We start from the raw sequence: 57,671 nt of genomic DNA on the forward strand, positions 1-57,671 counted from the left end.
CATAATTCTTTGAATATCCTGTAATAGGTGATAATCACCTTGAAGCGGGATATTACCAATCTGGTCTGGATCGCTGACCAATAGTTTGATCAGTTCAACCACATCTTTGACATGCAAAGTGGCTGTGGCTTCAGAAATTTTAAATTGTGGATCAAACGGGCGTTGTTCAAAAATAGAAGGTTTTTCGCTGTGCCCAGTTGCAGTAGGTTCAAGACGTACTTTTTCTTGGTCAAAGAATACATCGACAGAAAGTTGCGGGCTATCTATGACCACACGCAACATTTTGCCCTGTAACTGATTGAGCTGAATGCGGGTTAATGCATCCAGATCGATCAGATGATGAATGATACGTTCGACTGCACCGAGTGCCAAAATCGACCACATATCGCTATCCCTTACAGTTTGAAACCGCGGTGAACAGCAACAATACCGCCAGTCAGGTTGTGATAGTCACAGTTCTGGAAGCCAGCATTTTCCATCATACCTTTTAAGGTGCGTTGGTCTGGGTGCATACGAATTGATTCAGCTAAATATTTATAACTTTCTGAGTCATTGGCAACCAATTTACCCATAATCGGTAAAGCAGTGAATGAGTAAAGGTCATAAAGTTTTGAGAATGGCTCAAATACTGGTTTAGAAAACTCAAGAATCAGTAAACGACCACCTGGCTTAAGCACACGGAACATAGAAGCAAGTGCAGCATCTTTATCTGTCACGTTACGTAAACCAAAGCTAATGGTGACAAGATCAAAACTGTTGTCTGCAAATGGCTCTAGTGTTTCAGCATTGGCAAGTACGAAATCGACATTGGTACAGCCTGCATCAATCAGACGGTCACGACCAACATTCAGCATAGATTCGTTAATGTCTGAAAGCACCACATGACCTTGAGGACCAACTTCACGGCTAAATACTTTTGCTAAGTCGCCTGTACCACCAGCAATGTCTAACACATGTTGACCACGGCGTACACCAGACATGTTAATTGCGAAGCGTTTCCATAAACGGTGGATACCAAATGACATTAAGTCATTCATCAGGTCATATTTGCTTGCAACTGAATGGAAAACTTCAGCAACTTTTTGAGCTTTATCTTCAGTTTTAACAGTTGAGAAACCAAAGTGAGTTGTTTCACCAACGTTGCCAGTATTGCTAGCACCACGTGGTAAATTGTATTTCGGTACAGAACCGCTAACAGGTGTATCTGTTAAGGTTTGCTGTAAAGTTTGTTGTTGCCCTTGAGGTGTACCTTGCGGTAAAGGTGAGCTTAGGAATGGGCTAACTTTGTCTGAACTTTGTGCCTGCTCAGTTGGAGATGTTGGCTTTTGGTTTTCGTTAGACATATTGTCTCTCCTAGACTCAAACTCAAGTGAAACGGAATAAGTTCTGCATGATGACAGATTTTGTCTATTTTTACAGGCATCATCATGCAAATATAATGAATAAAATCTCAACTTCGCGAGGTTGAGTTTTTTATATGTGCCGACCTTATCACACTCTAAACGGATTCGGATGTCCTGAATGTACTTTTTCAACAATCTGACGTTCTTTTTCCGTAAAAGTCTTAATAAAAGCCTCAGCCGATTTTAATGGTTTCATTGCGCTAAAACCATCCTGAATAAAATCATACATCAATTCGAAGTGATATTTTTGTGCAATACCTTTACACATTTTAAAGGCAGTAAACATCATAAATGAACGCATGTATTTATCTAACGCTACCCCTAAGTCGTCAAGAAGAGCAAGTTGCTGGTAACGAGCTTCGGCCTGATCAAGCTTGATTAAGGTTAAGCGCATGATCTCGTCAGTGAGTACTGTATCTGCCGGATAGTCTTCAAGAAGCTGTATTGCTACTTGTTCATCAAGTTGTGTGGCAAGTACAGCCAGACTTACCGATTTTGTTCCAGTTTTAATTGCGTTTTCAGGTAGGACTTTTTCTGCTTTATGAGCATATTTCAATAAACGTTCAATTTGAGCTGCAAGCGCATCAAACTCTGGACCACCATATAAACGGTTTAAAAAATACTCTGACATGAGCTTGTGCTCTGGCAAATTAAAAAAGTCGTGATGAGTATCTTTCATCCGCTCTTTTAGCCATGTTTGTACATCTTGCAAACGTTGGGCAAGCACTGGATTATCGTGATAATTAAATGTTTTATATTGTTGTAAAAGATCATCAAAAGCAGCGAGTTTAGACATTTAAGGCTCTAATATTGGGCTATTTGCAAAAAATCATAAGAGGCATTGTAACCTTCTACTATGGCGAGTAGATGTAAAAAAAATGATTTATGCGTCAATTTTTAGACAGAATTTTGGCGCAATGACATAATTTGTATAGCAATTCATCATCTAAGCGCATAAGTTAAATAACGACGAAATTAAACAATAAAAGATTAGAGCAGTGGACTATGAGTGAACAACAACCAAAATTTGAAATTCGAGATGAGGAACAGCTTTCAGTCGATTTGATTGAAGCACAATATGCTTTAAAAGATAGTCGGGGCAAAAAAAATGCTAAAAGTACACTCATTTTAATGAGTGGTATTGAACTGGCTGGAAAAGGCGAGGCTGTTAAGCAGCTTCGAGAATGGTTAGATCCAAGATATTTACGCGTAAAAGCAGATGCACCGCGTGTGCTGACAGATACAGAAGCTTTTTGGCAGTCGTATTCAGAGTTTATTCCGACTGAAGGCCAAATTGTGGTGATGTTTGGCAATTGGTATAGCGACTTGTTGGTTACCGCAACGCATGTATCGGAACCTTTGGATGATGCCCGTTTTGATGCCTATGTGGAAAACATGCGGGCGTTTGAACAGGATTTAAAAAATAACTATGTCGATGTGATTAAGGTTTGGTTTGACCTTTCGTGGAAGTCACTGCAAAAACGTTTAGATAAAATAGACCCGTCTGAACAGCATTGGCATAAACTTCACGGTTTAGACTGGCGCAATAAAAAACAATACGACACTTTGCAAAAGTTACGCCGCCGTTTTACCGACGACTGGTACATTATTGATGGCGAAGATGAAAAACAGCGCGATCAATTTTTTGCCCAGTACCTTTTGCAACATATGCGTGAATTGCCTGAACATGAAAGTGAGGTCAAAGGAAAATGGCAGCAGGCAAAGATTCCTGAAAGTTTGTTAAAACCTTCTAAAGAACAGCTCGATAAAGCTGATTACAAAAAAGAGCTCGATAAACTCAGTAAAAAAATTGCCGATACCATGCGTTTTGATAAGCGTAATTTTGTGATTGCTTTTGAAGGAATGGATGCTTCGGGTAAAGGTGGTGCCATTAAGCGAATTGTCAAAAATTTAGACCCGCGTGAATATGATATTCATTGTATTGGCGCACCTGAACGTTTCGAAGCAAGGCATCCTTATTTGTGGCGTTTTTGGAATCGTATTAATGAAGCTGAAAAAATTACAATCTTTGACCGTACTTGGTATGGCCGAGTGCTGGTAGAACGAGTTGAAGGTTTTGCATCGCCTTTAGAGTGGCAAAGGGCATATGACGAAATTAATCGCTTTGAAAAAGATTTATTTGATAGTGAAACCATTGTGGTGAAAATTTGGCTTGCGATTAGTAAAGATGAGCAAGAGCAACGCTTTAAAGCCAGAGAAGAGACACCGCATAAACGCTTTAAAATTACCGCAGAAGACTGGCGCAATCGTGATAAGTGGGATGACTATTTAAAAGCGGCAGCAGATATGTTTGAACGAACCAGTACCGAATATGCACCTTGGCATATTGTTGCCACTGATGATAAATATACTGCGCGTTTAGAAGTGTTAAGAGCTATTTTAAAACAGCTGAGAGCAGATTAAACTCTCAGCCGTGAATTTGATTTTAGTTTACAACCGTGCCACGACTTTTTTGTTGAATACGTTTAGCAAGATTGTAGCTGTCAGTAAGATGTGTTTGGGCTATTTTCTTCATCATAAAATAGCCTAAACCTGCTGCAACAATTTGCCCGCCTAATGGTATAAATTTAGTCACTTGCTTGGTGACAATTTTTCCAAAGAAACCATTAAACGTTTTTTTAACGGTGGTACGCGCGACCACAAAACCTGAAAATTGAAAGCCACGTTTACGCAATTCATCCCAATGAATGGTTTTTGTTTTTGGATCATAGACGCTGACATGTTCAGGTGCTAAACCAAAGCGGGAATTAATATCGGGAATAAGCTGTGACAAAATTCCCAAATCTACTACCACGTCAAAAAAAGGAATGGGTACAATTGCTGCACCAGCAGAGACGTAAGCTCTTTTTTGAATGAGCTCGTGGCACTCATCGCGAATTTGTTCCAGATTTAGGCTAGGATCAATATAGTCAGGAATGTTATCAATTTTCATAATGTTTACCTGTAATGGGTTCCTTAAGGGTGCCTTCCAAACACAAGGCAAGTGACACCTAAAGTTAGATTATGCTGTGTTTAAACCAACGTGACATAGTCAGATTCAGTTGTATAGTAATGAATGTTTATGATTTTGTGCATAAATTATGCGAGTAGGATATGAAATAAATGGGCATCCATGTTATTCAAAGTCAACGTATTGATGTGTTGTTGCAGGGCGTACTCGCATCTACGTCCCAACCTTCAACGCATCCTTTACAGGTTTTGAAAGCCCAGCATTTTATTGTGCCAAGTCCTGCGGTAGAACAATGGCTGATACAAAAACTTGCAGAACAACAAGGAATGAGCGCCAATTACCAGTTCCATCAACGTGTGCGCGGTTTTCAGTGGTATGCCTATCAACAGGTCCTCACAGCGCATAAGGAACAGGTTCGTAAGGCCAATATTCCACGCTTGATTTTTAAATGGCGTGTACATCAGGCATTACAAGAGTTTATTCAGCCTGATGAAATGAGTATAGATGACTCCCATCCATTGCACTCTATTGTTCAGCGTATTTACGACAGTGCAGATCGGCTTGAACAAGGAATTGAGAAACAGCTAAAAAAACAAAAAATGTTGTATTGGGTTGCCGAGCAGGTTGCCGATTTATTTAGTAACTACATGGTCTATCGGGGACAGTGCCAACGTGGTTGTGAAAATACCTGTACTTGTCCAAATAACTGGTTAGCAGCGTGGGGACAAGGCCGAGCGCTGGATATCGAAAAGTATATTGCGCAGAAAGATAAAGAAATTTCTGCATTTACTTTGCAGCAAACACAAGAGTTAGAGCGTTGGCAGCGCTGGTTATGGCAGCAGCATTTTCATGATGATTTTATACAAATGCAGCAAATTGACGAGCTGTTTTGGCAGGAATTAGACCATCCTGAACGCCAGAAGAAAGCACTGTCTCGTTTGCCGGAGCAAATTGTCGTTTTTACTTTGCTGGATTTACCGCCTAGCCAGCTTCAGTTTTTGCGCCGTTTAGGGCAATACATTGATGTTTTGATTTTGCACTATAACCCTTCACAGGAATATTGGGCCGATAGTGTCGATCCCCTGTGGAAACAACGTTATGACTTAGGTGTGAAAGAGCGTTTTATTGCGAAAAATCCTCAAGCGTCCGATGCTGAAATTGCCGATTTCTTTGATAAATTTACGCTTAACTTTAATGCTGAGGCACGTGAGTCAAGGCATCCGCTTTTAACAAGACTGGGCAAACAAGCCCGCGACCACTTCTCATTACTTTCGAACTTGTCTACAGGTGAAGAAGGTAAATGGGTGGATGCCTTTGTAGATGATTTTCCTGAGAGTCTACTTGGCAAAGTTCAGTCAGATATTTTGCATTTGGTGGAACCACAGCCTAAACAATACGAACTTGCACCGAACGATGACTCCATTCAAATTCATGTTTGCCATTCAACATTGCGCCAACTTGAAGTATTGAAAGAGCAATTGATTGGCTGGTTGGCTAAACCACATGAACAGCCGCGTCGTCCAAATGATATTCTGGTTTTAGTACCTAATTTGGCAGAAGTTGAGCCTTTAATACGAAGTGTTTTTCCTGCTACAGCAACCGAGCAAGGTGTCCATTTACCCGTAAAAATTGCTGGTATTGCGTCACTCGATGCACTCAATGCATGGCGTGCCGTAATTGGCCGAATTCACCTTATGCAAGGGCGATTTAGCTTTGATGATTTCGCTGACTGGCTTGGTTTACATGCGACGCAGCAGCGCTATGCACTTGAATATGCTCAAGTAGAGCGAGTTTTGGCATTACTGGCCGATGCAGGGTTTAAACGTGGTCTTGATGCAGAGCATCTGAAACGTAGCTTATGTGACGGTGATGATGATTATCGGTATAGTTTTAAATTTGCTTTAGAGCGGTTAGCACTCGGTATTGCAATTCCCGAACATGCTACATTTAATCAGGTACTCAGTTACGCTAAGGTTCAACCGGGCGATTTTGAGCTCATTGGTACGCTCATTCAGATTTATCAAGATTTAAATGAGCGCCGTGACTGGCTCATTATGCATGAGCAAAGAAAAGTTCATACTGTAGAATACTGGCTACAAGTGTTGTCACAAGATATTGTCGAGTTTGAACAGGCCGGTGTTGCTGCTTTAAAAACTGCTCGGGAAATTGTGAAAAAACAAGAGCGTATGTTAACGCTTGCGAGTTACTATGCCGAGGCAGAAACAGGTACCTTACGTAAAATCACCTTGCCTTTGCCTTATATCCTCGATGAGATTCAGCGAACTTTAGAAAACCAGACGGCACAAGCTGAACCGACAGGACAGATTACCTTTGCTCAGATTGGACAAATTCGTCCTTTACCTTATCGCTTAATTGTGATGTTGAACTTGGATGCAGGGCAGTTTCCAAATCGTGATACGCATGTACCATTTGATTTGATGGATGCCTTACGTCAACAACTAGGTGACCGTTCCCGTCTTGAGGATGACCAAGGTGCTTTCTTAGATGCCTTGCTTTTAGCCCAAGAAAACTTATGGCTGTTTTATAACGGCTTTGACGTCAATGACGGTGAAGTGAGAGACCCTTCAAGTATTCTTCAAGAGTTCCGTGAACATCTTGCGCTTATTGTAAAACCGGAGCCAGATGCACCCGATCGAGAAGTGATTGAAGGTATTGAAATTCCGTCTCAATTAAAACAACTCTACCATTTACATTATTTACAGCCGTTTGACCCGAAAGGTTTTATGGCCGAGAACAGCTACATTCGCTACCAAGATCATTGGTTTAATGTGGCAATGCAAATTCAGCAAGCTTCCGGTGTTCTTAAGCCTTGGGCGAATACATCTTATCCTTTAGAAATACCTGAAATACTGGTTTTAGATAGCCATCAGTGGATACAAGATGTTACTTTCCCGGCACGCCTCTATTTAAAAACCTTGGGTGTCGAAAATTTAGGAAGTGTGGGGGAGTTAGATCAGAACGAACCTTTGCTTTTAGATGGTTTAGGCCGTTATACCATTCGACATTTTTTACAGCAAAATGAACAACAGGCGCAGCCCGAAGCTCTACTTGATCAATTACCTGTAGGCAAAGTTCAATATAGTGCTTGGCAACAGGGTATTTTTGAACAGGAATGTTTGCTTGAGCGTCTTCATCATTATGCACCAGCAGTCACGCAAACCACTCAGCGAAGCTGGCGAATTGCCAAACAGCTGCATATGAATATTACGGTGCCAAAGTCTGAAACTCAGGATTGGGTCAGCATGGAAGCATCAAGTGCTCGGGCAAAAAGACGTGCAAAAGTCTGGTTAGAGTACCTGCTTTGGTTGGCCTATTTAAATGAGGGAAGTGCAGGAGCTGAAAGACGCCGTATAGTGGTTTTTAGTGATCAAACCGTAATCTGTAAAGGTATTAGTTCGGTGCAAGCTCGGCAGTATTTACAACCGTGGTTTAAGATCTGGCGTTATGCTCAACAGCAACCACTGGTGCTACCAGCAGCTTTAATGCTAAAGCCTCTGGAAAAAGCCAAGGTATATCAGTGGGAAACAACAAATCCGACAGAAAAAATAAAACTGGATGAGAAGAGTTATGCCGAGCTGTTAAAATACTGGAATGAAACAGGGTCATTTACCGCTATCGATATGACACAAAATGAAGCGTGTAAGTTGCATAAGGACTGGCGTTTCATTTTGCAAGAACAAGATGCACAAGCATTGCTTCAACATGCTTGTGATGAGTTTGCCTATGACCTGTATCATCCGGTTTTTCAATTTCAACATTCGGAGTAAGGCATGAACTCAAGAGTACAGGTGTCTTATCAACCTATTATTGATATTGAATTTAGCGGATTGCATTTAATTGAAGCTTCGGCGGGCACAGGGAAAACCTATACGCTGTCGAGTTTAATGGTGCGTATTTTTCTTGAGAAATATTTACCGGGCCAAGTGATTGCGACTACCTTTACCCGTGCTGCTGCGGCTGAGTTAAAAAGCCGAATTCGTGCGCGTTTGGTCGAAACCCACCGTTATTTAGATGCCAAGCGGAGCCTGACCGAAAAAGAGATTCTTTTACAGGCCGAGCAAGAATCTGACTTATTACTTCAACATGTTCTCAAGCATTTTGCGACACGTATTGCCTATGCCTGTGAACGTTTAAAGCTCGTGATCGATCAGTTGGATGAGTTGTTTGTCGGGACACTCGATAGCTTTAGCCAAAAGCTGTTACGTGAGTTTGCTTTTGAGAGTGGCAAAATTGAACGTGCTCAAATTACTGATGATGCCAAAACCTATAGCCGACAACTGATTCATGATGTTTTACGTGAATGGATACAGTCTCAACCTCAGACTGTGATTGATGCGTTGTATCTGGCAGGTGAGTTAAAGAGTGTCGATAGTTTTGTCAAACTGGTCGAAGACTCACTGAATTTTAGTTCGGCTCATTTTAAGCTTCCCGAAAAGCCTACCATTCAGTTTGAACAACTTACGCAGCTCAAACAGTTGGCAACAGAAATTGATATTAGTCTTCTAGAACCGTATTACTCACTTGATGGCGAACACTATAAACATGTCAGCGGCACAATATTTCGTAATGGGGCGTTTAATAAATTATTTAGCGAGTGCTTACCGCAGCTTTTGCAAGTTCTAACCCAAAGCGACAGTATTTTAGTTTTTGATGGGTCTTTGACAGTACAACGAGAACTCGTTTTTAAGTTTTTAGGCCAACTTGCCGATCAGAAAGTTTTCAAGAAATGTCCCGCCGAAATTTCGGATGGATTTTATCAGCATCCTTGTATTCAGCAGATTCAGCAGTTATTTGGTGTACTGAAAAACTATGCTGAACAGTTCGATCAGCTTCATATTTATTTAAAAGCTTATTTGTGTGTAGAGGTTAAAAAACGCTTACCGCAGGTTTTACAAAACAAGGGCGAGACGACTTTTTCTCAGCAAATTCGCACTTTGTCAGAAGCTTTAAAGGGCGAGCAGGGGCAACGTTTCGCCGTATTTGTGCAGGCTCGATATCCCTTAATTTTGGTTGATGAGTTTCAAGACACCAACCAAGACCAAGACGATATGCTCGCTAGCATTTGGCGCCATCCAGAGCGTTACCAAAAAGGTTGCATGATTATGGTAGGTGACCGTAAGCAGGCAATTTACGGTTTCCGTGGTGGGGATATGCTCACCTTTTTAAATGCCTATAAAGATATTCAGGCAAAGCATGGCCGCGAATATAAGTTAATTCATAACCATCGTTCTGTTGCAGATCTGGTTGAAGTAGTCGATGCCTTATTTCAACGACAAATTGATTTCGGCGAAGAGGTTCAATATGACCCGATTCGGGCAGGGACTCGACCTCATCCGGTTTTAATCGATCAAAATCAGCCTAATCCGTATCCTTTACGTTGGCTCATGCTTAAAGACAAAGAAACGGAAGCACAGCAAGTTGCGTGGAAGATTCGGGATTTACTCAACCAGTCACATACTGGGCAGTTATATCTTCAAAAAGATACTCAGATCCAAGCTTTAAATGAAGATGATATTGCGGTCTTATCACGTAATCATGATGGTCTTGATAAAGTTCAATTTGAATTAGAACGTTTAGGAATACGAGTTAATCGGCCATCAAAACGAAGTGTTTTTGATTGCACAATTGCTCAGGATGTTGGGGCCTTACTCACTGCAATTCTTCATCCTTACGATGAGGCCAAAGTGAAACGAGCTTTGATTAGCCGTTTATTTGCTATGGACCTTAAACAGCTGTTGCAACTCGAACAAACGGCCGAAGGTTTAAGCCAGTTTATGACGGGTTTTGATGCTATTCGGGAATTGTGGTCAGCTCAGGGCTTTTTAGTGGCATGGCAGCAATGTTTAAACCAATTTGGCATTTGGAAAAATCTGGTTGCTGTCCAGAGTAAAGATAATGAGCGGGTTGTGGTGAACTTGCGTCATTTGACCGAAATTTTGAGCCAACATAGCGAGAAATATCAGGGCGCGCAAAATCTCTATCACTGGTATCTCAAGCAATTACAATCACCGCTTGATCGTGAATGGGAGTTAGAGCGTAGATTGTCGAGTGAAGCTGGCGTACAGCTCATGACCATTCACCAGTCAAAAGGTCTTGAGTTTAAAATTGTCTTTTTGCTCGGGGCCGACAAGCCATTTCGGGAAAATAACAAAACACTTAACTTCTCGACCCAAGATATAACGGTTCCGGAGTCGGCTCAAACCCTAACACAACGTGTTGTTGCGATTGCCGATAAAACATATTTAAACGAAATCGAGCTGAAGCAGCATGAAGAACGGGCTTTGGCGGAACAAAACCGTCTATGGTACGTTGCTTTAACCCGGGCAAGTCATCGTGTTTATGCGCTCTTACAAGATACAGATGGCAAGTCTGTTTCAGGTTTGGCATTTTGGAAAAACAGAGCGGAACCATTCCAGCACCGTTGTTGTACCGATGAAATAATTTTGGAGCAACCACCTGCTGCAAGACATTTAAATCAACACATCAATATTATTGAGATACAGGCGCAGCATTTTCCTGATCAGCGCTTTTATTCGAGAGGCAAAACCAGTTTTAGTTATCTGGCACAGCATTTAAGACATAAAGTAGGTACAGATTTACTCGCGAGTCAGAGCCATGAAGCTGTTTTAGCCGAAGATGAACTCGATCAGGTTATTTCTGTTGAGGCGCCCGCAGCACAACCCATTAGCTGGATCAAAAGCAATTTTCCGAGAGGGACGCTCGCAGGTAATTTCTTACATGAAATTTTTGAGCATATTGATTTTCAATGTTCAGATGAGTGGGTAAGTGAAATACGCCGTCGTTTTAAAAATGACTACAGTAGTTTGTGGCAAGATTTATTAATCAAATACCAAGAAAGCTTTCCCGAAGAACAAGAAGCGGAATATTCGCTTTATCACGCTGTAGCCGAATGGTTGCAAGAGATTTTAAGCACGCCGTTATATCAAGGTTTTCGCCTAAATCAGTTACAGCCAGAGCACTATTTATCAGAGTGTCCTTTTTATTTGGCCCTGTCAGATCGTGTGTTAGCCATGAAACGTATTCAGCAGCTGTTTGCTGAATATGGCATGGAAATGCCTGAGTTATTAGAGGCTCGTTCCGCACGCTATTTAAATGGTTCGATAGACTTGGTTTATTTTGATGGACAGCGTTATCACATTGCTGACTATAAGAGTAACTACTTGGGTGAAAACCTTGCTGATTACAGTGTAGAAAGTATTGCACAAAGTATGTCTTTAGCCAGCTATTGGCTACAAGCAGGCCTGTATTTGGTTGCGTTACATCGTTATTTAAAAGTCAAAATGCAGAATTATGATATTGAACAACACTTAGGTGGGGCAACTTATCTTTACTTACGCGGTATGAATGGCGAAGCTGAGCAAGGTTATTATTATTGGCAGCCAAGTACAGAATTTGTTCTACGACTCGATGCTATTTTAGGGTACTTTGCTGAGGATAAAATTGCATAAAAAATGCTGATAAATGATCTAATTTTAGAATTAACAAATACTTGGGGTGTGGATAAGCCTGTCTATAACCATGTGGACAAGCGTGTGGAAAACTAGGTGGATAAGTGTGTGGACAATCTAAATAGCCCTGAACAAAGCGATTTAAGCTGGTTAACGACTTGGAGTACCTTTCTAAATCAAGCCCCGTTTACTGCACAGACACAAGCTCCAGAGGCAGCTTATTTTTTGCAGCAGCTAATTGAAGCGAGCTTGCAGGGTGACAGTTGTATTGAGATTAGCCCAGAGCAAATAGAAACACTTGGCCAACTGGTGATATCTGCTGAACAAGCTAAGTCTCAAGTTGTCCCTTGTGTCCACGACGGGCAGGGGTTGGCATTATACCGATATTGGAACCTAGAGCAACGTCTAGCTGAGCAAATTCGCCGATTAAAGCAACAACCAATTCAACCTGTTTCATGTGAAGAGCATTTAGACTTATTAACTGATCCTCATCAGCAAGCTGCTTTGCAAATGGTGACTCGGCAGAGCTTAAGTATTATTACAGGTGGACCGGGTACAGGTAAGACCTATACGCTCGCTCGTATTATTGCTGTGCTTAGTCAGGCAATTCCGCATATCCGTGTGGCGATGGCTGCTCCGACGGGAAAAGCTGCACAGCGTATGCAAGAAGCCTTACAAAACTCGTTTAATGATCCCAAACTGCTTGAGTCGGGATTAATAAGTGATGAGCTAAGAAACCAAAATACCCAAACTATCCATCGATTATTAGGTATGGGGCATAGTCAAACTCCCCGGTTTAATCAAAAACAGCCTTTGCCTTATGACGTTATTGTGGTAGATGAAGCCTCTATGCTGGATTTAAATCTGGCAACGTTATTATTTGAAGCGGTTCCTGAGTCTTGCCGAATTATTTTATTAGGCGATGCCAACCAGCTTGCTTCTGTAGACGTCGGAGCGGTACTTGCAGATTTACAGCAAATCGAGGCTTTGTCTGAAAACCGTGTTCACCTTCAAACCAGCCGCCGTTTTGTGGAGGGGGCTTTGATTGGTCAGGTTGCCCGATTTATTCAAATGCAGACTAGTCAGATCAATCATGAACAAGTTTTACAACAATTTGAAATCGATATTGTTCAGGTTTCAGAGTTACGTTCAATTCCTTTAGAAGCTGATATGTCCGATGTGGTTCAGCTTGAATATTTGCCAGAAGAGTCACCTATAGAGTTAGAAACTTACTACCAAAAGTTGATGGTGGGTTTTCAAGGCTATGTGCAAAGCCTAAAAGCTTATTTACAAGATGATCGTTCAATTGAGCATATTGAAAATATTGTTAAGTCATTCGATGACTACCGTATTTTAACCGCCGTACGTCATGGACCATTTGGCTTACAGCAACTTAATCAATATGCCGAACGCTGGTTACAGCAACAGCTAGGTATTGTGACTTTAGGAGGATGGTATGTAGGCCGTCCTGTCATGATGACTTATAACGATTACCAGCTCGGCATTTCAAATGGTGACATTGGTCTATGTTTTGAACATAGAACCCAGCCTCAGCAGTTTGAAGTGTATTTCCCAAGTTTAAATAAGTGGGTTGCCGCAAACCGATTACCTAAAAGTATTCAAAGTGCATTTGCCTTAACCATTCACAAATCGCAAGGGTCTGAATTTACACATACTGCTGTTGTTCTCGATCAGGCCGCCAAGAATTTGTTAAGCCAAGAGCTAATTTATACAGCGATTACACGAGCGAAGAAGGTAGTAAGTCTTTTGGTTCATCCAGAGGCTTTACTACAATCTTTTACAGTTCGTACGACCAGGAAAAGCGGTTTAGTTGAAAAAGTTAATCGGTTAGTTCGTTAAGTCAAACTTAATATTTTTGCCCGTGTAAGAAAAAGCTTACATGGATTCGAGATATTTGCTGCTAGAGAACACACCCTGTTTTTGAGATTATAAACGCACAACGAGCTTGGCAAGGAATGTCGGGCAAAATCGCACAATAATAATAACTTAAGTCGAGAGACTGCGAACTTACAATGATGTAGGTGAATAAAGAGGAAACTTACAGCCGCTAAGCCTTGTAGTTTTGGGAGAGACTACAGGGCTTTTTTATATTTTGAGTTTTTATCACGTCAAATAAATTAAATAAATCTTTGTTTGTATCACGCTATTTCTTCTTCTGATTATCAATCATTTAACTCGAACATATTAATATATTTATTTGTAATATGAGTTTCAAATAGTCATTTTTCGCGTGAATTGTTAAGTTAAATGTTATACAGAACCGTACGTTATTTAGCTGTTACAGATAAACGCTAAATATTAGACAGACCTGTACGTTTTTGCTTACATGATGATAAGAAAAATACTACTTTTCTTCATAATTGGATATGACAAAATACATCACATAAGGAAATAGAAATAAAAACAACGGAAGTGAATAAAACAAGAAGAAAGATGCAGAAAGCATCTCACATATAACAAGAAAAACAGAGATAAACACGATAAACAAGAACTACAGCGCCAAAAACCCAAGCAGAAATGCTTGGGTTTTTTATTTTATCGCTAAGTTATAACTATTTAGACTAGATCTGTTTCATGTGAATCGCTACCAAACAATGAACGACGCTGATCTCTAGGAATTCGTGGGCATTGGCTAGAAATTTGATAGAGCAAGTTAGCTAGAGCAGGGAGATGAGTGCCCACTACAGATTTTCCAGTGGTTAACAGTGAAACGCTAATATCGCGCTCTGGGTCGGCCCAACATAAAATATTAGAGAAACCGAGATGACCAAAAGCTTGTCCCGTCATTGGACCAAATAAACCTACTGGATTGCTACCGAGCATGGGACCTAGTGCATAACGCATCGGTATTAATAAGGTTCGGTCAATATTAACTCCTGTGGTGGGGAGGGTTGCTCTAAAAATTGTTTTTTCACTTAAAATTTGCTTGCCTTGGTAGCTTCCCCCACTTAAAAGCATTTCAAAGAAGCGTCCGGCTTGTTCAGCACTGGTATAAATGTTGCCGGCAGGGCAGATGGTATCCATAAAACGGCTATCATTGGTCACATCTACAGCGAGTTGTAAGCCACCACCTAGTACATGATTGAGATAATGATCTGTTCCTAAGCGAGGATGTAAACCTGTTGCACAATTGAGTGCGACTTTGGAGCGATATTCTGGTTTCAAACCATAGTTGAAATAAGGCATATCCATCGGTCTCTCGATGGTCTCATGCACAAATTGGCGAAGGTCTTGTCCTGTGACTCGTTCAATAATTTCACCTAAAATATAACCTGCGGTTACAGCATGATAAGCAAGGTGATTGCCTGCTGGAGAAACGGGTCTTGCTGCATATAAGCGCTTTAAAATTTCATCTTTATCGAAAAGCAGTTCAGGAGTGACTTCTCCATCAACGTAAGGAATGCCTCCCCGATGTGCTAATAAATGAAAGATCGTCGCACGGCGCTTCCCATTTACACCATATTCAGGAATGTAATAACTGACGGGGTCAAGTAAGTTGATTTCACCTTTTTCATCTAAAAGATGTATCAACATGGCAGTAATCATTTTGGATGCTGAAAATAAGCAAACCGGAGTATCCGGCGTTGCGATGATTGCATTATTTTGCAAACCTTCTGGAGAGTTGCCTTGAGCATAGCCAATGCTTCGATTTAATAAAATTTTCCCCTGTCTACGTAAACAAAAAGTAATGAGTGGATAGTTCCCAGTTTTATAGAGTGACTCAATACTTTTCCAGATCTTTTGAACCTGACGTTCATTCATTCCACCTTGTTCAGCAGGTACCTCATCTTTGTGATGAATGACCGATCCAATCTCGTCTGGTACTGGACAGGTGTTGGTCGAAAATATTTTCACACGTCCCTCGCGTTTCTTTCTTTTTATTGAAGGCCAAGTGTGCAGGGTTAAGAGACTGATGTCAGTGTCTAAAATGACAGGTAACTGAAAACAATTTTGCAATCCATATATAGATACCTTAAAATAGGCAACTTGCTGTAGTGATGCACGGCAGTCAGTTGCGCTCAACTGATTCATATCATTTTATTTTTTAAGCATCTCGGAGAAATCGAATGGCTTTAACTAATGCAGACCGCGCAGAGATCATTGCTAAATTTGCTCGCGCTGAAAACGACACTGGTTCACCAGAAGTACAAGTAGCTTTATTGACTGCTCAAATCAATGATTTACAAGGTCACTTTAAAGCTCACAAACACGACCACCATAGCCGTCGCGGTTTGATCCGTATGGTTAACCAACGTCGTAAATTACTTGACTACTTAAATGGTAAAGACCACGAGCGTTACACTGCTTTGATCGGTGCTTTAGGTCTACGTCGTTAATTCGATTTTGCTTTGTTTTCGGTTTATCGCATGTTGCTATGCTTTGTTTCTGGAAAGAAAGTTTCGCCTAATCAACCGTTAGGCGATTTATAGAAGGGGCGCTTGTGCGCTCCTTCTTTGCGTTTAATATTATTTAAAATTTTTGGTCTAGTGTGATGGCTTCTAAGCTTTGTCATTTATCTACCAATAGTTGTAGTCTGAATGCCAAACCTTAGGGGTCTCACTAGAATAAAATTAGGAAAATACAATACATGTCAATGTTTAACATCGTTCGTAAAGAATTCCAGTTCGGTCAACATCAAGTCGTTTTAGAAACGGGTCGCGTTGCACGTCAAGCAAATACAGTTTTAATTACAATGGGTGGCGTAACTGTTTTAGTTGCAGTTGTTGCTCAATCTAAAGCAAAAGCGGGTCAAGACTTTTTCCCGTTAACAGTTAACTATCAAGAAAAACAATATGCAGCTGGTCGTATCCCTGGTGGTTACGGTAAGCGTGAAGGTCGTGCTTCTGAAGCTGAAACTTTAATTTCACGTCTTATTGACCGTCCAATCCGTCCATTGTTCCCAGAAGGTTACTTCAACGAAATTCAAGTAACAGCAACAGTTGTTTCTTCTGACAAAACTATGGAAGCTGACATTGCTGCAATGTTAGGTACTTCTGCTGCATTAGCAATTGCAGGTACACCATTCCGTGGCCCAATCGGTGCAGCTCGTGTTGGTTTAATTAACGGTGAATATGTTTTAAACCCGAATTTTGAACAAATGGCTCAGTCTGACCTTGACCTTGTGGTTGCTGGTACAGAAGCGGCTGTATTAATGGTTGAATCTGAAGCAAAAGAACTTTCAGAAGACCAAATGCTTGGTGCAGTGCTTTTCGGTCATGACGAAATGCAAATCGCGATTCAAGCAATTAAAGAATTTGCTGCTGCTGCTGGTGCAGTGGAATCAACTTGGGTTGCTCCAGCTAAAAATGAAACACTTCGTGAGCAATTAAAAGCAGCTTTCGAAGCTAAAATTTCTGAAGCGTATACGATTGCGGTTAAACAAGATCGTTATGCAGCATTAGATGCACTTTATGCAGAAGCTTTAGCTCAGTTCGTTCCTGAAAATGACGAAACTGGTCTTGCTGATGAAGTAAACGAATTATTTGAAGACCTTAAATACCGTACAGTACGTGACAACATCTTGTCTGGTAAGCCACGTATTGATGGTCGTGATACTAAAACTGTTCGTGCGATCGACGTTCAAGTTGGCGTATTAGACCGTGCACACGGTTCTGCATTATTTACACGTGGTGAAACTCAGGCGTTGGTAACAACAACTTTGGGTAACACACGTGATGCGTTAATGGTTGATACGCTTTCTGGTACTAAGACTGACAACTTCATGTTGCACTACAACTTCCCTGCATACTCTGTAGGTGAAACAGGTCGTGAGTCTGGTCCTAAGCGTCGTGAAATTGGTCATGGTCGTTTAGCACGTCGTGGTGTTCAAGCAGTTCTTCCTGCCGCTGACCGCTTCCCGTACGTGATCCGTATTGTATCTGACATTACTGAATCTAACGGTTCATCTTCAATGGCTTCTGTATGTGGCGCATCATTATCTCTTATGGATGCAGGTGTTCCACTTAAAGCACCAGTTGCTGGTATCGCAATGGGCTTAGTGAAAGAAGGCGAGCGTTTCGCTGTACTTTCTGACATCTTAGGTGATGAAGACCACCTTGGTGACATGGACTTTAAAGTAGCAGGTTCTGCAAACGGTATTACTGCACTTCAAATGGACATCAAGATCGAAGGTATTACTGAAGAAATTATGGAAGTTGCGTTAAACCAAGCATTTGCTGGTCGTATGCACATCCTTAATGAAATGAACAAAGTAATTTCACGCGCTCGTCCTGAAATTTCAATGCATGCTCCAACATTTGAAGTAATTACTATTAATCCGGACAAAATCCGTGACGTAATTGGTAAAGGTGGTGCAACTATCCGTCAAATTACTGAAGAAACTAAAGCTGCAATTGATATTGAAGATAACGGTACAGTTCGCGTATTTGGTGAAACTAAAGCTGCTGCTAAAGCTGCGATTGCAAAAATCCAAGCGATTACTGCTGAAGTTGAACCAGGTAAAATCTATGACGGTAAAGTTATCCGTATCGTAGAATTTGGTGCGTTCGTAAACATTATGCCAGGTACTGATGGTCTTCTTCATATTTCGCAAATCTCGAATGAGCGTATTGCGAACGTAACTGATGTTCTTAAAGAAGGTCAGGAAGTGAAAGTACAAGTTGCTGATGTTGACAACCGTGGTCGTATCAAATTGACTATGAAGGATATTGAGCAAGCATAATTGCTTAACTCACTAAAAAAGTCCGCTTGATGCGGGCTTTTTTTATGGCATGATGCAAGTAACACACAAATAGATCGACGTGGTATGCAGGTTTATTATTTTTATCGTCATCAAAAGGATGGCTATGTTTTTTTGAGCCGAGAAAAGCACACTGAACATGTTCTGGAGTTTTTCTGGATTGATAGTGTGAGATCTGATGTTGTTAACCATAATGAAGAATGGCAACAAGAAATTCAGCAGCTTGCAGATGTCGCAATTAATGAATTTCATATGCGAGATATTGCGAATATTGAGCACCCTTGCGCCTTTGATACGCTTGAAGAATATGACCTGCTTATTTTTAGAAAGCTTGTTACACCTGATGATGAAATTAAAAATGGGGAATCACATGAGAGTGTATTTGGCTTAGCCACCACGCCAATTAGTTTTATTTTTACCCCTAAAGTTCTCATTAGCGTACGTGAGCAGGGCAACAAGTCGATTGAAAACTATATTCAACGTCTTGAAAATATTTTATGTAAAACTCTAGAAGAACAAAACAAAACCCGTAAGTTGCCTAATTCACCTGTAGATTTATGTTTACGTCTGCTGAATAGCATGGTGGATGGTTATCTTGATATTCGTTCACCTTTAACCAGAAGGGTTGAGCACTGGCAGCAACAATTATTACAGGGCAATCGCCGTTTTAAACAATGGCATCAACTGTTTCATGAAAACATGGCCTTTCAACAGGTCGAAAACCTTTGTGAAGAACAAATTGAAACCCTACAAGAGTTTCGGGATGAAATTGTAGAAAATTATCATCATGTGATTGGTGAGCGGACGCATAGTTCTCAAGATCTTCTGTTAGTTCGTTTGAATGATTTAATGAGTCATGTCGAGCGTATTCAAAAACATACTTTACGCTTACGGAGTGCGATTCAGTCAGCGATTGATTTGCATTTCTCAGCAATTGCGAACCAGACCAATGAGAACATGCGTATTCTTGCCATTATTACGGCCGTATTTGCACCTCTCACACTTCTAACCGGTATTTACGGGATGAACTTTGAGTTTATTCCAGGGCTTAAATCGCCAGTGGGTTTTTGGATTATGCTCGGTGTCATGTTGCTCAGTACGGTTTTATTGCTGTACTACTTCTATCGACAGCATTTGGTGGGACGTGGTGAGAAAAGTGTTATTGATTTATTGGCGCAGCAGCATCGTGAAGAGCGTATGAATTTGTTCTGGTTTTTGGAGTATGAACCGATTAAGCAGACTTTGAAGGAAGTGGAGAAGATTACTCGGTTGAAGTAATAGGAATTTTCAAAGATCAGTAAAGTTGATTTGTTAGTACTGCCTCAAATTTAGGGATTAATTTGATACTTATTGTATAGGCATATCCTTACTTTTGACTGGGCAAAAGTAACAAAACCCCTTTTTTGGACTGACGGTACATCCATGTTACCGCAGTCCAAAAGGCGGCATCCATGCCGCCCATCACGTTAGCTCATGCCTTTTTGAAAAAGTTATTGAGAAAAAATCTTAATGAAAATGCTTCAACTGTTTTCTAAGCTGTTGCACTTCATCAATCAAATCTAACATCACCGCAACTGCTGCAAGGCTTGCATCAAAGTCTCGTTGTAAACGATACGCTTTACGAGCGCGGACGACATCTTCACCCATGAACTGATGTTTTTCAGGGGTATTTTCAATCGCTAAAATATCGTACTCAATGAGCTCTAGAATCCAGTCCGGGCTTTGACCACAGGCTTGAGCAAATTGTTGCAAGTCAAATGTACATTGTTCATCAACGACTTCAGCACTAAAGGTGTGGCCGTCACATACAATTTCTCGATAATGGATGGTTGTCATGATCTTGCTCCCTAATGAGATGAACGAGGTTCGAATGAAGCAAAGGCTTCTGCCAATTGCTGATACGCTTCTTTTTCTTTTTCAGAATGCGCAGGTGGGAATACAATATTTAAAATTAAATAAAGATGGCCTGGCGTTTTATTTGGTATCCCTTTGTCTTTTAAACGTAGCTGTTGTCCTTGTTTTGCATTTTTAGGTAAATTGACATGTAACGACCCAGCAGGTGTTTTTACTTCAATACCTTGACCTAATGCTGCCTCCCACGGTGCTACGTCTATAGTTAAATATACATCACTGCCTTCCACATGAACACGGTCTGTATCTTTATATTGAATCTCGATATAAAGATCGCCGTTGGCACCACCATTGATGCCACTTTGTCCTTGTCCGCTTAGGCGAATTTGTTGGCCTTCCTTCATGCCTTTAGGTATTTTCACCTGTAGGGTTTTTCGTTGTACCTCAGGCTCACCATAAACATTCACAGTCGGAATTTGTAAGGTAATCTGTTGTGTTGATCCATGATAGGCAATATCAAGATCGACCTCTATGCTGGCATGTTGATCTTCACCTCGGTAACTACGTTGTTGTCTTTGGTATTGTTGTTGCCCACCGCCAAAACCAGCACCAAAGCGACCAAATAAGTCTTCAAAACCGCTAAAGTCAGCTTGTTCACCACTGCCGCCTGTAAAGCCCTGACGATAAAAACGCGCGCCATCAAATCCACCTTGAGCTGCACCTTGACCAAAGTCATTAAAGCCCTGTGGGTGATCTAACATTTGGTCATATTCAGCTTTTTTTTCTGCATTGCTTAACGTGTCATAGGCAACATTAATTGCCTGCATCTTTTCTTCTGCATCTTTTTCTTTGCTGATATCGGGGTGATATTTACGAGCTAATTTCCGATATGCTTTTTTAATTTCATCAGCAGAGGCTTCTCGTGTAACCCCTAATTCTTCATAATAATTTTTGGCCATAATGTTTTATCACGATGGTGTTGTTTATTTCATTATGAAACAATTTTTAAGGCTTTCAATGAGCTAGATTGTATAAGAGTTGTTCTCTTACAGAAATGGAGAGGCAAGGTGTAAGAGACATAAGTCGATTAGGGTTATGCCTCTCAATCTTTACATAAAAGTCTGATATAAACCGTATAAGGCAATTAATAAAAGCAATAGACCGCATAAGCCGAGTATTTTAGGGTATAAGTGGCTGTTAGAAAGGCGACGGAAAAATACATAAACCAAAGATAGGGTTAAAAAATCTAAAATAATCCATGTCAGCGTAAGAAGGGTCAAACTGAAATTTAAGTTAGGTGAAATAGAGACAAACTGAGGAAAGAAAGCCGAAAAGAAAATAATATCTTTAGGATTTGAAATACCCACCAAAAAGCCTTTTTTAAAACCACCATTTTGGGCAGAAACAGTTTGTATTGACTCAGGATGCGGAGCTTGGATGACTTCTCTAAGAATACTAAATCCTAAATAGCCAATATAGAGACAGCCTAAAACACGAACAATATTTAAATAGCTTTCATTAATACCGAGTACACCTTTAAGCACGAGTACTGAAATAAAAATTAAAACTAGTGAGGCGAGGTTTGTACCAAAAATGGTTTCCAGTGCTTTTTTATAGCCGCCTTTAAGCCCAGCGCTTGCCACTAAAATCATGACTGGGCCAGGGGTAGCAATCATAATAATGACACTAAAAATAAAGAGAAAATAATCAAAATAATTCATGAAATATAAGCATCTTGTTTATTAGGCTATAAAGTAAGCTCATATTAACTGATTTAAAATAAGATGCTGAAAATTATCATCAAAAAACTATAGATAAATAAAAAGGCGGTTTGACCGCCTTTTTATGAAGTGAGTAATTAACTCAAATGTTCGCCAAATAAACCCAGTGCTTCCTCAGCAGTGAACTCGTAACGAGTGTTACAGAACTGGCAATCCATTTGAATTGGGTTTTGAGCTTCCAATGTTTCATGAACAGCATCAACACCAATTTGAATGAGTGCTTTAGCACAACGTTCTTTAGAACACGTACAGCCAAATTTTAAGTGTTCAACTTCTGGTAAGCGTACTTCTTCTTCGTTATAGAGACGATACAAAATTTCATTCGCTGAAAGTTCTGTTAATTCTTCAGGCTTAAGCGTTTCAGTCAGCATAGTCAAACGTGGCCATAGGTCTTCATCAACTAGTTTTTGCTCTTCCTCATCATGACGAGGTAATAACTGAATGAGTAAACCACCAGAACGTTTAGCTGTACTTGCCAATACAATACGAGTTGGAATTTGAGCAGATAAATCATAATACTGCATCAAACAACCCGCTAGATTTGTTTGGTCAAGAGGTACGATCCCTTGATAACGCTCACCATGCTCAGGTTCGATGTTAATAAATAAAATTGGATTAACTAAAGCACTAAGGACTGTACTGCTGTCAGTTGCTTCAACAAAACGTGGATCTGTTTCGTAGTCTGCTAAAGCGCGAACTTCGCCTAAATGGTTACATTCAGCCATAGCCCATTTAAACGAGCCGCTAGCCTGGATTTGCAAGCTGATACGGCCTTTGATTTTTAAAGTACTTGCAAGTAATGCAGTCGCGCTCAACATCTCGCCTAGTAGAATTTTAACCGCAGGCATGTAGTCGCGTTGAGCTAAAATAGTTTGTAATGCTTCTTCTAGATGAACTACTTCACCGCGAACAGGAAAGTCCTCTATATAAAAGCGTTGGCGTAAATCAGACATAATATTCTCCAGGGCCCTAAGCAGATTATAACAACTTCGGTTTAATCAAGCTTAGGGAATGCAGCGAAGCTGCAAGCAGGACAACGGCAACTTTTGTACCGATTGTCGCAATCATTTAGGCAATGTGAATAAGTCCTTAATATAGCCATTTTGCGAAATCTCAAGTTATTCTTCGTGATCTCGTGTAATGTCGATACGATTTGGTTGTAAATGACGCTTTAAGTTAACGTCATGTCTTGAAGTGGCTTGCTGTGCATCGCTTTCAAATAGGTGTTCAAGTTCAGCCAGTGCATTACGATGAGTTTCAAAAACTTTTTGTTCATCGGTATAAATGCTTTGCTGCTGAATGAGTAATTTCTCATCATAATCTCGAAAGATTTCGATATTGTTATAAGCTTGTTCATCGGAAATACCGAGTTCACGTAAAGCGCGATAAGCCATACCTAATGATGATAAATAAGTTTCACGCCAAATATACTCAACCCCTAAATCTCTTAACAGGTGTACATGGTGGCGGTCACGAGCGCGTGCTAATAGTTTTATGTGTGGATAGTTCAATCTTAAATGTCGTGCAACGTTCATAGAGTCTTCGACATCATCAATTGCCAAAATAAATACTTGGGCTTTTTCAATACCTGCTGAGCGAAGTAAATCAGGCTGGGTCACATCGCCATAATAGAGTTTGCCGCCGTATCGACGCACAAAGTCCACTTGGTGAAGGTTATTATCGATGGCAGTAAAGCCTAAGTGCTGCAAGCGGGCAATACGCGCAATAATTTGTCCAAATCGGCCAAACCCAGCAATGATAATTGGATTATCTTGTTGAGGAATTTCATCATACTCAGGTGGACGTTCTTTATTAAACAAAGGAATGATTTTAGTTGCCATAATCCAGTAAATCACTGGTGTCAGGACCATCGACAACGTCACAATTAGCGTAACAGGCTCTAATAAAGCATCGGTTAAAATCTTTTCACTTTTCGCAAGACTTAAAATGACAAAAGCAAATTCACCACCTTGAGCCAAGCAAGTTCCAAGCAGCAGGCTATTGTTCCAACTGTATTTTTTATAACGGGCAATGGCAGTCAACACGAGGGTTTTGATGATGAGTAGGCCAATCGCTCCACCAATAATGAGCCAAGGCATTTCAATCAGTAACGACAGTTGCGTGGTCATGCCTACGGTCATAAAGAACAAACCAAGTAATAGTCCCTTAAACGGAGCAATACTTGCTTCAAGTTCATGACGGAATTCTGAGTCGGCCAAAAGTACGCCAGTGAGGAAAGCACCTAGAGTTGTGCTAATGCCTAAAGTATCCATGAGTAGAACAACAGCAAGAATAATAAATAACCCTACTGCGGTAATCAGTTCAGTTGCACCGCTTTTTGCAACGAAACGGAAAAATGGACGCATGACATAGCGACTAAATAAAAACAGACCACTGAATGTCGCGATGATGGCAGCAAAGTAAGCAATACCGTGATGGGTAGATTCAGTTCCTGCCAACAGTGGAATCACTGCCAGTAAAGGAATTGCTGCAATATCTTGGAAAAGCAGAATTGAAAACGATTGTTGACCGTAGGTGGTGTTGAGCTGTTGTTTTTCAGTCAGTAGTTGTAATACAAAGGCTGTAGAAGACAGCGCAAGCGCAAAACCAATGACAAAGCTGGCAGCAAGTTGTTGCTGAAATAGTAGCAATATGGTGAGCATGAGAATTACGCCCGTAATCACCACTTGCAAACTGCCCATCACGAAAATGGAGTCACGCATTTCCCATAAACGTTGTGGACGTAACTCTAGTCCAATTAAGAACATAAGTAAGATCACGCCAAACTCAGCCAGTTCCATAATCGCTTCAGGGTCATGTGCAATATTTAAAACACTAGGACCTAGAAGAATGCCTGTAAATAAATAACCTAAAACTGTTGCTATCCCTAGGCGTTTGCCAAGAGGGACTAAAATCAGAGAAGCTCCAAGAAAGATTGTTGCTTGCAGTAGGAATGACATTCATTGCCTCGAATGTATTAGTCTTTTTTAAGTGTAAAGCCAAAAAGGCTTCTTCACACCATGATATTCAAATCATCTAACTAAATTCTTGTGGGTCAACATCAATAGAGAGTCTGAGTTGATGCTGTCTTGGTGCATGAACCAACTGAGCCCACCATTGTCTTAAGTAAAAATGCAGACGAGCACGGTCGGCAGACAAAATCACCATATGTGCCCGGTAACGTCCTGCTTTACGTTCCATTGGTGCGGGAATTGGCCCCCAAATATCAACAATATCACCTGCAATTTGGCGAAGTTGCTCGGCAGCTTCATTTAAAAAATGCAAGGTATAGTCACGATCTTTTGACTCAGCACGAATTAAAACTGCATAACGATAAGGCGGCAGTAATGCAACTTTACGCTCAGCCAGAGTTTGTTTTGCGACTGCCCGATAATCTTTTTCGATGAGTGTGGTGAGTAAAGGATGATCTGGCCTTAAAGTCTGTAAATAAACATGACCTTTGTGTTCTCCACGACCTGCACGACCAGCCACTTGTACAATCAACTGTGCAGTACGTTCTGGCGCCCGAATATCGACACTCAGTAAACCCGCATCAATATCTAAAATAGCAACCAAGGTCACATGCGGAAAATGGTGACCCTTTGCCAACATTTGAGTACCGAGCAAAATTGTGGGTTTGTTTTGATGAATACGATCATAGATTTTTTGCCAGCTACCGACACGACTTGTGCTGTCACGGTCAACACGAATCACATCATAGTCTGGAAATAGTTCTTGTAAGTGCTCTTCAACTTTGGCTGTTCCGGCACCTAAAGTTTTTAAACTCTTCTGCTGACACTCAGGGCAGTGGTCTGGCAGGCGATGAACCGTGCCGCAGTGGTGACAATGTAAATAAGAATAAGGCTGAGTATGTAACGTAAAATGCGCATCACAATGCGGGCAATTTGCTTGCCATCCACAGCTTTCACAAACCAATACAGGTGCATAGCCACGACGGTTTAAAAAAATTAAAACCTGTTCTTTTCTTGCTAGCGTATTTTTAATCTGCTCGATTAAAGGCTGACTAATACCATGCTGCTTTTTGACAATTTTAAGGTCAATCAAATGCATTTTAGGTAAAAGCGCATGGCCTGCACGTTGGTTCAGTTGCAGTGAAGTTAACTTGCCAGTTTCGACTAAGTAATAACTGTCAATGCTTGGGGTCGCTGAACCTAAAATAACAGGGCAGCCTTGTAAGTGGCCCCGATAAAGCGCGACATCACGCGCATGATAACGGAAACCTTCTTGCTGTTTATAAGACAGGTCATGCTCTTCATCTAAAATGATAAGGCCCAAACGTGGCAGCGGTGTATAGATGGCTGAGCGAGTCCCTAAAATAATAGAGGCTTTGCCAGTTTGAGCCTGTTGCCATGCTTGTAAGCGTTTAGAGTCATTTAAGCCTGAATGTAATAGAGCAATATCACAGTTAAAACGAGACTTAAAGCGAGAAATAGTTTGGGGAGTTAAACCAATTTCAGGCACTAACACCAGTACTTGCTTACCTTGCTTTAGCACCTCATGCATGATGTGCAAATAAACTTCAGTTTTACCACTTCCAGTTAAGCCATCTAGTAAAAATGCTTGGTATTGATGCTGTGCATTAATGACGTGCTGAGTTGCTTTCTTTTGGTCATCATTTAATGTGAGTGGCATTTGAGCCAATTGCACAGGTGCTGGGCTAAAGTCATGAGGCTCAAGTGTACAGTCTATTAGCCCCTTCTTTTGAAGTGCTTTGAGTGTAGCCGTTTCTACGCCACTTAAATTAAGAATATTTTCTGTAGTACCTGTAGGGTGCAATTTTAAAATTTGATATGCATCTTGTTGCTTAATGGAACGCTTTAACAGGGCTTCAACATTGTCACAAGGAATGATTTTCCATAAATGAAACAACACATCCATCGGTTTACCCTGACGCAATAACGCGGGTAGGGCCGTTTGCATCACCTCACCAATCGGAAATTGGTAATATTGTGCTGACCATGTCAATAAACTTAAAACTTGTTCATCTAAAATAGGTTCATCATCTAAAAGTTCAGAAATGGCTTTAAGCTGAAAGTTACCTGTAAATGATTCTTGTGGGTCAACTTTTTCAGTAATGATACCAATCAGGTTCTGCCGTCCAAATGAAATCGCGACGCGTGAACCTACCTGAGCCCGTTCATATTGTGCTTTGGTGAGTGTATAGTCAAAAGTGTCGTACAGATGCACAGGTACGGCAACACGCACACGATAAACAACTGAATCAGGCTTTGGCGTTATGGTCATAGAGGCTCATTTCGTCAATTTTAAAAAACGGCATAGCGTCGTGAAGAGGACTTGGGTATTCTACACAGGCTATAGAATGAATATGAATGATTGCGTAGCATAGATGCAACAGCAGCGACTATTATTTTTGGAAAATTAGAACATTACCATGCCTGCATATCAATTTACTGCTATTGATGCTTCAGGGAAGCAGCAAAAGGGGGTGCTTGAGGGAGACTCAGCACGTCAGATTCGCCAACAATTACGCGATAAAGCATGGACTCCGATTAGCGTTGACCCTGTTGAGCAAAAAGATAAGCATCAAAGTCACGGATTATTCCAGAAAAAGTTTAGTGCTTATGATTTGGCACTGATGACTAGACAACTCTCCGTTTTGGTTGCTGCTGCAATTCCTCTAGAAGAAGCTTTACGTGCCGTGAGCAGGCAAAGCGAAAAAGCCCATGTACAAAATCTTTTACTTTCGGTTCGCTCAAGAGTATTGGAAGGGCATTCACTCGCGCAAGGCATGCAACAGTCAGGTCGTTTTCCTGACCTTTATATTGCAACGGTTGCGGCAGGTGAGCGTTCAGGTCATTTAGATCTGATTTTAGATCAGCTATCAGACTACACCGAGAACCGTTTTGCCATGCAAAAGAAAGTTCAAGGTGCCATGATTTACCCGATCATTTTAATGCTCATGTCATTTGGTATTGTGATGGGATTAATGACCTACGTTGTCCCAGAGATTGTAAAAACCTTCGATCAAAGTAAAGATGCCTTACCATGGATTACAGTCGCTTTAATGAAAGCGAGTGATTTTATTCGCCATGCGTGGGTGTTTATTATTCTTTTTGCTGTGATAGGCGTTGTTGCCTTTGTACGGTTTTTAAAAACAACGGCTGGTCATTATGCTTTTGATCGCTTAACACTCAAATTGCCATTATTCGGTAAACTGTCCCGTGGTATTAATGCTGCACGCTTTGCCAGTACCTTGTCTATTTTGACTCGTTCGGGTGTGCCATTGGTGGACGCCTTAAAAATTGGTGCGGCTGTGACCAATAACTGGGTGATCCGTGACTCAATTGCTCATGCTGCTGAACGTGTCACAGAAGGTGGTAACTTGGGTACGCAATTGGAGCGCAGTGGTTATTTCCCACCAATGATGGTACAAATGATTCGAAGTGGTGAGGCATCAGGTGAGCTTGACCGTATGCTGGAACGTGCGTCGACTATGCAAGACCGTGAGGTGACGACATTTATTTCAACCTTATTGGCATTACTTGAACCGCTTATGCTGGTATTAATGGCAAGCATTGTGTTGATTATTGTAATTGCGGTTATGCTGCCAATCGTAAATATGAACAATATGATTTAATAACTTTGATATTAGAGATAATGATGAAAGTAAAAAATATTCAAAGCGAAACAGTGATGAAACAACATAGTGAAGCTGCGGTTTCAAATCAGCTTGAGCCAACGTATCATTCTGAGCATAGCTCTGTATCAGATGTTTGTTCCTCAAGCACAGCTTTCGGACTTGCGGCACGTTCGAGCGGTGCTCGAATGAAACGTGCGTCAGGCTTTACCCTTATTGAAGTTATGGTCGTGATTGTCATTTTAGGCGTATTGGCTGCTTTAATCGTACCGAACGTTATGGGCCGTAGTGAAAAAGCTAAAATCGATACGACTCAAATTACCTTGAAGGGTGTAGCGGGTGCTTTAGATCAGTACAAGCTTGATAACGGGCATTTCCCAACTATGCAAGAAGGTGGACTAGATGCACTTATTAACCAACCTGCTACAGCAAAAAACTGGATGCCGGGTGGTTATGTGAAAGGTGGTTACCCTAAAGACAGTTGGAAAAATGATATTCAATATGTCATTCCTGGAAAAGACGGCCATCCTTTTGACCTATATTCATTTGGTGCAGATGGTAAAGAAGGTGGTGAAGGTAACGATGCAGATATTTATTACCAGCCTTAATTAAAATATAAGAGAGATTATCGATTCGGAGAGTAAGAGAAATTGATAATTCGAATTGATAATCTTTCTTAATCACGAAAATATAATAAGCTGTTGAAAATAAAATAATAAAGTTAATAATTAGATTTGAGATTTAAAATAAGAATTATTCCCATATTTAATAGTTACAAGAAAGTTAAAATATGAGAGGAAATAAGCTATATATTTAAATAAAAGCTTTGCATAATAAATAAAAATCACTTTATAAAACTATAGGAGAGATTAAATGAAAGCATTTCTCGTACTTGATGAACTAAATCAGTTTCATTGGGCGATGCTTAAGTCTGTCCTATTGATTTTAGCATTATTACCCATTGCTGAAGTTTCATTAAAACTATGGCTGAGTACAGAAGGTAGCAGTCAAATCATGATTGGCTTCTTTGCATTAAGTATTGTGAGCGCATGGTTAATGGTGAGTTTTTTCACTGCATTAAAAGCGAGTGTATGGCAAGCTAAACAAATATCTTCTAAATATGAACAGTTACTTTTTAAAGCTTATCGCTATGTACCCATGGTTTTTTTATCAAGTCTAGTTGCTTATTTATCTTTGCAATTATCAATCGCTTTTTAACGATATTTAAAACCAAATTTTTAGATAAAACGTAGATTCAACATCTACGTTTTCATTTTTTTAAACAGGCTCTACTAATAGTGCCGTGATTTTACGAACGACAGGTAATACCAAAAGTAGTGTTGGAAAAGCAATTAACCAAGAAATGATCCATGCAGACATCCAGACATTTATAGAAAACTCTTCTAATCCTAAACTTCGTAAAGTACTGACCATAGACACTACAAAAGTCATAATGATGGATAGAAAAAAAGGTAAAACAATAGCAGTATAGCGACTTGGAAGTTTCTTAAAACTATAGAAAGTTTTTTGGTTTTCCATTTTGACTCCGTAAACCAACAAACGCCCGTGCCATTCAAAATATAAAAATATTTTGAACAAATAGCTCCAAGCCTTGTTGGAGGTATGTTGGAACGTTGATTGACGTAAACGTTTACGGCTTTTGAATCAGCGGACTTAATTTAACATGGAATTTTCAAATTAAACATAAATAATTTATTTTTTTATATTGTGTATTTTTGATTTGAAGATTTAAGAATATGAGAAATATAAAGTGGAACAGATCGAGTGGAATGATTTTTTAAAAGTAGAGCTTCGTGTGGGTAAAATTATTCAAGCTGAGGTTTTTGAAAAAGCGCGTAAACCTGCTTATATTTTGCATGTAGATTTTGGTGAAGAATTGGGTGTACGTAAATCGAGTGCTCAGATTACTAAACTTTATCAACCTCAGGACTTGATTGGTAAATTAGTGGTTGCTGTCGTAAATTTCCCTAAAAAACAAATAGGGCCTATCCAATCAGAATGCTTGGTGACAGGGTTTCATAACGCAGATGGCGATGTTGCACTTTGTATCCCAGAGTTTGAAGTTCCTCTGGGTACAAAGCTATTATAATTTAGCGACGTGATTTATAAGACACATCAACTTGACGTGGACGATAGATCCAACCTAAAACCAACAGTAATACTGCAAATCCTAAAATTGGATAATCACCTAAACGGTTATAGAGAGTTTGGCCTTGCATGGCAGGTAAATCGCCTCTCAAGACAAACTCTTTATCGAGCGGTGCTTTTTCAGTGATATGACCATTTTGATCGATAAACGCTGTTACACCTGTGTTGGTTGCACGAATAAACCAGCGACCATTTTCTTTTGCACGCATCTGCACCATTTGTAAATGTTGCCATGGGCCAGCAGTACCCGTAAACCAAGCATCATTAGATACAGTCACCAAGAAGTCGCTGTCTTCTGCATTACGACGTGTCAGGTTTGGATATGCCACTTCATAACAAATTGCAGCCGCAAGCGCATGCCCTTTAATTAAAAGTGGTTTCTGGTTGCTCTCGCCACGTGTAAAACCGCTCATGCTAATGTCATTTTGCATGGCAGGTAAAACCCATGACAGTAAACCTGACAATGGAATATATTCGCCAAACGGCACAAGACGCTGTTTTTTATAGAGACCGCTTGAGTCGCTACCAGAAGCCATAATGCTGTTGTAATACTGAGGACTACCAACTTGATGTGATTTCGCGACATCCCAATAAGGAATGCCAGTTACCCAAGCTGTATGGTTCTTTTTCGCTTGCGCATCCATGGCATCCAAAAACGGTTCAATGTCGGTTTGGAAGAGCGGAATTGAAGACTCAGGCCATACAATTAAGTCACGGCCCCATTCAGATTGAGTCAAACCTGCATAAATTTCTAATGTTCTAACTTGATATTCAGTTAGCCATTTTAAATCTTGTGGAATGTTACCTTGAATGAGTGAAACGCTAAGAGGTTTAGCCGCTTTAGGTTCTACAAACTGAATATATGATGCTGCCCATGCACCCAAAACTAATAGGGCAGCAGGAATAACCCAGAAAATACGCTTACGTAGAACTTCGACTAAAGCACACGCCAATACAATTGCCACGAAAGAAATTGCATAAATACCAAATAGCGGTGCATAGCCATCAAGTAAACGTTCGGTAAAAGCGTACCCTACAAATAGCCATGGGAAACCTGTAAATACCCAAGTTTTAGCCCACTCAAAAACAATCCAGAGGGGGGCGAAAGTCAGCGGTGTTTCAGGGAAGAAACGTCGATAAACCCAAGTTTGAAATGCTGTAAATAACCCCATCACAAGAGCCATAACAGCAATCATACATACGCTTAAAAAGGCATTGGTATCGCCGTATACATGGATAGATGTATAGAGCCAGAAAGCCCCTACAAACCATAAACCAAAACCATAACTCCAACCAATCGCAAATGCTTGTTTGGCTGAGCGTTTATGCAATGTTGCATAGAGTAGGGCAGGAGACAAAATTGCCAGCCACCACCAATAATAAGGTGCCAGTGCAAAACTAAACACGGCACCTGAAAATAAAGCAATGAGCAATGGAAAAATTAAAGGAAGCTGTTTTTGTTGTTGCGAAGAATCTAACAGCTTTTCAAAGTATGCTCTCATTGACGTACAGCTCGAATCAGATGAATAGTGCGGGCATCTGCTTCAACAATCGTAAATAACCACTTTCCAAGTTCAACAGTCTGACCTTGTAAATCACTGACTAAACCAATTTCTTGAAGCAATAAACCGCCGACAGTTTCTACTTCATCGTCAGAAAAATCAGCATCTAAAACAGTGTTGAAGTGTTCAATTGGTGTAAGTGCCTGCACCATCCATGCATTCGCTACAGTGTGGTCACTATCTGGAACAATGTACTGTGCATCTTCATCAGCAGTATCATGTTCGTCTTCAATTTCACCCACGATCTCTTCAAGAATATCTTCAAGCGTAACAAGACCTGCCGTTGAACCATATTCATCAATCACAATCGCGATATGGGTCTGGGTATGCTTAAGCATACGAAGAACTTGATCTGAACGAGCGCTTTCAGGCACAAATAATGGCTGGCGCATAAGCGAGCCAATATCTAATTTGGTATTTGGTTCAGTCAAAAATGGCAGTAAATCTTTTGCCAGTAATATACCGACAACATTATCGGGTTGGTCAGCCGAGAAAACTGGAAAACGTGAGTGAGCAGACTCAACCAATACATGAAGAATATCAAGTAACTGATCATCTTCTTGCATACTGATCATTGCTGTTCGCGGCGTCATGACTTCACGAATTTTTGTAGCAGGAAGGTCAAGAACACCTTCTAGCATGGCAACAGTATCAGGTTCTAAAAAACGACGTGAATTTTGGACTAGTTTTAATAATTCATCTCGGGTTTCGGGCGCTGTACCTAACCACTTTCGTAAGCCTCGCATTCCCCACGACGGACTCGGTTCCTCTTGCATGATCTTTCCTAAAGACTCAATGTATCAAATGAATACAATGATCATACCGAAGAAAAGGCCCTTATGCATCTATAAAACAAAGTAAAAGACAAAACACATATTGTTATGTAAACACCAGTTACAGTTCATAAGTCAGTGATCGGTTTATGCTAAAATGTGAAAATTCTATTTGTTCGAGTTAGTTATGTCAGAACAACCTATTTCACCTACTGTACAACTCAATACACGTGGTTTACGTTGTCCGGAACCTGTCATGATGTTGCATCAAGCCATTCGTAAATCTAAATCTGGAGACGTGGTTGAGGTCTTCGCAACAGACAATTCGACTTCGTGGGATATTCCTAAATTTTGTATGCACTTGGGTCACGAATTGCTTTTGCAAGAAGAACGCTTAGATGAAAATGGTCATAAAGAATTTCATTACTTGGTGAAAAAGGGCTAAAGCAAATATTTAAAGCTTTAGCTCCATGTTCTTGAATCTAATAAAAATTAAAACAGTGAATACACTTCATTTCAGGACGTAAAGATGAAAAGTTCTCATCTATGCTTAGGGTTTGCTGCTTGCGCCTTATTTAGTTCAATCGCATATGCAAAAACCTGTGAAACTCCTATACAAACTATGAATGTCGCAGGTTTAAAGGTTGGGCAAAATATTCGTGAGTTTCAAAAGCTTCACCCTACAGTAAAACAAGTGGTGTTAGGAGGAGATAGTTACCATTTAGAGTTTGCCGATGGGGTTGATCCCCAGATCAAAAAAACAGGCGTGACTTGGGTTGATCATATTGCTTACGATCTGGATAGTGAAGTGATTACTTCATTTAGTTTGAGTTTTCTTGATGGCCCTATGGCAAGTTATGAGACGGACTTAGATCTTTTTAAAAGTAGAATTCTCAAAAATTTTAAGGTTCCCCAAAAAGGTTGGGTGCAAAAGAACAATAAATATATCTATCAATGTGATGATTATCGAATTGAGATTCATCAGGACTATGGCGCTGCACATACAGCCATTGGACCAACAGTTATGGTATTTAGTAAAAAATCGAAGATATTCTAATAAAAAACTCCCCTCATTTGAGGGGAGTTTTTAAGGAATTACATATTTGGATAGTTTGGACCACCGCCGCCTTCAGGCGTTACCCATGTGATGTTTTGAGATGGGTCTTTAATGTCACAAGTCTTACAGTGAACACAGTTTGCTGCGTTAATCTGGAAGCGCTTAGAACCATCATCATTTTCCATGATTTCATAAACACCAGCAGGGCAGTAGCGCTGTGCAGGCTCATCCCATTTTGGTAAGTTTACGTTCACTGGAATTGAAGGATCAGTAAGCTTCAAGTGAGCTGGCTGGTTTTCTTCATGTACAGTGTTTGAGATAAACACAGAAGACAAACGGTCAAATGTTAATTTGCCATCTGGTTTTGGATAGTTTGGCTTGAAGCTGGTTGCATCAACTGTTTTCAATACAGCAAAGTCTTGCTTCAAGTCATGTAAAGTGAATGGCACTTTAAAGACATTTTGGTCGATAAAGTTAAATGCACCACCAATCCATTGACCAAATTTATGCATTGCTGGGCCAAAGTTACGAGAGTTATAAAGCTCTTCTTTTAACCAGCTGTTGTTAAATTTGTCAGTGTATGAAGTTAATTCTTTAACGAATAAGTCTTCGCCTTCAGTAACACGTGCAATCGCAAGGTCACCGCCTTTTTCTACACCAGCAGCAATCGCTTCAAATACAGCTTCACCACATAACATGCCTGATTTCATCGCAGTGTGTGAGCCTTTGATTTTTGCAAAGTTTAAGAAACCTGCATCATCACCAATTAAGCAACCACCTGGGAAAGTCAATTTAGGCAATGAGTTGAAGCCGCCTTTCACTACAGCACGTGCGCCGTAAGAAATACGCTTACCACCTTCTAAATACTGTTTAATCAGTGGGTGAGTTTTCCAGCGCTGCATTTCCATGAATGGATACATGTGTGGATTTTCATAAGACAAGTCCACGATCATACCCAAAGTCACTTGGTTGTTTTCAGCGTGGTATAACCACCAACCACCCGAAGAACCAGTTTCAGCCAATGGCCAGCCAGCACCGTGCATCACTAAGCCCGGCTTATGTTTTGCTGGGTCAATTTCCCAAAGTTCTTTAATCCCGATACCGTAGTGCTGAGGGTCAGCATCTTTATCAAGATTGTATTTTGCAATCAGGCGTTTACCTAAGTGACCACGGCAACCTTCAGCAAAGAGGGTATATTTCGCGTGAAGCTCATAACCTGGAGTAAAGTTATGCGTTGGCTCGCCATCTTTACCAATACCCATGTCACCAGTTTGAATACCTTTTACAGTACCGTCTTCATGGTAAAGCACTTCAGATGCAGCAAAGCCAGGGAAGATAGAAACTTCTAATTCTTCAGCTTTTTGACCTAACCAACGAACTACGTTACCTAGTGAAATAACATAGTTACCGTCATTGTGCATGGTTTTAGGAACCATCCAGTGAGGTGCTTCTTTAGACGTAGTTTCTGAAAGCAAGAAGAATGTTTTGTCTTCAGTTACTGGTACATTAAGAGGCGCGCCTTCTTCTTTCCAGTTCGGGAAAAGTTCATTAATAGCACGTGGTTCAAGTACAGCACCAGATAAGATATGCGCACCTACTTCAGAGCCTTTTTCAACTACACAAACTGAAAGATCGGGTAAGTTATTCTCAATCGCTAATTGACGGATCTTAATCGCAGCAGATAGACCTGCAGGTCCTGCACCTACGATGACAACGTCAAACTCCATCGATTCGCGTTCGATGTGTTCCATGTAGGACTCCTCAATACTTAAAGGTGGCAACCGTAATGTCAGATCATCCGGTGCTGCCGTGAGTTTTAATCCATAGGCGCAAATATGCTATTGTGCCTTTTATCGTTTTGGCTAGTATAGTTTTAAACCATGATCTAGCCAATTGGCTGAGTCGTCATATTTTCTCGTCAGCAAGGCATAAACTATGGTAAATCAAAATAATTCCCCATCGGATATGGGAAAAATACCGTTATCTGATGATAAAAACTTAATGAACATTGCACAATACTTAAAAGATGTACAGCAAAGTCACAAAAGGTCAATCCCACCTTTAGAGCAATGGCATCCAAAGCATTGCGGTAAAATGGATTTAACGGTTAAAGCCAATGGAGAATGGTGGCACGAAGGTCAATTAATCAAGCGCCAAGCCCTATTGGATTTATTTACCAAAGTCCTATGGAAAGAAGAGGGTAAATTCTACCTGAAAACCCCTGTAGAACAAATTGAAATCGAAGTTGAAGATGAACCTTTATTGGTCAATCAGGTGGATCAGGTCGAAATTTCAGGTGATCAGTTTTTGCAACTCACGACGACCAATCAAGATGTGATTTTGGTTGATGCAGAACACCCGATTTTTATGCGGGAATATGCAGGCGAATTACGCCCTTATGTGCATGTCCGATTTGGTATTAATGCGCTTATTCAACGCCAAGCTTTTTATCATCTCGTGAACTATGGAACACTGGTCGAAAATGATAAAGGTGAAACCATTTTGCAGTTAAAAAGTGGTAATTTGCACTTGCAATTAGGCACTTGAGGTTTAAGCTTTATAGAGTGAAATTTTCCGACACTCTCTAGTACTGCCATGACAGCCATACAGCCTTTATTTACTGAATTAGAATCTATGCCTAAAGCATCAGCAGATGCCCCAATTGGTATTTTTGATTCGGGAATTGGTGGAATGTCGGTTGCAGCAGAAATAGCCAGATATTTGCCAAACGAACGTATTGTCTATTATGCCGATACAGCCTATGTTCCTTATGGCCCGCGTTCTGATGAAGAAATTAGAGAGCTTACCGCTCGCGCTGTCGATTGGTTATACCGCCAAGGTTGTAAAATTGCGGTTGTGGCATGTAATACTGCCTCAGCATTTAGTCTTGACCATTTACGTGAACATTATGGCGAGCACTTTCCAATTGTTGGTTTAGTACCAGCATTAAAACCTGCCGTATTACAAACCCGTTCTAAAGTAGTTGCAGTATTGGCAACGCCTGCTACTTTTCGTGGGCAACTTATTAAAGATGTTGTGGAAAAATTTGCTGTTCCAGCGGGTGTTAAAGTCATAACTTTAACCAATTTGGAACTTGTCCCTTGTGTTGAAGCAGGGCAGCAAATGAGTCCTGTTTGTTTGAATGCATTAAAAGAGGTTTTACAGCCTGCAGCCGATCAAGGGGCTGACTATTTAGTGCTCGGTTGTACGCATTATCCGTTCTTAAATGAAGCAATTCATCATCTTTTTGATAACCAATTCACACTGGTTGATTCGGGATTGGCAGTTGCCCGACAAACAGCCCGTATTTTAATAAAAAATGAGTTATTATGTGACCAAATACGTCAGAATGTTGCACGTATTGAATGTTATGTAAGTGGTAATAATGCCGATGCATTGCAACCTGTTTTACAGAATATGATTCCACAAGAATTGACATGGACGCTGCACAATCTGAGTTGAGCTCTGTTGTAGGCATTCAGAAGAAAGCGTTTTTTATATTTATTTTTTCTTATTTGGGGCGGTTCATAGTCTTGGCTTATTTAGGCCATATTAAGATTATGGGGCGATAAGGGTATTGTTATGCTCGATACACGCTATCAGATTTTTATTTCAACGTCAGGCCGCGAGATGCAACCTGAACGTATGGTTCTCTCTCAAACATTAGTCAGTATGGGTTTTTTTGCTTGGGGTTTAGAGTATAGAAGTCCTTTAACTACAACACTTGCCCGTCGGCAAATTGATGAATCGGATTATGTTGTTTTACTGTTAGGTAGCCAGTATGGTGAACAATCTATTTCTGGCGCTAGTTACTTTGCTTTAGAGTATGAATATGCCTTAAGTCGAGCTAAACCTATTGTGGTATTTATGCATGAACAACCTGAAAGCAGGGATATGCATTTACAAGAGGCTCATCCGCAGCTTAAAGAAAAATTTCTCGCATTTAGAAAAAAACTATTACATGAAGCTCACCACGTATTTTATTTTAAAAGCCCACGTGATTTAGAGCTAGCTGTCCGTTTAAATATACCTTTAATGGTTGAACAACATGTGGGGCAGGGCTGGGTTCCTGCACGTCAAGCGCATCAGTTAGAAGATGAAATTAATCGGTTAAAAAGTAAAGTTTTACAGTTAGAACAACAACTCACAGAGTCATCAACTCAAACCAATGAAGTGGCTCCGCAAGATGTTTTTGCTTTTGAATATCAGATTCAAGCTTTTCAAGATGGTAACTTTAAGGAGTTGAAGCGCCAGAGACAAATGACTTGGTCACAACTTTTAAGTATTTTGGCTAAACATTTTGAGACAGCCATGCCAGAAGAAAACTTTGGAACTTGTCTCAATGAGTATCTCAATCATGCTGGGCTAGAAGATGCTCGTCAGGAGCTGCCAAGAGCACATGCGGTGGCTGGTGCACAGATTAATCATAAGGCGCTATTCCGTATTAAAAATCAAATGCAATCACAAGGCTGGATTGTTCCAACCAAGACTGATCAACAACATAGTTTATGGAAGGTGACGACAAAAGCGCAAAAGCTCTTGCTGAGTTATAAATGGAACCATCGGGTGACTCGATTAAAAGCTTAGAGCAATTCAATTTAGATATGACCATGAAAACTGTTACATTAGTGTCATAAGATGAACTGAAAGGCATTTGCGCATGTCGTTTGAACAAAAACCGAAAGTTACTGTCATTTTAGCGAATTTAGGCACACCGGATGAGGCAACTGTCCCAGCGGTGCGCCGTTTTTTAAAGCAGTTTTTATCTGATCCACGTGTGATTGAAATTCCAAAATTCATTTGGTGGATTATTTTGAATCTGTTTGTTTTGCCTTTTCGTCCAAAAAGAGTAGCGCATGCCTATGCTTCGGTATGGTCTACCGATTCGCCAATGCGTGAAATTGTGTTTGAGCAAACAAAACGTGTGCAGGCTTATTTAGAGCGTGAAAATAAACAGTTTGATTTAACTGTATTACCCGCTATGACTTATGGTAATCCAGGTATTGATACAGTTTTAGAAAAACTAGCAGCTCATCCACAAGAGCATGTCATTTTATTGCCTTTATTTCCTCAATATTCTGCCACATCGACAGCACCGTTATACGACGCATTTGCTAAGTGGATTCCTACTCAGCGCAATTTGCCGGGTTTGACCATTATTAAAGACTACTATCAGCACCCCATGTTTATTCAAGCACTGGCAGAAAGTGTTTTAGCTTATCAAGTACAGCATGGAAAACCTGAAAAACTGTTGATGTCATTTCACGGTATTCCACAGCCGTATGCAGACAAAGGCGACCCTTATGCAGACCGCTGTCGCATTACTGCAAAGTTAGTCGCTGAAGCTTTGCATTTGAAAGATGATGAATGGGCAATTAGTTTCCAATCTCGTTTTGGAAAACAAGAATGGGTGAAGCCTTATACTGACCAGCTTTTACAAGATTGGGCAAAACAGGGCGTTAAGTCAGTTCAAGTTTTAAGCCCTGCTTTTTCTGCTGACTGTTTAGAAACGCTTGAAGAGTTAGCGATTCAAAATGCTGAACTATTTCAACAAGCAGGTGGCGGAAGCTATGCTTACATTCCCGCTTTAAATAGTGATCAGGCTCATATTGATTTGCTTGCAGGTTTAGTTCAGGCTAATCTTGATGCCCTTACCCATACCTTAGCCCACCGTTAATTGCGTTTTAGCCAGAGGTTCTTATGCTGCAAGTCAAAATTGTTCCAGTTACTGCTTTTGCTCAAAATTGTTCTTTAGTTTGGGACAGTGAAACAAAAGAAGCAGTTTTGATTGATGCAGGCGGTGACGCTGCTGTTTTGAAGAAAGAAGTAGAAGCCTTAGGTTTAAAAGTAAAGGCGTTATGGCTGACTCATGGGCATTTAGATCACGCAGGGGCAGTGGGTGAACTCGCACAAGAATGGAGTGTTCCTGTTGTTGGTCCGCATAAAGAAGATCAGTTCTGGTTAGATATGATTCAGGAAGTTTCAGCACGTTATGGCTTTCCAATTCCACAACCTGTGAAAGTTGATCAATGGCTTGAAGGCGGCGAAGTGCTCAAACTGGGTGAAGATGAGTTTGAGGTGCGTTTTGCACCAGGACATACACCAGGGCATGTCATGTTCTATAACAAGAATCATGGCTTACTCTGGACTGGCGATGTCCTGTTTAAAGGCTCAATAGGAAGAACAGACTTTCCACGTGGTAACCATGAGCAACTCATTGAATCGATTCAACGTGAATGCTTTAGCTTGCCAGATCAAACCCAATTTATTTCAGGTCATGGTCCAATGAGTACCATTGGCTATGAAAAAAAATTTAACCCGTTTGTCGCAGATAAAGCGGGTTAATCCTCATAATCATCTTCATGCTGACTACCCTTGTTTTGCTGAGGAGCATCTTGGGTAGGCAGTCTATATTCATCGTTTGCCCAAGCGCCTAAATCAATGAGTTTACAACGTTCAGAACAAAACGGACGAAATTCATTGTCTTCCCAAACACTTGGTTCACCACAACGTGGGCAGGGGAATGTACGTGGCATAAAGCGATATCCTCAAAGTGAAGAGAAATAGATTAGGCAAAAGTCAGGTGACTTGTTAGACTTGTGCCGATTTTTATTTAGTTTGATGTGATTATGCAGATTCGTCAATTTCAAGCACAACGTATGCAAGCGCCTCGCGATTTTACCCCAATTGAAAATACTCCAATTTGTGTAGAAATTGGGGCGGGCAAAGGTAAACATGCTTTGCTATTTAGTGGGCAAAATCCACAGCACACGTTATATGCGATTGAACGAACCCGCGAAAAATTCTTGGCAATGCAAAAGCAGCATGGTTTAGAACCACGAGAAAATCTGGTACCTGTACATGCGGATGCTTTGCCGTGGGTGGTACATGCTTTACACCCTGCACAAGTTGAACATTTTTTTATTCTTTATCCGAACCCTGAACCTCATAATCCGGCACAGCGCTGGTTGAATATGCCATTTTTTGAGTTTTTATTATCACGCCTGAAAACAGGTGGAACCATTACTTTAGCAAGTAATATTCCTGAATATATTGAAGAAGCTGAACAACAGTTATTAAATGTGTGGAAGCTGCCTTACCAAAAAGAAAAAATTGTGCAAACCTCTGCGCGCACTCATTTTGAAATTAAATATTTAGAGCGTGGCGAGCTTTGTCAGCAGCTCATTATGACCAAGCCTGAAGGTTATAAAACTCGATTTGATGAGTTTGCACCGCTGCAAGGGCAAACACATGTCGAATAAGCGGGTTGCCATTATCGGTGCTGGTCCGGCTGGTTTAATGGCAGCTGAGGTACTGAGCCAGTATGCTTATGAAATTGATGTGTTTGAGCAAAAACCTTCGGCTGCGCGTAAGTTTTTGATGGCTGGTAAAACGGGTTTAAATATCTCGCATGCCGAACCATTAGCCCAGTTCATTGAACGTTATGACCATGCAGAATGGCTCAAACCGTGGGTTGAAAAATGGGATGCAGTCTGGATTCAGAACTGGATGAAAAGTCTAGGAATAGACTCGTATGTAGGTAGTTCTGGTCGTATTTTCCCTGTCGAAATGAAAGCTGCTCCTTTACTGCGTGCTTGGTTAAAACGTTTAGTAGAGCAGCAGGTTAAAGTCTTTTATCGTCATCGTTGTATCAATTTACAAGGTACAACGCTGACTTTAGAAAACCAAAATAATCAAAGCAGCGAGACTTTTACCCAGCAATACGATGCAGTCGTGTTGGCTTGCGGTGCGGTGTCGTGGTCCCAGTTGGGTAGTGATGGTGCTTGGCAGCAATGGATGGATCAATCCAGTATTGAACCTTTTCAGCCAAGTAATGCAGGGGTATTGCACACTTGGTCAGCTTTTATGGAAAGCTGTTTTGGGGAACCTTTAAAGCGTATCAACGCCTGGGTTGAGCCTAGCCAAGTTACTCATGGCGATATTGTGATTACTCACTATGGTTTAGAAAGTGGTGTCATTTATAAACTTGGACGAGCTTTAAGAGAACAACAAAAACAAGGGAAAAGCTTAAATCTATTTTTAGACTTATTGCCTGACCTACAGCTTACACAGTTAGTTAAAAAGTTACAGGCTAGCAAAAAACAATCGCTTACTAATATCTGGCGTAAAGCAGGCTTAGACACGGCCAAAATTAACTTAATTAGAGAAGTGGTTGATAAAACGCTATGGAACCAACCAGAGGCTATGGCTCAGCAAATTAAAGCACTTCAAATCAAATTAAGTGGCTTTAGACCGATTGAAGAGGCAATTAGCTGTGCTGGTGGTGTTAAGCAAGGTGCATTAACTGAAAGCTTGGAGCTTAAACAAACCTCAGGTGTTTTTTGCTGTGGTGAAATGCTGGATTGGGATGCTCCTACAGGCGGATATTTGCTTACAGCATGCTTTGCTACGGGACGAGCGGCTGGTGAAGGTGTGCATTCATTCTTAGAGAAATAACGGCAAATTCGGTACTATGTTTGATATGTGAAAAGTGTTATTTTTGAGCAATCAATAATAATAGGATTTACGAGAACATGTCTCAAGCATCACCAGTTTATCAAGGAAGTTGTTTATGTCAGGGTATTCGCTACGAAATTAAGGGTGATATCGGAGATATTATTCAGTGTCACTGCCAACGATGCCGAAAATCCAATGGAACAGCATTTGCCACCAATGCTCCTGTTAAAAGTACAGATTTTAAAATTACCCAAGGTGAAGATCTCGTCAAAAAATTTGCTGTGAACGGTGTGTATCGCTGGTTTTGTAGCGAATGTGGATCACCTTTGATTAGTTCGCGTGATGCGCAGCCTGAACTATATCGTGTAAGAATTGGGTCACTCGATACACCATTAGACCAAAAGCCGACAATGCATATTTTTGCTGCTTCAAAAGCAGAGTGGGAAAGCATTTGTGACGATTTACCACAATACGATGAACGTCCATGATTTAAAAAGTATGTTTTAATCAAATTTTAGATGATTTAATATACTTAAAACGGGGAGATGGCATTCCTCCCTTGAAAAACCGCCATATTGGCTAATGATGCCTACGTTACCCTCATGTATTTATATCGCTGGGTACGTAGGTTATTGCGTACTCTGCTTATTTTTGGAGTACGCCATGTCACTTTTCCCATCATTTTTATTTGCTCTTTTAGCATCTCACTAAAGGGGTGGTTCTATGTATTATCCTTTACTTTCAATTGCCGTAGGTTCAGTGTTAGGGGCGTGGTTGCGTTGGTTTTTAGGTTTAAAACTCAACCCAATTTATCCGCAAATTCCACTGGGTACTGTCACTGTTAATTTAGTCGGTGGCTTTATTATTGGGTTTGCGATGGCTTATTTTGCTCATAGTGATTTAAGTCCGAACTATAAGCTTTTTGTAATCACCGGCTTTTGTGGTGCTTTAACTACGTTTTCAACGTTCTCGATTGAGATTGTGACTTTATTGCAAAGTGGTAAGTTGGGCATGGCGATGTTGGCTATTTCTATTCATTTAATTGGATCGTTAATTTTTACGTGTTTGGGGTTGGCGACTTATTATTGGGTAGCAGGACATTGAGTTTTTATATTTAAGAATTGACCATGATTTCAAGTTGTGAGAGCTCATCGAAGTTGAGTGTTGGGTAGGATTTTCACGACGGAGTCTTATCGTTGAGTTATCTAATGGAAGCAGCTAATTAAGTTACTTTGGTTTTGCCCAAAGTAACCAAAGGCATCTGTCATTCGCAGAACCTGTTCACTGAATCCATTTATCTTATGCTTTGCAAAAACAATCTTTTATTGACACTACGCAGGCTGCGAATGACGTTATCGCGTATCAAATGTAAGAGGCTAATAAAATAATTAAGAAAAATAAGACATCTACTATCGTGACAGACGGCAGGGATGCCGTCGTTTCGCTGTGCTACATGGATGTAGCATCAGCGGGACAAAGGGTTTTGTCACTTTTGCCCTCAAAAGTGAGGCATTGCCTATTAATAGGCTTTGGAAAATCTCATAATTTGAGGCTGTGCTAAAAAAATGATTAAGCTTTTTCAGTTAAAGCCTGACCTTCAAACTTCACACCATCCCAACCATTTTGCATAAACTGACGAATATTTTGATGATCAGTTCCTTCTGGTGTAGCCAATACAGATGCATAGTGCTCTGCAAATAAACTTAAAGTTTGTGCTTGGTCTAAACCTTGTAACTTGGCAAAAGAGAAAACTTTTGCACTGCCTTGATTTTCAGTCGCAGCGTTATGCTGTGCACCATTTTGAAAAGCTGTTGGAGTATGTTGGTAACGTGCTTCAATATGAGCTAAAACGTCTGAAAATTTTGCTGTGCCTGCTTGTAATTGGGCAAGTAACTCTTGTGCCATAATCTTAAACTTCCTATCAAATGGGGCTTAAGCATAGCATCGAATACACGCTTTGAAAGCTTGGGAACTATAAAAAATGATGGGATATTTGGAAAGTTGAGAATATTTTTTAAACAAGATGTGGATAAGTTTTAGTTTATACACAACTGAAAGAAGCTTGAAAAAATGCACATAAAAAAAGAAGCCTAAGTGGAGGAGATAGTCTTAGGCTTCCAATGATTTTAGTGTATTGGTTAAAACTTAACGTAAGATTAATTCTTACGATTGAAGCGCGCGAAGCGTTTGTTAAAGCTTGCAACACGGCCTTCATTACTTGCTTGACGTACTTCACCTGTATAGAAAGGGTGCGAAGCACTTGAAATATCAAGAGTCACATAAGGATAGACTTGTCCTTGATATTCCTTGGTTTGTTTAGACTGAAGAGTACTACCAATTAAGAAGTAGACGTCTGCATTGGTGTCATGAAATAACACTTGTTGATAAGCAGGATGAATATCTTTACGCATGAGAGATTGTCCTAAATTATTTTTGATTAAAGTAATGTTATAACATAACAATTAATAAGTCAATGTAACCCCGAAAAGGCTACATTAATCAGATCATTGAATTAGTTAGACGGCGGAACAAGTTCTTCAAATAAATCATTCAGGTTGTCATGTACTTTTAAGTGAATGAGGTTCCAGTAGTGTCCTGAAATGGTTCTATTGACCATTAATGTATCTGGTGAAGGCTTAAAGACATCCCAATATTTTAAAGACTTCTTCACAAGTAACATGCCATCATGATGTGATGAGTTCTCTGCAAAGTCATAGGTTGTGGTAAGTGGACGCAATAACACTTCTATCCAGAGTTTATAAAGATCGCTCGGGAATTTACCTTTCTCGGTCAAAGAGTGCAGGGCAAGTAATTCAGTTTCAATTAAGCCGATATCTTCATGACGAGCTGCATTCACCAATTGTTTGAAACTATGAACAATTTCATTGGAAAGCGTTTTAACACTGCCATAGTCATAAATAATGACACTGCCATCTTGGCGGAAGGCAAAGTTACCTGGGTGAGGGTCACAATGAAAACGTTTTAAAAAGAACATTTCCTGCCCCAAAGCACGGATTAGACGACGGCCAATTGTGTTTCGAATTTCGATAGGCCAAGAACTCGCAGTTTCAATGCTGTCACCTTGTTCAAGGCTTAAAGTCAAAATTCGTCTTGAAGAGTAATCTTTATAAACAGTCGGGATAATAATTTTGTCATCTAACTTGCTATGAAAAGTTTTAAAGACCTCAAGATTTTGAGCCTCAATTTCATAGTTAAGCTCTGCTGACAGGCTATCTTGAATCTCTGCAAAAAGTTGATCTTGCAGTTTTTTATCAATCTTAAGTACACCCATTAAGCGTAGTGCTAAACGTACTTGTTTTAAGTCACTTTCGCAGGCTTCATCAACACCGGGATATTGAACCTTAACTACAACTTGTTGGCCATTTGGCAAAACTGCTTTGTGAACTTGTCCAATTGATGCAGCGGCAAAAGGCTGTTCATCAAAAGATTTAAAGGCAGCATTGAGTGGTTTTCCAAGCTCACGTTCAACTTGTTGCTGAATCGCAGAAAAAGGCATGGCTGGAGCTTGACGTTGTAGTTTTGATATTGCTTTTGCAACTTCTGGTGGGAATATATCTTTATATTGCGATGCAATTTGCCCAACCTTCATGACAGCACCTTTCATTTCTCCTAAGGTGTCTGCAATCTGTAGACCGATATCTTGAAACAATTTAGTTTTTGCAGCCAGTTTCTGTTCTTCATCCGCAGTCAGGTTTCGAATCGAGTTAGAAACGGTTTTTGTTGCAATGCTCGCGGTCATTCCTGCAAGTTTCATAAATCGTTTGCCAGGTGAACTTGCATTCTTTGCCATATCTTCGATACCTCGTTGACTACAACATAATATTGTCTAGTTTTGATCATAGGTGACAAAACTTAAAAAGCCTATATGAAATTGTTTAGCGCATGTAAGAAAATTTTCGAAAAACAAAACGTTATTTTTAAAGTAAAAAATGTGAAAAGCTTTTCAAAATTCATTTCATAAACAAAGCTTTAATATCTATAAAGTCGCTGTTTTTTTAGTGCTAAGGTGAAGGACATGTTAAATAAGAAATAGAGACAATAAAAGTTATGACCAATCTAAATTCGTCCTATGGGCGTTCTCAAGCGGTTCCTTTGTCTGTGTTTGAACAGTCAAAAGACGCGCATATTATTCGTTCTGATGAAGAGGCAATTGAGGTTGCTAAACAACTTGCTCAAGAGTTTGCACAAGAGGCATCCGATCGAGATAGAGAACGCCGTTTACCCTTAAATGAAATTCAACAGTTCTCACAAAGTGGCCTGTGGGCCATTACTGTGCCGAAACAGTTTGGTGGTGCGCAAGTCAAGTATCGAACTTTAGCGGAAGTGATCAAAACCATTGCGAGCGTTGATCCATCTCTTGCTCAGTTGCCTCAAAATCACTTGGCCTTTATTGAACATTTAAGACTAGATGCGAAACCAGAACAACAACAGTTCTTCTTTAATTTGGTGTTAAGAGGAATTCGTTTTGGCAATGCATTTTCCGAAAAACACAGTAAAACAGTCGCGGACCTCACGACTAAACTTCAAAAGACCGAACATGGCTATGAAATTAATGGCAAGAAATTCTTTGCAACGGGGGCCTTACTCGCCCACTGGATTCCAATTGTTGCCGTAAATGAACAGGGGCAACCTTATGCTGCACTTGTGCCACGTGAAACATCTGGAGTCAATATTATTAATGATTGGTCTGGTTTTGGACAACGTACTACAGCGAGTGGCACGGTAGAACTAAATCAGGTGCCAGTACGTGAAGAATATCTAGTTCCAATTTACCAAGCGTTTGAACGCCCAACACCAGCAGGTGCTATTTCTCAATTTATACAGGCTGCAGTCGATGCAGGTATTACGCGTGGTGCAATTGAGGAAACAATTCAATACGTCAAAAATCATAGCCGTGCATGGGTTGATTCTGGTCTGGAAAAAGCCAGCGATGACCCTTACACAATTGCAAATATTGGCGACTTAAAAATCAAACTACGTGCAGCAGAAGCAGTCCTTGACTTGGCTGGAGATGCAATTGATCAGGCCATTGCTGACACCACCGAAGAACATGTAAACCAAGCGACACTATTGGTTGCCGAGGCAAAAGTACTCACCACAGAAATTGCTATTTTGGCTGCCAATAAGCTTTTTGAACTATCGGGTACGCGTTCTACTTTATCTGAACTCAACCTTGACCGTCACTGGCGCAATGCCCGTACCCATACCTTGCATGATCCTGTGCGCTGGAAATATCACATTGTCGGTAACTACTACCTCAATGGCGTTCAACCACCTCGTCATGCATGGAGCTAAATTGAAGAAAAGACAAGATTAGGAGAATAACGATGACAACAGCCCAAATTGAATTAGAAGAACTATCGGTAGGCGCGGATTATGAAAAGGTTGCAAACAGATTCCGTCCCGTTTTTGAAAAAATTGCGCAAGGTGCAATTCAACGGGAAAAAGAGCGAATCTTACCTTTTGAGCCGATTCAGTGGTTAAAAGAAGCCAAGTTGGGTGCTGTACGAGTACCCCGTAAATATGGTGGAGATGGGGTTTCATTACCTCAACTGTTCCAGCTTTTAGCAGAGTTAGCAGAAGCTGACTCCAATATTGTACAAGCACTACGAGGTCATTTTGCATTTGTTGAAGACCGTTTGGTTGCTCATAAAGAGCATTCACAAGAGGTCTGGTTTCAGCGCTTTGTACAAGGCGATTTAGTCGGAAATGCATGGACAGAAGTTGGAAATGTACAGATTGGTGATGTCGTTACACGTGTCACTAAAGACGCTTCGGGTAACTTGGTGGTAAATGGTGAAAAGTACTATTCAACTGGCAGTATTTTTGCAGACTGGATTGATTTATTTGCTTACGATGAAGTGAACGACCGTCATGTGATTGCTGCTATTTACCGTCATGAAACAGGTGTAAGTGTGCTGGATGACTGGGATGGTTTTGGCCAAAAGACAACGGGCAGTGGTACTTTAAAAGTACATCAGGTTCATTTGCCAGCTTCACACCTTATTCCATTTGATCAACGTTTTAAGTATCAGACCGCTTTTTATCAGGTGGTGCACCTTGCAACATTAACGGGTATTGCGCGTGCCGCAGTTGAAACGTTTAGTCAGGAAATTCGTGAACGTAAACGTATTTTCAGTCATGGTAATGGTGACTTGGTTCGTCACGACCCACAAGTTTTACAAGTGGTGGGTAAGGCATCCGCTCAAGCGTATGCAAGTGAAGCAATTACCTTAAAAACAGCCGAGGCATTGCAAAAGGCTTATGAAAGTCATTTTGCCGAGTCTGAAGTGAAAGAGCATCAGTTTAATGTGGATGCCGAGCTTGAATCGGCACAAGGGCAGGTCGTAATTTCTAATCTAGTACTCGATTTAACAAGTCAGTTATTTAATGCCTTGGGTGCCTCGGCAAGTAGCCAAGTGAAACAACTTGACCGTTTCTGGCGTAATGCGCGGACTGTGTCTTCACATAATCCGCTTATTTACAAAGAAAAAGTGATTGGAGATTGGGAAGTAAACCGTACAGATTTACCATTTGTGTGGCAAATTGGAGCAAGCCCGCGGGCAAAGTCTGCATAAAATAAAAAAGCCGATATTTCATCGGCTTTTTTATTAGGTTTGACTTAATCGTTTGGTATTTAAATAAAGCCTTGAAAGTAATAAAACACAAGCAATGCTTAAACCAATAATCAAACCTAGCCACACACCAGCAACGCCCCAATGGGTATAACGCGCTAAATAAAGCCCAATAGGGAAAGCAATCACCCAATATGCCATAAGCGTAATCCACATGGGTGCTTGAGTGTCTTGCATACCCCTTAAACAGCCGGCAGCACTGACCTGTAGGGCATCCATTAACTGATAACCCATTGCAAACCAGAGTAAATACATCGCAACAGGAACAACGTTTATGTCTTGAGTATAAACCGAGACAATTTGTTCACGGCCTAGGGCAATAAATGACATGGTTAATAGAGCAAAAAGTATTGCTGTGCTCAAACCAATCTTTTGCACTTGGTACATGGAAGCCCAGTTCTTTTCGCCATAATATGTTCCCACGCGAATGGTTAAGGCAATCGCAAGTGAAAGCGGAATCATAAACAGTACCGAAGTAACAGAAATTGCCACTTGATGCGCGGCAATAAACACTTCACCTAGTGGACTAAGAACCAATGCGCCTGTACTAAAAATACTCACTTCAAAAAATACAGCTAAACCAATTGGTAGACCAAGCTGTAAAATTCTTTTAACCCAAGTCAGGCTAATTTTATCAAATCTGCTAAAAATAGACGTGTTTCGATAAGCTGAAGCTTTATAAATATAGCCAGCTAATGTAATGAGCATGAGCCATTGTAAAATGGAGGTTGCAAAGCCACAGCCTGCGCTACCTAAAGCAGGTATTGGTCCTAAGCCATGCATAAAGATCATGTTTAGAGGGATTAAAACCACTAAGGCCAATAAGCTAATCGCGGTGACAGGGCGAGGGTGACCTAAAGCCTCTGAATAGCCACGTAGCGCTGCGTACATGGTGACGGCTGGCATACCTAAACCAATGGCATGCAAGAATAAGCTTGCTTTAGGTCGTAAGCTTTCTGGAACACCAAACACATGTAAGAAAAAAGGCATAAGCTGCAAAATGAGCATAGCCATTACACCTAAAATAATGGCAACCCATAATGACTGACGAACAATGACAGGAATTTGTTCTGTATTTCTAGCGCCTTTTGCCTCTGCAACTAGCGGTGTAGTGGCAATCATGATCCCACTAAACAGAAGCATAATAGGAACCCATAAGCCTACACCCACCGCAATAGCAGCTAAGTCTGCTGCAGATAAATGCCCTGCCATAATGGTATCAATTAACCCGAACCCTGCTTGAGCAAACTGCGTAATTAAAATAGGTAGCATTAAATGGAAGAGTTGTTTTAATTCAGTCCGAAACGACGTGACATTCGACACAAAAGGTACTCTTTATAAATATAAAAATGAAACTAGCGCTGCAAGGTGAGTAATACACCAGTAAAGATGACTACTCCACCTATAAACCGTTGCCATGTAACAGGTGTCTTTTCGGTACCTAACCATCCAAAATGGTCTAGCAACATAGAAATGACCAATTGCCCAAAAACGACTAATCCTGTAAAGGTTAAAAAACCAAGCTTAGGTGCAGTATAAATGCTCATGCTAATTGCATAAACCCCAAGGAATCCTCCGGTCCAAAGAAGCCACGGAATATTTGATATTTCACTTAAAGTAGGTTTCTCGGCACTTTGGAAGAACACCATAATGGCTAAAACAATAGTACCTATGAAAAATGATAATAATGCCGCTTGCAAAGGTGAGTGTAATTGCTCACGAAGCTGAGCATTAATTGCAGTTTGAAAAGCCATGGCAACACCGATTCCCATAGCTAAGGGTAAGATCAGGAAAAGTTGACTAGAGAATTTCATCATTTTTATCAATATTTAAGTATGTTTAAAAACAGTCTAAAGCAATTAAGGTATGTTTTCATAAGCCCATTGATGCAGTCATGTTAAAATAGAAATATTGTGTAAATTGGACCTTGTTCCTTGGCTGTATTAAATCCTGCTTCTGTTCCGTTATCTTTATATATCCACATGCCTTGGTGCGTGCGTAAATGTCCTTATTGCGACTTTAACTCGCATGCCGTGCCTGATGGTGCGCTTTCGGCAGAACTTGAGCAAACTTATCTAAAAGCATTGGTAGCCGACTTTGAAACTCAAGTTGAGATGGCCCAAGGGCGTTCAATTCACAGTGTATTTATTGGGGGTGGAACGCCTTCACTCATTTCTGCCAAAGGCTATGCATGGCTATTTGAACAGCTTAAGGCACGGCTTAACTTTGAAGATGACTGTGAAATTACCTTAGAGGCCAATCCGGGGACATTGGAACATGACCCGTTCGCAGGCTATTTAGAGGCGGGTATTAATCGTTTGTCGATTGGTGTACAGACTTTTAATACTGATCATTTGCAAAAGCTTGGGCGTATTCATTCAGCCAACAATGCTATGGATGCAATAGAGCAGGCACGACAAGCAGGCTTTAAGCGAGTTAATGTCGATTTAATGCATGGCCTGCCTGAGCAAACGCTAGAACAAGCGCTTTATGATTTAAAGGTCGCTGTAGAGCATGGTGCGACACATATCAGTTGGTATCAACTTACTATTGAGCCAAATACCGTATTTTTCCGAACTCAGCCTGTTTTACCTCAAGATGAAGTGTTAGAAGATATTCAAGAGCAAGGCGAGACTTATTTAAAAGCAAATGGCTTTGTAAACTATGAAGTGTCGGCTTGGCGTAAAGAACAACCTTCAGCCCATAATTTAAATTACTGGGAGTTTGGTGATTACCTTGCGATTGGTGCAGGTGCACATGGCAAAGTAACACAGACAGATGGGGTGTATCGTTTCCAAAAGACACGTTTGCCAAAAGATTACTTAGCTAAGGTTCCAGCCGAACATTTGCAAATGAAAAAGATTGAGGCAGAAGAGCTACCTTTTGAGTTTATGATGAATGCTTTACGCTTAAATGATGGGGTAAACGCTGAGCTATATGAACAGCGTACAGGCTTAAGCTTAGATCATTTAAACGAGGTACTCACTTCACTACGAGCTAGAAAGCTACTAGTAGAGGATAGTTCTCGTTTAGCTTGTACAGAGCAGGGGCATATTTTCTTAAATTCGGTACTCGAAGAGTTCTTATAATCCAATATTCCTAAAGAAAAAGCCGCACAATGAGATGCGGCTTTTTTAATTTTAGCGGGTAGTATAGCCCCCATTTGCAAAAATGGTTTGACCCGTAATCCACCAACCGTCGGTCACTAGAAAGCGAACTAGAGGTTCAATATCTTCAATTTTGGTGAGTCCACCTAAAGCTGAAGCTGATTTATGGTAAGCGACTGCTTCGGCAGACTCCTGACCATAAAAGAATGGTGTGTCCATTGGGCCTGGTGCAACCGCAGTCACGGAAATCTGGCGATCTCCAAATTCTTTCGATGCAGCGCGGGTGTAATGCTCAACAGGTGCTTTTAAACCTTCGTAGGTTGAATAGAGACCCGTGTAGGCTGCCAGAAGAGAAGTCACGATTGAACAGATTTTTCCGCCGTTATTTAAATGTCGACCCGCCGATTGAATAAAGAAATAGGCAATTTTTGAGTTGATATCGCTCATGCTATCAAACTCTTGTTCGGTGGTTTCTAAAAATGATTTCTTTAAAACCTTTCCAACTGTATTAATGGCAATATCAATTCCACCAAAATGCTGTTTGGTATCTACGAAAAGTTTTTCGATGTTATCGATATGAGTTAGGTCTGCCTGAATTAAAACAGCATCTACACCGAATGCTTTTACATCTGCGAGTGTTTGTTCGGCATCCGCTTGTGTTTCTGAACTATTGTAGTGAATTGCGATTTTTGCGCCTTGTTCTGCAAATTTTCGGCTAATGAGTCCACCTAAGTTTTTTGCACCGCCAGTAATCAGTACCACTTTATCTTTAAGCATATGAGTTGCCATGATGGTTGTTCCTATGATGACATTGTTTTAATGTGTTTTTAGTCTAGATTGGCGGTAATTTTTGATCAATTATGCTAGTTTGGTTTAACTATTCAGAAAATACGAACAATTAAAATGGATCGGTTGCAGCAATTTTTTATTTTTACAGAAGTCGCTAAACGACAAAGTTTTAGTGAGGTGGCACATCGACTCGATCTACCTCGCTCAACGGTAACCAGCGCCATTCAACAACTTGAAACTCACTATGGCGTACGCTTATTTCACCGCACCACCCGTAAAGTAAGCTTGACGCAAGATGGACAGCGAATATTGCCAGAGTGCCAAAACTTGTTGTTTGACTATGAACAATTAGAACAACTGATCCAGACGCAAAAACAGCATTATCGCGGCACATTAAAAATTTCAATGCCCAGTCGGATTGTGCATCAAGTGATTATTCCTGAGTTGTCAGATTTTTATCATCGTTATCCAGATATTCATTTGCAGCTCAATAGTTCTGATGACATGACTGATTTAATTGAAAAAGGAATTGACTGTGTTGTTCGGGTAGGTGAGCTAGATAGCAGCAGTTTAATTGCAAGATTGATTGGTCATTTGGTCATGGTGAACTGTGCAAGTCCCCATTACTTAAAACAGTATGGTACGCCTGAACAATTAGAAGATTTATCTCATCACAAATTGATTAACTATGCTGGAGCCGTAGGTGAAAAGCAGGGTGAATTTGTATATCAAGGGGGAACCGTGATGGTGGATAGTGCTTTAAGTGTAAATAATACCGAAGCTTATAGTGCTGCGGCCTGTGCAGGGTTGGGGATTATTCAAGTTCCTTACTATGATGTTCAAGATAAGATTGAGCAGGGAATCTTGGTTGAGGTGCTTAGTGCTTATAGTGCACCATCACTTCCACTTAATATTTTATATCCGAACCGAAGTTATATTCCAAAACGATTAGAAGTCTTTATGAATTGGGTGGGAGAGGTTTTAAATCGCAAATGCATCGTCATCTTTTAGTCATAAAAAGAAAATAACATAGCAATAAAAAAAGCCTCTCAAATTGTGAGAGGCTTTTTAGAATTTGGTGGGTCGTCCGCGACTCGAACGCGGGACCAACGGATTAAAAGTCCGCTGCTCTACCAACTGAGCTAACGACCCAAATAGGTTCAAAACAGATAAGTGGTGGGTCGTCCGCGACTCGAACGCGGGACCAACGGATTAAAAGTCCGCTGCTCTACCAACTGAGCTAACGACCCGTATCGTTTTGATGTCGCGTATTTTAGCAAGTTATTCAACTAACACAAGAGGAAATTTAAAAACATTTGCATGATTGCCTATAAAAAGCACGATTTCCTCTTGTTTAGCTAAAAAATGAACTAAAAACGGTATTTATATGCCTGAATATTGTCAAAAATTTCAGTTGTGATGTCACAGTAACTGCTTGCACCAGGCAATAAAGCGAGTAAACGTTCAGAAGTTTTGCTCGGATTAAACGCATCTTCTTTCAGTTTATTCTTCTGATATTTAAAAGTACCTGTTGTTTCGACCTTTTTTTGTACACGTAAAAACACAGGTACAGCATAAGCAGGCAAACACTTCTTAAATACAGATACCATTTCGGTTAAATCTGCATCATTTAGCTCTTCACCATCTGCCAGCGTGATGGCTGCCATACCAGCACGGCCATTGGTATTTGGAATTTCTACACCATAAACAACAGCTTCAGCGATTTTTCCGTATTCACATACCATGTTTTCCACTTCAGTAGTCGATACATTTTCACCTTTCCAACGGAAAGTATCGCCTAGACGGTCCACAAACTGAGCATGACGGAAACCAATATCTCGAACTAAATCACCAGTGTTGAAATAAGAGTCGCCTTTTTTGAAAACATCTTTCCAAATCACTGATTTGTTCTTTTCAGGGTCTGTATAACCGTCAAATGGAGAGCGACTAGTAATTTTGCCAATTAATAGGCCCACTTCACCTGCTTTAACTTTTTGACACCAGCCGTTTTTGTCGCGGATTGGTTCATTTTTCTCTTTATCGAACTGAACAATGGCATATGGTGTAGGAGAGAAGCCAACTGTGTTGTCAAAGTTGAAAATATTGCTAAATCCAACGTTACCTTCGCTCGATGCATACAGTTCAAGAACTTCTTTAACACCGAAACGTTGTTTGAATTTGTCCCAGATATTTGGGCGCATACCATTACCGATCATTTTGGTGACACGATGGTTACGGTCTAGTTCGGTAACAGGAGCATCCATTAAGTAGCGACAAAGTTCGCCAACATAACCAATTGCAGACGCATTAAATTTTTGAACGTCTTTCCAGAATGCGCTGGTCGAATATTTACGTCGAATTGCAAGTGTTGCACTTCCTGCGATAACGCCACACCAGCAAACCACTACACCTGTTGCATGGTAAAGCGGTAAGGTGACGTACATAACGTCATCTGGGCCTAAGTTTAAGATATGGCCATAAGTACCATACGCTAATGTCCAGCGACTATGCTTGAAAATAACAGCCTTTGGTAAACCTGTTGTACCAGAGGTGTAGATATAGAACAGACCATCATTACCCGTCACAGAACGAGTAGTCGATGGGTTGAATTTTGGAAATTGATCAATTTGATCAGCTAGATTGGCATAACCTTGAGGTGCTGTACCTGAGTTTTGACGAGTTGCTTGATCTGCGAACCAATGGAAACGGTCCTTAGGCACATTTAAGTCTTGGCGAATTTCATCAATAGCCGCTCGAACTTCTTCACCAGCAATAACGGCAATTGGTTTTACTAGATTGATGCTATGAGCGAGAACTTTACCGACTTGGGAGGTATTCACAAGCGCAATGGTCACCCCAATTTTAGCTAAACCAACAATTGTTGCGATTAGCTCAGAGCGGTTTTCAATCATTACAGCAATGACGTCCCCTTTACGCGCTCCGAGGGAAAGGTAGTAATGGGAAATCTGGTTTGCCCATTCATTTAAAGCTTCATAAGAATAACTTTGATCTTCAAATAATAATGCTGTGCCTTTCGGATTTCGTTTAACGGCTTTTTCAAAAGCAATACCCAAACCTGTTGGAGTATGTGATGTTCTTAAATAAGCCTGTTTTAGACCATTTAGGATATGGGGTACTTTGGGAATGAAGCTAGGAAGTCTTGTGGCAACATCACCAAGCGTAATGATATCGGTCTGTGTTGTCTGGCTCATATCAATCCTATTTATTTTTCGATCAATCCAAAAAAGGTTGTGTGGGCAAAAAGTCCAATAGTTTTCATGGTTCACCATGCTTTTAAAACTTTTCTTCTAGTGCAATCAACCTAATTGGTTAAAAATAACAAAAAAAACCTAGTCATCGAAATGACTAGGTTTGTTTAAATTAGCTGCAATTGAGCAAATGGCTTACTCAGCTACAGGATTAGCTTTTTTTGGCGGACGGCCACGAGGACGACGAGGGCGACTTGGTTTGTCCTTGTCGGCTTTAGCGTCTTCTGACTCAGCATCAGCTGTTGCTTCAGTTGGAGCTGCTGTTTCTTCAACGGCTGCTTTCGCTTTGCTTGCTGCTTTTGATGGCGTAGGTTCTTTTGCTACAGGAGCTTCAGCTACTGTTTCTGTAGTTTTTTCTTCTACAGGAGCAGCTTCAGGCTGTGCAACTTCAGTTGACTGATCTAGCTCAAGCGGTTGTTGCTTTGATTCAACAGGCGCTTGTGTTTCAGCAACAGGAGTAACAACAGTTTCTTCTACTACAGGAGCAGGCGCAGCTACTTCTTCTTGAGTAGAGTGTTGTTGTTTCACTTGCTCAAATGCTTGTTCCGCAGCAAGTTTTGCTAAACGGCGACGTTCACGTGGGTCATTTGCAACACGTGGGGTCGGTGCTTGCGATGGAGTAAGCGGAAGCACTGGTGCTGGTTCTGCTTCTTCAGCTGGTTTATGGCTTGGAAGTTCTGCATCACGAGTTACCGGTTTTTTCTCTTCTGCTTCAGAAGTTACTTCAACTACTAACGTACTTGCGTACTGTTCTGCAAACTTCTGCAATGCACGATTAAACGTTGGTACTAAACCAAATTGTTCAATCAATACGGTGCAGTCTTCACCATATACATGACGAATTAAGCTACCAATTGTGTATTGTGCCAAAGTTGGAATTTGCGATGGCGCAATAGATGGAACAGCAGCTTTAGCTTGTTTCGCCTCACGTTGCTGACGACGACGCATACGAGGGTCGTTGCTAGCACGTTGGATTTGTGGCTGAGCAGCTTGTTC

The 57,671-nt window shown here is 40.6% G+C and carries 50 protein-coding genes, 2 tRNA genes and 1 riboswitch (2 of these 53 cut by a window edge); of the genes, 26 read left to right on the top strand and 26 right to left on the bottom strand.

Annotated elements, in window-relative coordinates; genetic code table 11:
• The 3 genes from ACH63V_RS03165 to ACH63V_RS03175 all read right to left on the bottom strand — a co-directional run.
• Positions 1-384, bottom strand: partial view of an SCP2 domain-containing protein gene (locus tag ACH63V_RS03165; RefSeq protein ID WP_263612815.1) — the 5' portion only. Its footprint begins 285 nt before the window's first position; 384 of the gene's 669 nt are visible here — the first part of the coding sequence; its start codon is at positions 382-384; the stop codon falls past the left edge of the window.
• 11 nt (positions 385-395) lie between these two features.
• Positions 396-1,343 (bottom strand): bifunctional demethylmenaquinone methyltransferase/2-methoxy-6-polyprenyl-1,4-benzoquinol methylase UbiE, encoded by a 948-nt coding sequence (ubiE, locus tag ACH63V_RS03170; protein ID WP_263612816.1) that lies wholly within the window; start codon positions 1,341-1,343, stop codon positions 396-398.
• A 148-nt stretch (positions 1,344-1,491) separates the two neighbouring features.
• A complete protein-coding gene (locus ACH63V_RS03175) occupies positions 1,492-2,199 on the bottom strand; it encodes an FFLEELY motif protein (RefSeq protein ID WP_396462700.1) in 708 nt (235 codons plus the stop codon).
• A 209-nt stretch (positions 2,200-2,408) separates the two neighbouring features.
• Here ACH63V_RS03175 and ACH63V_RS03180 point away from each other — a divergent pair, with 209 nt between their 5' ends.
• A complete protein-coding gene (locus ACH63V_RS03180; RefSeq protein ID WP_263612818.1) occupies positions 2,409-3,827 on the top strand; it encodes a phosphate--AMP phosphotransferase in 1,419 nt (472 codons plus the stop codon).
• Positions 3,828-3,849: 22 nt separating this feature from the next.
• Here the strand turns inward: ACH63V_RS03180 and ACH63V_RS03185 are convergent, their stop codons facing one another.
• Positions 3,850-4,356, bottom strand: coding sequence for a hypothetical protein (locus tag ACH63V_RS03185; protein ID WP_263612819.1), 507 nt, complete (start codon positions 4,354-4,356; stop codon positions 3,850-3,852).
• A 170-nt stretch (positions 4,357-4,526) separates the two neighbouring features.
• Here ACH63V_RS03185 and ACH63V_RS03190 point away from each other — a divergent pair, with 170 nt between their 5' ends.
• From ACH63V_RS03190 to recD, 3 genes are all read left to right on the top strand, one after another.
• Entirely contained in the window at positions 4,527-8,162 is a 3,636-nt protein-coding gene (locus tag ACH63V_RS03190; RefSeq protein WP_396462703.1) for an exodeoxyribonuclease V subunit gamma, read from the top strand.
• A gap of 3 nt (positions 8,163-8,165) precedes the next feature.
• Positions 8,166-11,864: a UvrD-helicase domain-containing protein gene (locus ACH63V_RS03195; RefSeq protein ID WP_396462705.1), complete on the top strand. Its 3,699-nt coding sequence runs from the start codon at positions 8,166-8,168 to the stop codon at positions 11,862-11,864.
• A 108-nt stretch (positions 11,865-11,972) separates the two neighbouring features.
• Positions 11,973-13,724 (top strand): exodeoxyribonuclease V subunit alpha, encoded by a 1,752-nt coding sequence (gene recD / locus ACH63V_RS03200; protein WP_396462707.1) that lies wholly within the window; start codon positions 11,973-11,975, stop codon positions 13,722-13,724.
• Positions 13,725-14,441: 717 nt separating this feature from the next.
• Here recD and ACH63V_RS03205 read toward each other — a convergent pair.
• Complete coding sequence (locus ACH63V_RS03205; protein WP_311070286.1) at positions 14,442-15,740, bottom strand: serine hydrolase domain-containing protein; 1,299 nt, start codon at positions 15,738-15,740, stop codon at positions 14,442-14,444.
• A gap of 212 nt (positions 15,741-15,952) precedes the next feature.
• Here ACH63V_RS03205 and rpsO point away from each other — a divergent pair, with 212 nt between their 5' ends.
• From rpsO to ACH63V_RS03220, 3 genes are all read left to right on the top strand, one after another.
• The gene (rpsO, locus tag ACH63V_RS03210) at positions 15,953-16,222 is read left to right on the top strand and encodes a 30S ribosomal protein S15 (RefSeq protein ID WP_001229357.1); all 270 of its coding nucleotides are present in this window, start codon (positions 15,953-15,955) and stop codon (positions 16,220-16,222) included.
• Positions 16,223-16,479: 257 nt separating this feature from the next.
• Positions 16,480-18,567: a polyribonucleotide nucleotidyltransferase gene (gene pnp, locus ACH63V_RS03215; RefSeq protein WP_288422346.1), complete on the top strand. Its 2,088-nt coding sequence runs from the start codon at positions 16,480-16,482 to the stop codon at positions 18,565-18,567.
• 84 nt (positions 18,568-18,651) lie between these two features.
• Positions 18,652-19,863: a magnesium transporter CorA family protein gene (locus ACH63V_RS03220; RefSeq protein WP_263612823.1), complete on the top strand. Its 1,212-nt coding sequence runs from the start codon at positions 18,652-18,654 to the stop codon at positions 19,861-19,863.
• A 228-nt stretch (positions 19,864-20,091) separates the two neighbouring features.
• Here the strand turns inward: ACH63V_RS03220 and ACH63V_RS03225 are convergent, their stop codons facing one another.
• The 6 genes from ACH63V_RS03225 to ACH63V_RS03250 all read right to left on the bottom strand — a co-directional run bounded on the left by ACH63V_RS03225 (position 20,092) and on the right by ACH63V_RS03250 (position 27,482).
• Positions 20,092-20,421 carry a chaperone modulator CbpM gene (locus tag ACH63V_RS03225; protein WP_209045781.1) on the bottom strand — a complete coding sequence of 110 codons (330 nt, stop codon included), beginning with the start codon at positions 20,419-20,421 and terminating at the stop codon, positions 20,092-20,094.
• Between the two features lie 11 nt (positions 20,422-20,432).
• Complete coding sequence (locus tag ACH63V_RS03230; RefSeq protein WP_396462710.1) at positions 20,433-21,395, bottom strand: DnaJ C-terminal domain-containing protein; 963 nt, start codon at positions 21,393-21,395, stop codon at positions 20,433-20,435.
• 150 nt (positions 21,396-21,545) lie between these two features.
• Positions 21,546-22,157: a LysE family translocator gene (locus ACH63V_RS03235; protein ID WP_396462712.1), complete on the bottom strand. Its 612-nt coding sequence runs from the start codon at positions 22,155-22,157 to the stop codon at positions 21,546-21,548.
• 137 nt (positions 22,158-22,294) lie between these two features.
• Complete coding sequence (locus ACH63V_RS03240; protein WP_396462714.1) at positions 22,295-23,170, bottom strand: Hsp33 family molecular chaperone HslO; 876 nt, start codon at positions 23,168-23,170, stop codon at positions 22,295-22,297.
• A 165-nt stretch (positions 23,171-23,335) separates the two neighbouring features.
• A complete protein-coding gene (locus tag ACH63V_RS03245) occupies positions 23,336-25,177 on the bottom strand; it encodes a monovalent cation:proton antiporter-2 (CPA2) family protein (RefSeq protein WP_396462716.1) in 1,842 nt (613 codons plus the stop codon).
• 76 nt (positions 25,178-25,253) lie between these two features.
• Positions 25,254-27,482 (bottom strand): primosomal protein N', encoded by a 2,229-nt coding sequence (locus tag ACH63V_RS03250; RefSeq protein WP_396462718.1) that lies wholly within the window; start codon positions 27,480-27,482, stop codon positions 25,254-25,256.
• A 148-nt stretch (positions 27,483-27,630) separates the two neighbouring features.
• Between ACH63V_RS03250 and gspF the strand changes: the two genes are divergently transcribed.
• The 3 genes from gspF to ACH63V_RS03265 all read left to right on the top strand — a co-directional run bounded on the left by gspF (position 27,631) and on the right by ACH63V_RS03265 (position 30,054).
• Entirely contained in the window at positions 27,631-28,836 is a 1,206-nt protein-coding gene (gene gspF, locus ACH63V_RS03255; protein ID WP_396462720.1) for a type II secretion system inner membrane protein GspF, read from the top strand.
• 23 nt (positions 28,837-28,859) lie between these two features.
• On the top strand, positions 28,860-29,444 hold the full coding sequence (gspG, locus tag ACH63V_RS03260) for a type II secretion system major pseudopilin GspG (protein ID WP_396462722.1): 585 nt from the start codon (positions 28,860-28,862) through the stop codon (positions 29,442-29,444).
• 265 nt (positions 29,445-29,709) lie between these two features.
• On the top strand, positions 29,710-30,054 hold the full coding sequence (locus tag ACH63V_RS03265; RefSeq protein WP_019456903.1) for a hypothetical protein: 345 nt from the start codon (positions 29,710-29,712) through the stop codon (positions 30,052-30,054).
• A gap of 60 nt (positions 30,055-30,114) precedes the next feature.
• Here ACH63V_RS03265 and ACH63V_RS03270 read toward each other — a convergent pair whose 3' ends face one another.
• Complete coding sequence (locus ACH63V_RS03270) at positions 30,115-30,375, bottom strand: DUF2798 domain-containing protein (RefSeq protein WP_019456904.1); 261 nt, start codon at positions 30,373-30,375, stop codon at positions 30,115-30,117.
• A 232-nt stretch (positions 30,376-30,607) separates the two neighbouring features.
• Here ACH63V_RS03270 and ACH63V_RS03275 point away from each other — a divergent pair, with 232 nt between their 5' ends.
• Positions 30,608-30,946, top strand: coding sequence for a tRNA-binding protein (locus ACH63V_RS03275; protein ID WP_000434938.1), 339 nt, complete (start codon positions 30,608-30,610; stop codon positions 30,944-30,946).
• Between the two features lies 1 nt (position 30,947).
• Here ACH63V_RS03275 and lnt read toward each other — a convergent pair whose 3' ends face one another.
• Both lnt and ACH63V_RS03285 read right to left on the bottom strand, forming a co-directional pair.
• Positions 30,948-32,507, bottom strand: a complete 1,560-nt coding sequence (lnt, locus tag ACH63V_RS03280; RefSeq protein WP_396462725.1) for an apolipoprotein N-acyltransferase — start codon at positions 32,505-32,507, stop codon at positions 30,948-30,950.
• Positions 32,504-33,343, bottom strand: coding sequence for an HlyC/CorC family transporter (locus ACH63V_RS03285; protein ID WP_004883488.1), 840 nt, complete (start codon positions 33,341-33,343; stop codon positions 32,504-32,506). Before ACH63V_RS03285 ends, lnt begins: the two co-directional genes overlap by 4 nt.
• A gap of 184 nt (positions 33,344-33,527) precedes the next feature.
• Here ACH63V_RS03285 and tusA point away from each other — a divergent pair, with 184 nt between their 5' ends.
• A complete protein-coding gene (gene tusA, locus ACH63V_RS03290; protein ID WP_002053527.1) occupies positions 33,528-33,785 on the top strand; it encodes a sulfurtransferase TusA in 258 nt (85 codons plus the stop codon).
• Between the two features lie 84 nt (positions 33,786-33,869).
• Entirely contained in the window at positions 33,870-34,397 is a 528-nt protein-coding gene (locus ACH63V_RS03295; protein WP_396462728.1) for a hypothetical protein, read from the top strand.
• A 38-nt stretch (positions 34,398-34,435) separates the two neighbouring features.
• On the opposite strand, the gene ACH63V_RS03300 is transcribed toward ACH63V_RS03295, so the two are convergent.
• Positions 34,436-36,148 carry an electron transfer flavoprotein-ubiquinone oxidoreductase gene (locus tag ACH63V_RS03300; RefSeq protein ID WP_077169109.1) on the bottom strand — a complete coding sequence of 571 codons (1,713 nt, stop codon included), beginning with the start codon at positions 36,146-36,148 and terminating at the stop codon, positions 34,436-34,438.
• Positions 36,149-36,332: 184 nt separating this feature from the next.
• Here ACH63V_RS03300 and ACH63V_RS03305 point away from each other — a divergent pair, with 184 nt between their 5' ends.
• The 5 genes from ACH63V_RS03305 to ACH63V_RS03325 all read left to right on the top strand — a co-directional run bounded on the left by ACH63V_RS03305 (position 36,333) and on the right by ACH63V_RS03325 (position 40,742).
• Positions 36,333-36,944 carry a DUF1285 domain-containing protein gene (locus tag ACH63V_RS03305; protein ID WP_004883477.1) on the top strand — a complete coding sequence of 204 codons (612 nt, stop codon included), beginning with the start codon at positions 36,333-36,335 and terminating at the stop codon, positions 36,942-36,944.
• Between the two features lie 48 nt (positions 36,945-36,992).
• Positions 36,993-37,859, top strand: a complete 867-nt coding sequence (murI, locus tag ACH63V_RS03310) for a glutamate racemase (protein WP_086495901.1) — start codon at positions 36,993-36,995, stop codon at positions 37,857-37,859.
• Between the two features lie 120 nt (positions 37,860-37,979).
• Positions 37,980-38,984, top strand: a complete 1,005-nt coding sequence (locus ACH63V_RS03315; protein WP_396462731.1) for a DUF4062 domain-containing protein — start codon at positions 37,980-37,982, stop codon at positions 38,982-38,984.
• Positions 38,985-39,057: 73 nt separating this feature from the next.
• On the top strand, positions 39,058-40,074 hold the full coding sequence (hemH, locus tag ACH63V_RS03320) for a ferrochelatase (RefSeq protein WP_396462733.1): 1,017 nt from the start codon (positions 39,058-39,060) through the stop codon (positions 40,072-40,074).
• A 23-nt stretch (positions 40,075-40,097) separates the two neighbouring features.
• Entirely contained in the window at positions 40,098-40,742 is a 645-nt protein-coding gene (locus ACH63V_RS03325; RefSeq protein ID WP_396462735.1) for an MBL fold metallo-hydrolase, read from the top strand.
• On the opposite strand, the gene ACH63V_RS03330 is transcribed toward ACH63V_RS03325, so the two are convergent.
• Positions 40,739-40,933 (bottom strand): DNA gyrase inhibitor YacG, encoded by a 195-nt coding sequence (locus ACH63V_RS03330; protein WP_396462737.1) that lies wholly within the window; start codon positions 40,931-40,933, stop codon positions 40,739-40,741. The genes ACH63V_RS03325 and ACH63V_RS03330 overlap by 4 nt on opposite strands.
• Positions 40,934-41,020: 87 nt before the next feature.
• Here ACH63V_RS03330 and ACH63V_RS03335 point away from each other — a divergent pair, with 87 nt between their 5' ends.
• The 4 genes from ACH63V_RS03335 to crcB all read left to right on the top strand — a co-directional run bounded on the left by ACH63V_RS03335 (position 41,021) and on the right by crcB (position 43,958).
• Positions 41,021-41,659 (top strand): SAM-dependent methyltransferase, encoded by a 639-nt coding sequence (locus ACH63V_RS03335; protein WP_396462738.1) that lies wholly within the window; start codon positions 41,021-41,023, stop codon positions 41,657-41,659.
• Positions 41,649-42,854 carry a TIGR03862 family flavoprotein gene (locus ACH63V_RS03340; protein ID WP_396462739.1) on the top strand — a complete coding sequence of 402 codons (1,206 nt, stop codon included), beginning with the start codon at positions 41,649-41,651 and terminating at the stop codon, positions 42,852-42,854. Before ACH63V_RS03335 ends, ACH63V_RS03340 begins: the two co-directional genes overlap by 11 nt.
• A gap of 77 nt (positions 42,855-42,931) precedes the next feature.
• A complete protein-coding gene (locus ACH63V_RS03345; RefSeq protein WP_000075988.1) occupies positions 42,932-43,342 on the top strand; it encodes a GFA family protein in 411 nt (136 codons plus the stop codon).
• Positions 43,343-43,386: 44 nt separating this feature from the next.
• Positions 43,387-43,453: riboswitch (Fluoride riboswitch) on the top strand.
• Between the two features lie 124 nt (positions 43,454-43,577).
• Complete coding sequence (crcB, locus tag ACH63V_RS03350) at positions 43,578-43,958, top strand: fluoride efflux transporter CrcB (RefSeq protein WP_151682962.1); 381 nt, start codon at positions 43,578-43,580, stop codon at positions 43,956-43,958.
• 465 nt (positions 43,959-44,423) lie between these two features.
• Here the strand turns inward: crcB and ACH63V_RS03355 are convergent, their stop codons facing one another.
• From ACH63V_RS03355 to ACH63V_RS03365, 3 genes are all read right to left on the bottom strand, one after another.
• The gene (locus tag ACH63V_RS03355) at positions 44,424-44,759 is read right to left on the bottom strand and encodes a HopJ type III effector protein (RefSeq protein WP_057077264.1); all 336 of its coding nucleotides are present in this window, start codon (positions 44,757-44,759) and stop codon (positions 44,424-44,426) included.
• A 251-nt stretch (positions 44,760-45,010) separates the two neighbouring features.
• Entirely contained in the window at positions 45,011-45,265 is a 255-nt protein-coding gene (locus tag ACH63V_RS03360; protein WP_396462740.1) for a type B 50S ribosomal protein L31, read from the bottom strand.
• A gap of 101 nt (positions 45,266-45,366) precedes the next feature.
• Entirely contained in the window at positions 45,367-46,665 is a 1,299-nt protein-coding gene (locus ACH63V_RS03365) for an ABC1 kinase family protein (RefSeq protein WP_396462741.1), read from the bottom strand.
• Positions 46,666-46,922: 257 nt separating this feature from the next.
• Between ACH63V_RS03365 and ACH63V_RS03370 the strand changes: the two genes are divergently transcribed.
• Together ACH63V_RS03370 and ACH63V_RS03375 are read left to right on the top strand one after the other, a co-directional pair.
• The gene (locus ACH63V_RS03370) at positions 46,923-48,170 is read left to right on the top strand and encodes an SfnB family sulfur acquisition oxidoreductase (RefSeq protein WP_396462742.1); all 1,248 of its coding nucleotides are present in this window, start codon (positions 46,923-46,925) and stop codon (positions 48,168-48,170) included.
• Between the two features lie 32 nt (positions 48,171-48,202).
• Positions 48,203-49,453, top strand: coding sequence for an acyl-CoA dehydrogenase family protein (locus ACH63V_RS03375; RefSeq protein ID WP_396462743.1), 1,251 nt, complete (start codon positions 48,203-48,205; stop codon positions 49,451-49,453).
• Positions 49,454-49,486: 33 nt separating this feature from the next.
• On the opposite strand, the gene abeM is transcribed toward ACH63V_RS03375, so the two are convergent.
• Together abeM and ACH63V_RS03385 are read right to left on the bottom strand one after the other, a co-directional pair.
• Entirely contained in the window at positions 49,487-50,833 is a 1,347-nt protein-coding gene (abeM, locus tag ACH63V_RS03380; RefSeq protein WP_396462744.1) for a multidrug efflux MATE transporter AbeM, read from the bottom strand.
• A gap of 32 nt (positions 50,834-50,865) precedes the next feature.
• Entirely contained in the window at positions 50,866-51,327 is a 462-nt protein-coding gene (locus ACH63V_RS03385; RefSeq protein WP_396462745.1) for a DMT family transporter, read from the bottom strand.
• Between the two features lie 117 nt (positions 51,328-51,444).
• On the opposite strand from ACH63V_RS03385, the gene hemW reads away from it, so the two are divergent.
• Positions 51,445-52,599, top strand: a complete 1,155-nt coding sequence (gene hemW, locus ACH63V_RS03390; RefSeq protein ID WP_396462746.1) for a radical SAM family heme chaperone HemW — start codon at positions 51,445-51,447, stop codon at positions 52,597-52,599.
• 51 nt (positions 52,600-52,650) lie between these two features.
• On the opposite strand, the gene ACH63V_RS03395 is transcribed toward hemW, so the two are convergent.
• Positions 52,651-53,406 (bottom strand): SDR family oxidoreductase, encoded by a 756-nt coding sequence (locus tag ACH63V_RS03395; RefSeq protein WP_396462748.1) that lies wholly within the window; start codon positions 53,404-53,406, stop codon positions 52,651-52,653.
• A 114-nt stretch (positions 53,407-53,520) separates the two neighbouring features.
• On the opposite strand from ACH63V_RS03395, the gene ACH63V_RS03400 reads away from it, so the two are divergent.
• A complete protein-coding gene (locus tag ACH63V_RS03400; protein ID WP_396462749.1) occupies positions 53,521-54,417 on the top strand; it encodes a LysR family transcriptional regulator in 897 nt (298 codons plus the stop codon).
• A gap of 65 nt (positions 54,418-54,482) precedes the next feature.
• On the opposite strand, the gene ACH63V_RS03405 is transcribed toward ACH63V_RS03400, so the two are convergent.
• The 4 genes from ACH63V_RS03405 to ACH63V_RS03420 all read right to left on the bottom strand — a co-directional run.
• Positions 54,483-54,558: transfer RNA gene (locus tag ACH63V_RS03405), tRNA-Lys, on the bottom strand.
• Between the two features lie 22 nt (positions 54,559-54,580).
• Positions 54,581-54,656, bottom strand: a tRNA-Lys gene (locus ACH63V_RS03410).
• Between the two features lie 120 nt (positions 54,657-54,776).
• Positions 54,777-56,618: a long-chain-acyl-CoA synthetase gene (locus ACH63V_RS03415; protein ID WP_396462751.1), complete on the bottom strand. Its 1,842-nt coding sequence runs from the start codon at positions 56,616-56,618 to the stop codon at positions 54,777-54,779.
• Between the two features lie 192 nt (positions 56,619-56,810).
• Positions 56,811-57,671, bottom strand: partial view of an Rne/Rng family ribonuclease gene (locus tag ACH63V_RS03420; protein ID WP_396462752.1) — the 3' portion only. The gene runs 2,472 nt beyond the window's last position; 861 of the gene's 3,333 nt are visible here — the last part of the coding sequence; its start codon lies off the right edge, out of view — the gene reads right to left on this strand; the stop codon is at positions 56,811-56,813.

Source organism: Acinetobacter sp. ABJ-A23_2, assembly GCF_044538765.1.
Classification (GTDB): domain Bacteria; phylum Pseudomonadota; class Gammaproteobacteria; order Pseudomonadales; family Moraxellaceae; genus Acinetobacter; species Acinetobacter nosocomialis_A.

What these genes read in the sequence shown, in the direction of transcription:
- ACH63V_RS03245 (WP_396462716.1), bottom strand. Translation starts at nt 25,177, where the DNA reads ATGTCATTCCTACTGCAAGCAACAATCTTTCTTGGAGCTTCTCTGATT.
- ACH63V_RS03355 (WP_057077264.1), bottom strand. Translation starts at nt 44,759, where the DNA reads ATGGCACAAGAGTTACTTGCCCAATTACAAGCAGGCACAGCAAAATTT.
- crcB (WP_151682962.1), top strand. Translation starts at nt 43,578, where the DNA reads ATGTATTATCCTTTACTTTCAATTGCCGTAGGTTCAGTGTTAGGGGCG.
- ACH63V_RS03305 (WP_004883477.1), top strand. Translation starts at nt 36,333, where the DNA reads ATGGTAAATCAAAATAATTCCCCATCGGATATGGGAAAAATACCGTTA.
- ACH63V_RS03195 (WP_396462705.1), top strand. Translation starts at nt 8,166, where the DNA reads ATGAACTCAAGAGTACAGGTGTCTTATCAACCTATTATTGATATTGAA.
- ACH63V_RS03220 (WP_263612823.1), top strand. Translation starts at nt 18,652, where the DNA reads ATGCAGGTTTATTATTTTTATCGTCATCAAAAGGATGGCTATGTTTTT.
- ACH63V_RS03185 (WP_263612819.1), bottom strand. Translation starts at nt 4,356, where the DNA reads ATGAAAATTGATAACATTCCTGACTATATTGATCCTAGCCTAAATCTG.
- ubiE (WP_263612816.1), bottom strand. Translation starts at nt 1,343, where the DNA reads ATGTCTAACGAAAACCAAAAGCCAACATCTCCAACTGAGCAGGCACAA.
- ACH63V_RS03265 (WP_019456903.1), top strand. Translation starts at nt 29,710, where the DNA reads ATGAAAGCATTTCTCGTACTTGATGAACTAAATCAGTTTCATTGGGCG.
- hemH (WP_396462733.1), top strand. Translation starts at nt 39,058, where the DNA reads ATGTCGTTTGAACAAAAACCGAAAGTTACTGTCATTTTAGCGAATTTA.
- ACH63V_RS03395 (WP_396462748.1), bottom strand. Translation starts at nt 53,406, where the DNA reads ATGGCAACTCATATGCTTAAAGATAAAGTGGTACTGATTACTGGCGGT.
- ACH63V_RS03250 (WP_396462718.1), bottom strand. Translation starts at nt 27,482, where the DNA reads ATGACCATAACGCCAAAGCCTGATTCAGTTGTTTATCGTGTGCGTGTT.
- ACH63V_RS03225 (WP_209045781.1), bottom strand. Translation starts at nt 20,421, where the DNA reads ATGACAACCATCCATTATCGAGAAATTGTATGTGACGGCCACACCTTT.
- ACH63V_RS03345 (WP_000075988.1), top strand. Translation starts at nt 42,932, where the DNA reads ATGTCTCAAGCATCACCAGTTTATCAAGGAAGTTGTTTATGTCAGGGT.
- ACH63V_RS03180 (WP_263612818.1), top strand. Translation starts at nt 2,409, where the DNA reads ATGAGTGAACAACAACCAAAATTTGAAATTCGAGATGAGGAACAGCTT.
- ACH63V_RS03235 (WP_396462712.1), bottom strand. Translation starts at nt 22,157, where the DNA reads ATGAATTATTTTGATTATTTTCTCTTTATTTTTAGTGTCATTATTATG.
- ACH63V_RS03325 (WP_396462735.1), top strand. Translation starts at nt 40,098, where the DNA reads ATGCTGCAAGTCAAAATTGTTCCAGTTACTGCTTTTGCTCAAAATTGT.
- ACH63V_RS03330 (WP_396462737.1), bottom strand. Translation starts at nt 40,933, where the DNA reads ATGCCACGTACATTCCCCTGCCCACGTTGTGGTGAACCAAGTGTTTGG.
- pnp (WP_288422346.1), top strand. Translation starts at nt 16,480, where the DNA reads ATGTTTAACATCGTTCGTAAAGAATTCCAGTTCGGTCAACATCAAGTC.
- ACH63V_RS03270 (WP_019456904.1), bottom strand. Translation starts at nt 30,375, where the DNA reads ATGGAAAACCAAAAAACTTTCTATAGTTTTAAGAAACTTCCAAGTCGC.
- ACH63V_RS03340 (WP_396462739.1), top strand. Translation starts at nt 41,649, where the DNA reads ATGTCGAATAAGCGGGTTGCCATTATCGGTGCTGGTCCGGCTGGTTTA.
- ACH63V_RS03240 (WP_396462714.1), bottom strand. Translation starts at nt 23,170, where the DNA reads ATGTCTGATTTACGCCAACGCTTTTATATAGAGGACTTTCCTGTTCGC.
- ACH63V_RS03365 (WP_396462741.1), bottom strand. Translation starts at nt 46,665, where the DNA reads ATGGCAAAGAATGCAAGTTCACCTGGCAAACGATTTATGAAACTTGCA.
- ACH63V_RS03415 (WP_396462751.1), bottom strand. Translation starts at nt 56,618, where the DNA reads ATGAGCCAGACAACACAGACCGATATCATTACGCTTGGTGATGTTGCC.
- ACH63V_RS03295 (WP_396462728.1), top strand. Translation starts at nt 33,870, where the DNA reads ATGAAAAGTTCTCATCTATGCTTAGGGTTTGCTGCTTGCGCCTTATTT.
- gspF (WP_396462720.1), top strand. Translation starts at nt 27,631, where the DNA reads ATGCCTGCATATCAATTTACTGCTATTGATGCTTCAGGGAAGCAGCAA.
- ACH63V_RS03315 (WP_396462731.1), top strand. Translation starts at nt 37,980, where the DNA reads ATGCTCGATACACGCTATCAGATTTTTATTTCAACGTCAGGCCGCGAG.
- ACH63V_RS03370 (WP_396462742.1), top strand. Translation starts at nt 46,923, where the DNA reads ATGACCAATCTAAATTCGTCCTATGGGCGTTCTCAAGCGGTTCCTTTG.
- rpsO (WP_001229357.1), top strand. Translation starts at nt 15,953, where the DNA reads ATGGCTTTAACTAATGCAGACCGCGCAGAGATCATTGCTAAATTTGCT.
- ACH63V_RS03285 (WP_004883488.1), bottom strand. Translation starts at nt 33,343, where the DNA reads ATGCAAGAGGAACCGAGTCCGTCGTGGGGAATGCGAGGCTTACGAAAG.
- ACH63V_RS03230 (WP_396462710.1), bottom strand. Translation starts at nt 21,395, where the DNA reads ATGGCCAAAAATTATTATGAAGAATTAGGGGTTACACGAGAAGCCTCT.
- ACH63V_RS03385 (WP_396462745.1), bottom strand. Translation starts at nt 51,327, where the DNA reads ATGATGAAATTCTCTAGTCAACTTTTCCTGATCTTACCCTTAGCTATG.
- ACH63V_RS03400 (WP_396462749.1), top strand. Translation starts at nt 53,521, where the DNA reads ATGGATCGGTTGCAGCAATTTTTTATTTTTACAGAAGTCGCTAAACGA.
- ACH63V_RS03300 (WP_077169109.1), bottom strand. Translation starts at nt 36,148, where the DNA reads ATGGAACACATCGAACGCGAATCGATGGAGTTTGACGTTGTCATCGTA.
- tusA (WP_002053527.1), top strand. Translation starts at nt 33,528, where the DNA reads ATGTCAGAACAACCTATTTCACCTACTGTACAACTCAATACACGTGGT.
- ACH63V_RS03360 (WP_396462740.1), bottom strand. Translation starts at nt 45,265, where the DNA reads ATGCGTAAAGATATTCATCCTGCTTATCAACAAGTGTTATTTCATGAC.
- lnt (WP_396462725.1), bottom strand. Translation starts at nt 32,507, where the DNA reads ATGAGAGCATACTTTGAAAAGCTGTTAGATTCTTCGCAACAACAAAAA.
- ACH63V_RS03190 (WP_396462703.1), top strand. Translation starts at nt 4,527, where the DNA reads ATGGGCATCCATGTTATTCAAAGTCAACGTATTGATGTGTTGTTGCAG.
- ACH63V_RS03375 (WP_396462743.1), top strand. Translation starts at nt 48,203, where the DNA reads ATGACAACAGCCCAAATTGAATTAGAAGAACTATCGGTAGGCGCGGAT.
- ACH63V_RS03175 (WP_396462700.1), bottom strand. Translation starts at nt 2,199, where the DNA reads ATGTCTAAACTCGCTGCTTTTGATGATCTTTTACAACAATATAAAACA.
- gspG (WP_396462722.1), top strand. Translation starts at nt 28,860, where the DNA reads ATGAAAGTAAAAAATATTCAAAGCGAAACAGTGATGAAACAACATAGT.
- murI (WP_086495901.1), top strand. Translation starts at nt 36,993, where the DNA reads ATGACAGCCATACAGCCTTTATTTACTGAATTAGAATCTATGCCTAAA.